This window comes from Streptomyces beigongshangae (assembly GCF_019710745.1).
GTDB lineage: Bacteria > Actinomycetota > Actinomycetes > Streptomycetales > Streptomycetaceae > Streptomyces > Streptomyces beigongshangae.
Window position 1 is genome coordinate 110,507 of record NZ_JAHKJW010000011.1, and the last position, 56,214, is coordinate 166,720.

The 56,214-nt window shown below is 73.1% G+C and carries 50 protein-coding genes and 1 pseudogene (2 of these 51 only partly in view); 26 read left to right on the forward strand and 25 right to left on the reverse strand.

From position 1 onward, the window contains the following. Positions 1-1,575, reverse strand: the 5' portion of a protein-coding gene (locus KM933_RS11180; protein WP_221350836.1) for a SpoIIE family protein phosphatase. The gene continues 1,026 nt to the left of window position 1, outside the view; 1,575 of the gene's 2,601 nt are visible here — the first part of the coding sequence; the start codon lies at positions 1,573-1,575; its stop codon lies beyond the left edge, outside the window. Between the two features lie 472 nt (positions 1,576-2,047). Here KM933_RS11180 and KM933_RS11185 point away from each other — a divergent pair, with 472 nt between their 5' ends. The 5 genes from KM933_RS11185 to KM933_RS11205 all read left to right on the forward strand — a co-directional run bounded on the left by KM933_RS11185 (position 2,048) and on the right by KM933_RS11205 (position 7,392). Beyond that, complete coding sequence (locus tag KM933_RS11185) at positions 2,048-2,365, forward strand: hypothetical protein (protein WP_221350838.1); 318 nt, start codon at positions 2,048-2,050, stop codon at positions 2,363-2,365. Positions 2,366-2,561: 196 nt separating this feature from the next. Next, complete coding sequence (locus KM933_RS11190) at positions 2,562-4,268, forward strand: hypothetical protein (RefSeq protein ID WP_221350840.1); 1,707 nt, start codon at positions 2,562-2,564, stop codon at positions 4,266-4,268. 175 nt (positions 4,269-4,443) lie between these two features. Next, positions 4,444-6,000 carry a hypothetical protein gene (locus KM933_RS11195; RefSeq protein WP_221350842.1) on the forward strand — a complete coding sequence of 519 codons (1,557 nt, stop codon included), beginning with the start codon at positions 4,444-4,446 and terminating at the stop codon, positions 5,998-6,000. 181 nt (positions 6,001-6,181) lie between these two features. Further along, on the forward strand, positions 6,182-6,844 hold the full coding sequence (locus tag KM933_RS11200) for a YceI family protein (protein ID WP_221350844.1): 663 nt from the start codon (positions 6,182-6,184) through the stop codon (positions 6,842-6,844). 113 nt (positions 6,845-6,957) lie between these two features. Continuing rightward, complete coding sequence (locus tag KM933_RS11205) at positions 6,958-7,392, forward strand: ATP-binding protein (protein WP_221350985.1); 435 nt, start codon at positions 6,958-6,960, stop codon at positions 7,390-7,392. A gap of 60 nt (positions 7,393-7,452) precedes the next feature. On the opposite strand, the gene KM933_RS11210 is transcribed toward KM933_RS11205, so the two are convergent. Together KM933_RS11210 and hemC are read right to left on the reverse strand one after the other, a co-directional pair. After that, positions 7,453-8,022, reverse strand: a complete 570-nt coding sequence (locus KM933_RS11210) for a TetR/AcrR family transcriptional regulator (protein ID WP_221350846.1) — start codon at positions 8,020-8,022, stop codon at positions 7,453-7,455. Positions 8,023-8,157: 135 nt separating this feature from the next. Then, positions 8,158-9,182, reverse strand: a pseudogene (hemC, locus tag KM933_RS11215) (hydroxymethylbilane synthase). A 243-nt stretch (positions 9,183-9,425) separates the two neighbouring features. Here hemC and KM933_RS11220 point away from each other — a divergent pair. Then, positions 9,426-10,976, forward strand: a complete 1,551-nt coding sequence (locus KM933_RS11220) for a CYTH and CHAD domain-containing protein (protein WP_221350849.1) — start codon at positions 9,426-9,428, stop codon at positions 10,974-10,976. A 60-nt stretch (positions 10,977-11,036) separates the two neighbouring features. On the opposite strand, the gene KM933_RS11225 is transcribed toward KM933_RS11220, so the two are convergent. Further along, positions 11,037-13,988: a SpoIIE family protein phosphatase gene (locus KM933_RS11225; protein WP_221350850.1), complete on the reverse strand. Its 2,952-nt coding sequence runs from the start codon at positions 13,986-13,988 to the stop codon at positions 11,037-11,039. Positions 13,989-14,199: 211 nt separating this feature from the next. Between KM933_RS11225 and rpmG the strand changes: the two genes are divergently transcribed. The 3 genes from rpmG to KM933_RS11240 all read left to right on the forward strand — a co-directional run bounded on the left by rpmG (position 14,200) and on the right by KM933_RS11240 (position 15,368). Further along, on the forward strand, positions 14,200-14,364 hold the full coding sequence (gene rpmG, locus KM933_RS11230; RefSeq protein ID WP_221350851.1) for a 50S ribosomal protein L33: 165 nt from the start codon (positions 14,200-14,202) through the stop codon (positions 14,362-14,364). Between the two features lie 85 nt (positions 14,365-14,449). Continuing rightward, a complete protein-coding gene (gene ykgO, locus KM933_RS11235) occupies positions 14,450-14,572 on the forward strand; it encodes a type B 50S ribosomal protein L36 (protein WP_221350856.1) in 123 nt (40 codons plus the stop codon). Positions 14,573-14,804: 232 nt separating this feature from the next. Continuing rightward, a complete protein-coding gene (locus KM933_RS11240; RefSeq protein ID WP_221350858.1) occupies positions 14,805-15,368 on the forward strand; it encodes a snapalysin family zinc-dependent metalloprotease in 564 nt (187 codons plus the stop codon). A gap of 201 nt (positions 15,369-15,569) precedes the next feature. On the opposite strand, the gene KM933_RS11245 is transcribed toward KM933_RS11240, so the two are convergent. Both KM933_RS11245 and KM933_RS11250 read right to left on the reverse strand, forming a co-directional pair. Next, positions 15,570-15,812, reverse strand: a complete 243-nt coding sequence (locus KM933_RS11245) for a DUF6411 family protein (RefSeq protein WP_221350860.1) — start codon at positions 15,810-15,812, stop codon at positions 15,570-15,572. 267 nt (positions 15,813-16,079) lie between these two features. Continuing rightward, positions 16,080-16,544: an ATP-binding protein gene (locus tag KM933_RS11250; protein WP_430727300.1), complete on the reverse strand. Its 465-nt coding sequence runs from the start codon at positions 16,542-16,544 to the stop codon at positions 16,080-16,082. A 345-nt stretch (positions 16,545-16,889) separates the two neighbouring features. Between KM933_RS11250 and KM933_RS11255 the strand changes: the two genes are divergently transcribed. Then, positions 16,890-18,620, forward strand: a complete 1,731-nt coding sequence (locus KM933_RS11255) for a serine/threonine-protein kinase (protein WP_308013342.1) — start codon at positions 16,890-16,892, stop codon at positions 18,618-18,620. Between the two features lie 20 nt (positions 18,621-18,640). Here the strand turns inward: KM933_RS11255 and KM933_RS11260 are convergent, their stop codons facing one another. From KM933_RS11260 to KM933_RS11270, 3 genes are all read right to left on the reverse strand, one after another. Next, positions 18,641-18,910 (reverse strand): helix-turn-helix domain-containing protein, encoded by a 270-nt coding sequence (locus KM933_RS11260; RefSeq protein ID WP_221350864.1) that lies wholly within the window; start codon positions 18,908-18,910, stop codon positions 18,641-18,643. After that, complete coding sequence (locus KM933_RS11265) at positions 18,910-19,407, reverse strand: DUF2975 domain-containing protein (protein ID WP_221350866.1); 498 nt, start codon at positions 19,405-19,407, stop codon at positions 18,910-18,912. The genes KM933_RS11260 and KM933_RS11265 overlap by 1 nt, the downstream gene beginning before the upstream one ends. A gap of 93 nt (positions 19,408-19,500) precedes the next feature. Beyond that, on the reverse strand, positions 19,501-20,457 hold the full coding sequence (locus KM933_RS11270) for an alpha/beta hydrolase family protein (RefSeq protein ID WP_221350987.1): 957 nt from the start codon (positions 20,455-20,457) through the stop codon (positions 19,501-19,503). A gap of 209 nt (positions 20,458-20,666) precedes the next feature. On the opposite strand from KM933_RS11270, the gene KM933_RS11275 reads away from it, so the two are divergent. Continuing rightward, positions 20,667-21,113, forward strand: coding sequence for a helix-turn-helix domain-containing protein (locus KM933_RS11275; RefSeq protein ID WP_221350868.1), 447 nt, complete (start codon positions 20,667-20,669; stop codon positions 21,111-21,113). Positions 21,114-21,242: 129 nt separating this feature from the next. Continuing rightward, positions 21,243-21,656, forward strand: coding sequence for a VOC family protein (locus KM933_RS11280; RefSeq protein ID WP_221350870.1), 414 nt, complete (start codon positions 21,243-21,245; stop codon positions 21,654-21,656). Here the strand turns inward: KM933_RS11280 and ppk2 are convergent. Both ppk2 and KM933_RS11290 read right to left on the reverse strand, forming a co-directional pair. After that, the gene (gene ppk2, locus KM933_RS11285) at positions 21,634-22,653 is read right to left on the reverse strand and encodes a polyphosphate kinase 2 (protein WP_430727301.1); all 1,020 of its coding nucleotides are present in this window, start codon (positions 22,651-22,653) and stop codon (positions 21,634-21,636) included. The genes KM933_RS11280 and ppk2 overlap by 23 nt on opposite strands. A gap of 187 nt (positions 22,654-22,840) precedes the next feature. Then, positions 22,841-24,031, reverse strand: a complete 1,191-nt coding sequence (locus tag KM933_RS11290; RefSeq protein ID WP_221350875.1) for a PP2C family protein-serine/threonine phosphatase — start codon at positions 24,029-24,031, stop codon at positions 22,841-22,843. 368 nt (positions 24,032-24,399) lie between these two features. Between KM933_RS11290 and KM933_RS11295 the strand changes: the two genes are divergently transcribed. Further along, positions 24,400-24,912, forward strand: coding sequence for a hypothetical protein (locus KM933_RS11295; RefSeq protein WP_221350877.1), 513 nt, complete (start codon positions 24,400-24,402; stop codon positions 24,910-24,912). 42 nt (positions 24,913-24,954) lie between these two features. On the opposite strand, the gene KM933_RS11300 is transcribed toward KM933_RS11295, so the two are convergent. Continuing rightward, the gene (locus KM933_RS11300) at positions 24,955-25,227 is read right to left on the reverse strand and encodes a hypothetical protein (RefSeq protein WP_221350879.1); all 273 of its coding nucleotides are present in this window, start codon (positions 25,225-25,227) and stop codon (positions 24,955-24,957) included. 349 nt (positions 25,228-25,576) lie between these two features. On the opposite strand from KM933_RS11300, the gene KM933_RS11305 reads away from it, so the two are divergent. Both KM933_RS11305 and KM933_RS11310 read left to right on the forward strand, forming a co-directional pair. Continuing rightward, complete coding sequence (locus KM933_RS11305) at positions 25,577-27,241, forward strand: alkaline phosphatase D family protein (RefSeq protein ID WP_221350882.1); 1,665 nt, start codon at positions 25,577-25,579, stop codon at positions 27,239-27,241. A gap of 289 nt (positions 27,242-27,530) precedes the next feature. Further along, complete coding sequence (locus KM933_RS11310) at positions 27,531-28,904, forward strand: carbohydrate-binding protein (RefSeq protein ID WP_221350884.1); 1,374 nt, start codon at positions 27,531-27,533, stop codon at positions 28,902-28,904. 96 nt (positions 28,905-29,000) lie between these two features. Here the strand turns inward: KM933_RS11310 and KM933_RS11315 are convergent, their stop codons facing one another. From KM933_RS11315 to KM933_RS11335, 5 genes are read right to left on the reverse strand one after another with little or no spacing between them, the layout of a single operon-like run. Then, the gene (locus tag KM933_RS11315) at positions 29,001-30,086 is read right to left on the reverse strand and encodes a serine hydrolase domain-containing protein (RefSeq protein WP_221350886.1); all 1,086 of its coding nucleotides are present in this window, start codon (positions 30,084-30,086) and stop codon (positions 29,001-29,003) included. Next, on the reverse strand, positions 30,083-31,006 hold the full coding sequence (locus tag KM933_RS11320) for a DUF6895 family protein (RefSeq protein WP_221350888.1): 924 nt from the start codon (positions 31,004-31,006) through the stop codon (positions 30,083-30,085). Before KM933_RS11320 ends, KM933_RS11315 begins: the two co-directional genes overlap by 4 nt. Next, entirely contained in the window at positions 31,003-31,968 is a 966-nt protein-coding gene (locus KM933_RS11325) for a DUF6895 family protein (protein ID WP_260333383.1), read from the reverse strand. Before KM933_RS11325 ends, KM933_RS11320 begins: the two co-directional genes overlap by 4 nt. Before the next feature lie 35 nt (positions 31,969-32,003). Further along, a complete protein-coding gene (locus tag KM933_RS11330) occupies positions 32,004-32,714 on the reverse strand; it encodes a hypothetical protein (RefSeq protein ID WP_221350890.1) in 711 nt (236 codons plus the stop codon). A gap of 12 nt (positions 32,715-32,726) precedes the next feature. After that, entirely contained in the window at positions 32,727-32,909 is a 183-nt protein-coding gene (locus KM933_RS11335) for a hypothetical protein (RefSeq protein WP_221350892.1), read from the reverse strand. Positions 32,910-33,194: 285 nt separating this feature from the next. On the opposite strand from KM933_RS11335, the gene KM933_RS11340 reads away from it, so the two are divergent. The 6 genes from KM933_RS11340 (at position 33,195) to KM933_RS11365 (ending at position 38,954) form a co-directional block, all read left to right on the forward strand. After that, complete coding sequence (locus tag KM933_RS11340; protein ID WP_221350894.1) at positions 33,195-33,620, forward strand: DUF6003 family protein; 426 nt, start codon at positions 33,195-33,197, stop codon at positions 33,618-33,620. 128 nt (positions 33,621-33,748) lie between these two features. Beyond that, positions 33,749-34,420: a (2Fe-2S)-binding protein gene (locus tag KM933_RS11345; RefSeq protein ID WP_221350896.1), complete on the forward strand. Its 672-nt coding sequence runs from the start codon at positions 33,749-33,751 to the stop codon at positions 34,418-34,420. After that, a complete protein-coding gene (locus KM933_RS11350; RefSeq protein WP_221350898.1) occupies positions 34,417-35,418 on the forward strand; it encodes an FAD binding domain-containing protein in 1,002 nt (333 codons plus the stop codon). Before KM933_RS11345 ends, KM933_RS11350 begins: the two co-directional genes overlap by 4 nt. A 93-nt stretch (positions 35,419-35,511) precedes the next feature. Next, positions 35,512-37,617, forward strand: coding sequence for a xanthine dehydrogenase family protein molybdopterin-binding subunit (locus tag KM933_RS11355; protein ID WP_221350899.1), 2,106 nt, complete (start codon positions 35,512-35,514; stop codon positions 37,615-37,617). Positions 37,618-37,683: 66 nt separating this feature from the next. Next, positions 37,684-38,151 (forward strand): DUF5990 family protein, encoded by a 468-nt coding sequence (locus tag KM933_RS11360; RefSeq protein WP_221350901.1) that lies wholly within the window; start codon positions 37,684-37,686, stop codon positions 38,149-38,151. A 350-nt stretch (positions 38,152-38,501) separates the two neighbouring features. After that, complete coding sequence (locus KM933_RS11365; RefSeq protein ID WP_221350903.1) at positions 38,502-38,954, forward strand: STAS domain-containing protein; 453 nt, start codon at positions 38,502-38,504, stop codon at positions 38,952-38,954. A 148-nt stretch (positions 38,955-39,102) separates the two neighbouring features. Here KM933_RS11365 and KM933_RS11370 read toward each other — a convergent pair whose 3' ends face one another. Together KM933_RS11370 and KM933_RS11375 are read right to left on the reverse strand one after the other, a co-directional pair. Continuing rightward, on the reverse strand, positions 39,103-40,872 hold the full coding sequence (locus KM933_RS11370; RefSeq protein WP_221350906.1) for a hydroxysqualene dehydroxylase: 1,770 nt from the start codon (positions 40,870-40,872) through the stop codon (positions 39,103-39,105). A 134-nt stretch (positions 40,873-41,006) separates the two neighbouring features. Next, on the reverse strand, positions 41,007-42,035 hold the full coding sequence (locus KM933_RS11375) for a helix-turn-helix transcriptional regulator (RefSeq protein WP_221350908.1): 1,029 nt from the start codon (positions 42,033-42,035) through the stop codon (positions 41,007-41,009). Positions 42,036-42,207: 172 nt separating this feature from the next. On the opposite strand from KM933_RS11375, the gene KM933_RS11380 reads away from it, so the two are divergent. Both KM933_RS11380 and KM933_RS11385 read left to right on the forward strand, forming a co-directional pair. Next, positions 42,208-42,786 carry a DinB family protein gene (locus tag KM933_RS11380; RefSeq protein ID WP_308013348.1) on the forward strand — a complete coding sequence of 193 codons (579 nt, stop codon included), beginning with the start codon at positions 42,208-42,210 and terminating at the stop codon, positions 42,784-42,786. Next, positions 42,783-43,907: a winged helix DNA-binding domain-containing protein gene (locus tag KM933_RS11385; RefSeq protein WP_308013343.1), complete on the forward strand. Its 1,125-nt coding sequence runs from the start codon at positions 42,783-42,785 to the stop codon at positions 43,905-43,907. Before KM933_RS11380 ends, KM933_RS11385 begins: the two co-directional genes overlap by 4 nt. A gap of 116 nt (positions 43,908-44,023) precedes the next feature. Here KM933_RS11385 and argG read toward each other — a convergent pair whose 3' ends face one another. The 3 genes from argG to KM933_RS11400 all read right to left on the reverse strand — a co-directional run bounded on the left by argG (position 44,024) and on the right by KM933_RS11400 (position 47,686). Beyond that, complete coding sequence (gene argG, locus KM933_RS11390) at positions 44,024-45,478, reverse strand: argininosuccinate synthase (protein ID WP_221350912.1); 1,455 nt, start codon at positions 45,476-45,478, stop codon at positions 44,024-44,026. 148 nt (positions 45,479-45,626) lie between these two features. Further along, positions 45,627-46,883: a M23 family metallopeptidase gene (locus tag KM933_RS11395; protein WP_308013344.1), complete on the reverse strand. Its 1,257-nt coding sequence runs from the start codon at positions 46,881-46,883 to the stop codon at positions 45,627-45,629. A 125-nt stretch (positions 46,884-47,008) separates the two neighbouring features. After that, the gene (locus tag KM933_RS11400; RefSeq protein ID WP_221350913.1) at positions 47,009-47,686 is read right to left on the reverse strand and encodes a TetR/AcrR family transcriptional regulator; all 678 of its coding nucleotides are present in this window, start codon (positions 47,684-47,686) and stop codon (positions 47,009-47,011) included. 172 nt (positions 47,687-47,858) lie between these two features. Here KM933_RS11400 and KM933_RS11405 point away from each other — a divergent pair, with 172 nt between their 5' ends. Together KM933_RS11405 and KM933_RS11410 are read left to right on the forward strand one after the other, a co-directional pair. Further along, positions 47,859-48,890 carry a medium chain dehydrogenase/reductase family protein gene (locus KM933_RS11405; RefSeq protein WP_221350916.1) on the forward strand — a complete coding sequence of 344 codons (1,032 nt, stop codon included), beginning with the start codon at positions 47,859-47,861 and terminating at the stop codon, positions 48,888-48,890. Positions 48,891-49,018: 128 nt separating this feature from the next. After that, positions 49,019-49,993 carry an STM4015 family protein gene (locus KM933_RS11410; RefSeq protein ID WP_308013345.1) on the forward strand — a complete coding sequence of 325 codons (975 nt, stop codon included), beginning with the start codon at positions 49,019-49,021 and terminating at the stop codon, positions 49,991-49,993. A gap of 94 nt (positions 49,994-50,087) precedes the next feature. Here KM933_RS11410 and KM933_RS11415 read toward each other — a convergent pair whose 3' ends face one another. Both KM933_RS11415 and KM933_RS11420 read right to left on the reverse strand, forming a co-directional pair. Continuing rightward, the gene (locus KM933_RS11415) at positions 50,088-51,209 is read right to left on the reverse strand and encodes an AI-2E family transporter (RefSeq protein ID WP_221350920.1); all 1,122 of its coding nucleotides are present in this window, start codon (positions 51,207-51,209) and stop codon (positions 50,088-50,090) included. A gap of 190 nt (positions 51,210-51,399) precedes the next feature. After that, positions 51,400-54,615, reverse strand: coding sequence for an alpha-L-rhamnosidase (locus KM933_RS11420; RefSeq protein WP_221350922.1), 3,216 nt, complete (start codon positions 54,613-54,615; stop codon positions 51,400-51,402). A gap of 344 nt (positions 54,616-54,959) precedes the next feature. Between KM933_RS11420 and KM933_RS11425 the strand changes: the two genes are divergently transcribed. Continuing rightward, a complete protein-coding gene (locus KM933_RS11425) occupies positions 54,960-55,124 on the forward strand; it encodes a hypothetical protein (RefSeq protein WP_221350924.1) in 165 nt (54 codons plus the stop codon). An 80-nt stretch (positions 55,125-55,204) separates the two neighbouring features. On the opposite strand, the gene KM933_RS11430 is transcribed toward KM933_RS11425, so the two are convergent. Further along, positions 55,205-56,214 carry the 3' portion of an ABC transporter ATP-binding protein gene (locus KM933_RS11430; RefSeq protein ID WP_221350926.1) on the reverse strand. Its footprint extends 82 nt past the window's final position, so only the last 1,010 of its 1,092 coding nucleotides appear in the window; the start codon falls outside the window, past its right edge — the gene reads right to left on this strand; its stop codon occupies positions 55,205-55,207.

Here is a 56,214-nt window from a genome sequence, read left to right on the forward strand (position 1 = left end):
GAGGCCGACCCCCTCGAACGGCGCCAGGAACCCCTGCGGGAAGCCCGTCTCCCAGGCCAGGTAGAGGTGCCGCTCCTGCAGCAGGTAGATGGCCAGCCGGCGGCCGCCGAAGGCCGGCAGCAGCTCCTGCATCACGACGGCGGACACCTGGCGCGCGGTGACCGCCTCGGTCAGCGCGATCGCCAGGACGATCGGCCGGTACAGGGGGGCCATGGAGGTGACGCCGGCGTCCGGCCCGTCCGGCCCGGGCGCACCGGCCGCCGAAGCCCCGTCGTGCAGGGACCCGTCGCGCGGTGCCCCGTCGTGCGGGGGCGCGGGGTCGGGTGCCGGGTCGGTCACCCGGTTCGCGGGTACGACGGTGCAGGTGAGGATGTCGGGCCCGGGATAGACGGAGACCGCCAGCCAGTCACCGCCTCCGTGCGCCCCGCGGGACTCCCGGGGCCGCTCCCGGCCGTCCCGGGGTGGCCGCACGACGTGGAAGTGCGCCGGTTCCGAGGAGAGCAGGGCCTCGCGGAGGTGGTCCTCGTAGGCGGACCGCTCCAGCCACGGCACCTCCTCGCCCAGGGGCCTGCCCAGGAGCCGGGTCCGCGGCCGCCCCAGCAGGCGGGCGGCCCGCTCGTTCGCGTAGACGATCAGCCCCAGCCGGTCGAGGCAGAACACGCCCTCGGGAAGCAGGTCGGCCGCTCCGTCACCCGCCGAACCGATGTCCGGATCGAGGACGAGACCCCGGACGGTACGGGGCCGCGACGCCGGGGCCGGCTCCTCTTCCGGGGTCCAGAGCTCCAGCAGCCGCAGACCGCCGTCGGCCGCGTGCACCGGCAGCGGAAGCGGCGGGGGGCGTCCCACGGAGGTCGCGCGCAGGGCGGCCAGGATCTCCTGGGCGTCGGCCTCCGCCATGGCGTCCGCGAGCGCCTGCGGGGTGTCCGTGTCCCTGCCCGGCGGTACGCCGAGCAGGGCGTGCAGCCGGCTGTCCGCGGTGACCACGCCGGATGCCGGATCCCAGGTGAAGCGCCCGATGCGCCCGGCGGGAGGGTGGGTGACCGGCGGCCGTACGCAGAGCGGTTCACCGTCCCAGGCGACGCCCGGCCCGCCGTCCGCCTCCAGGTCCCACAGCGCCCGCCCCAGCTCCTCCGCCAGCCGCGCCATGCGGTCACGGTCGGGCAGCACCTCGGTGGTGTCCGACACCGAGGAGCGCAGCAGCGTCAGTACGCCGTAGGTCGTCGACCCCCCGACGACGGGCACGTACAGGGAGCCGAACTGGAACGGCAGCCCCGCCGCGAACTGGGGATAGCGGCGCATCGTCTCCGTGGCGTCCGGGAGCACCACCTGGACGCCCAGCCGGTAGGCGTCGGACACGGGGAACCGGCGGTCCACGTGCAGGCGCCACCAGGGGCGGAACAGCGGTCCGGGCAGCCCCGACAGGACGGCCAGCCGGAGCAGTCCCGGCGTCGTGGAGCGCAGGTACACGCCTCCCGCGAAACCGCCGGCAGCGCCGATCGCCTCCGCCGTGATCCCGGTGAGCAGCGAGTCCAGGCGTCCGGGGCTCCGGATCTCGTGCTCGGCTCTCCCAGTCATCGCCCCACCTCGTCCGTGCGCCGCCCGGGTGGCCGACACAGCAAGAATGCGCCACGACGCCCTCCGCATGCACCCGGGAGGACCGAGTGAGCCTGTGGAACCGATGAGGCCACCGGGGTGTGAGCGAAGTGGGGCCGCCCGGTGACGACCGCGTTTCCCCACCTCGCGCGCGTGCGCTGCCCGGGCCACCGAGGGCTTGTCCGAAGCCGCTGGTCAGGCGCTTCCGCCCGTCCCTTCGGGGGAGGGCCCGCATTTCCGCGCGCAGGGAGGGAAGGTGACACACGGATCACCTGCAGGCCGGGAGAGGCCGTCACCGGCCGGGTCGCAGCCGGGAGGAGCGCACCACGTGGGATCAGGACGACACGGGTCGCCGCCGTGCGCGCCACCGGACCCGCGGGGCGGGCCCGGTGCCCGTGCGCCCCGCGGCGCCCGACGGCCCGGCCCGGCGCGTCCTCGTTCGTAAGGAGTTCTCATGACCACGTACGTCATCACCGTCCCCGGCACGTTCGTCAACGGCGTCGAGGACACCGCGCGCTCCGACGTCGAGCGCAGGCTCCGCCCGCGGGACCCGAAGAACACGGACCTGGGCGAGAGCGAGGAGCTGAGCCTGCTGACGGTCGAGGAGGGCGGCATGTTCTCCGCCCGGATCGAGGTCGAGGCGGCGGACCAGGCCGGTGCCGAGAGCGAGGCGGTCCGGCTGGTCGCCCGGGCGCTGCGTGACAGCGGGTTCGAGGAGGACGAGGCCCCGCTGGGCCCGGCGTTCGTGACCGGCATCGACAGCGAGTTCTAGGGCCGCCGTCCCCGGTCCGGTGACCGCGGGACACCTGGGCGTGCGTCACCCCTAGGCTCGGAGCGACATGCACTCCGGGGCTTCGGCCGTGGAGGGAATCCGGCCCAGGGCGCGGGACGGGCCGTCGCGACGGGATGCCGGCAGGCGTCCCGTCGGGCCGCCTGCCCGCCGGCCGTTACACGCGCAGGAGAAGCGGATGGACTACTACGACCTCGGCTCCCACGGCCGCGCCGTGACGACGTCGTCCCCGCGGGCCCAGCTGTGGTTCGACCGCGGACTGGTCTGGTCGTACGCCTTCCACCACGAGGAGGCCGTCGCCTGCTTCGAGACGGCCGCGGCGGCGGACCCCGACTGCGCCATGGCCCACTGGGGCATCGCCTACGCCCTCGGCCCGAACTACAACAAGCCCTGGGAGTCCTTCGACGGCGAGGAGCTGGCCCGTACCGTCGGCCGTGCGCACGCCGCCGTGGAACTGGCGCGGGAGAAGGCGGCCGGTGCCACCCCCGTCGAGCGGGCCCTGATCGGAGCGCTGCGGGCCCGCCACCCGCAGGCGGAGGCCGCCGAGGACTGCGCGAGGTGGAACGAGCCGTACGCGGACGCCATGCGCGCGGTGCACGAACTCGCCCCGGACGACCCGGACGTCGCCGCGCTCTACGCCGACGCGCTGATGAACCTCACCCCCTGGCGGCTGTGGGACCGGCGTACGGGCGAGCCGGCCGAGGGCTCCCGCACACAGGCGGCCAGGGAGGTGCTGGAGCGGGCGATCGCCACGGCGGCCGGGGAGCGGCATCCGGGGCTGCTGCACCTGTACATCCACCTGATGGAGATGTCCCCGGCCCCCGAGACCGCGCTGCCCGTCGCCGACCGGCTGCGCGGCCTGGTGCCGGACGCGGGGCACCTCCAGCACATGCCCACGCACCTGGACGTGCTCTGTGGCGACTACCGGCGCGTCGTGGCCGACAACGGCACGGCGATCGCCGCCGACGAGAAGTTCCTCGCGCGGTCCGGGGCGATGAACTTCCACACGCTGTACCGGGCGCACAACTACCACTTCAGGATCTACGGCGCGATGTTCCTGGGCCGTTCCGGGACCGCCCTGGAGACCGCGGCCCGCCTCGAAGCCGCCCTCCCGGAGGAACTGCTGCGCGTGCAGAGCCCGCCCATGGCGGACTGGCTGGAGGGTTTCCTCGCGATGCGGGTGCACGTCCTGATCCGCTTCGGCCGCTGGGCCGACATCCTGCGCCTGCCGCCGCCCGCCGACCCGCGGCTGTACTGCGTGACGACCGCGATGCTCCACTACGCCCGCGGCGTCGCCCACTCGGCCGGCGGCCGGACCGGGGCGGCCGAGACCGAGCGCGCCCTGTTCAGGGAGGCGGTGACGCGGGTCCCGCGGACGCGGATGCTCTTCAACAACACCTGCGCCGACATCCTCGCGGTCGCGTCGGCGATGCTCGACGGCGAGCTGGAGTACCGCAGGGGCCGCCACGAGGCCGCCTTCGCCGCGCTGGAGCGGTCGGTCGAACTGGACGACGGCCTCCCCTACGACGAGCCCTGGGGGTGGATGCAGCCCACCCGGCACGCCTACGGGGCCCTGCTCCTGGAACAGGGGCGCGTCGCCGAGGCGGAAGCGGTCTACCGCGCCGACCTGGGGCTCGACGACACGCTTCCGCGCGCCTCGCACCACCCCGGCAACGTCTGGGCCCTGCACGGGTTCCACGAGTGCCTCGTCCGGCTGGGCAGGACGGGGGAGGCACGGATCGTGGCCCAGCAGCTGAAGATCGCCGCGGCGGTGGCGGACGTACCGGTCGAGGCGTCGTGCTTCTGCCGGCTGCGGACCGGGACGGCTCCCGGGGCCGCCGACGCCGCCGCCGACGCCGGGGCGGACGGGCCCGGCTGCTGCTGAGACCCGGCGCGGACCGGATGCTGTGGTCGGTTCGGACGCGCGTTCCACCGTCCCCTTGCACAGTTCACGCCCTGTTGCCCAGGGCGGGGCGGTGACGGCCCTTGTGCCCCCGGAATCGCTGACCGTACGCTGACAAGTCATAGAACTTCGGGCGTGGACGACTGGGGGAGCCGTCATGTCCTGGGACCAGAACGACCCGCGCGGCGCATTCGCCGTACCGCCCATGCCCACCACGCCGCCGCCCGCTCCGGCGGACGGCCGGCGAGCGGCCGCGGTGGCGCTGCTGAACCTCTGCGGACTCGGACTCGGCTACGTGCTGGTGCGCCGCTGGTGGCCGGCGGCGGCCTGCTGGGCCGCGACGGCGGTCCTGCTCCTGGTCGCCCTGCCCGCGGAACCGGACGGCGTCCCCGCCGCGGCCGTCGTGACGTACCTCGTCCTCCTCGGGCTCGCGGCCGTCCACGGCGCGGTCGTGGGGCTGCGCACCCGGCTGACGTGGCCGTCGGCGGCCTGGGTCGCCGTCGTGCTCGGGATCGTGCTCCTGGCCGTGCCCGCCGGAGGCGTCGCCCTGTACGGCGGCGCGCGCGACGAAGCCACCGAGCAGATGCTCCTGGACCGGCTGGAGCGGGCGGACGAGTTGGTCCGGAAGGCCGGCGGGCAGCCCTTCCCGACAGCCCGGTCCGACTACCGCCGGGCCCTGACCGTCTACCGGGATCTGCGCGGGGACCACCCCGGTTCGCGGGCGGCCGACCGGGTCCCCGACCGGCTCAGGACCTACTACACCACGGTGGGTTCGGCCTACGCGGAGCAGAGGTACTGCGACGCCGTGGACCCGCTGAAGTACCTCCGCACGGTCCCGCGCACCATGGGCGCCGAGGAACTCGGGCGGCTCGCGACATGGCCCGACGACCGGCTGGCCACCTCGCTCTACGAGTGCGGGGCGCAGTCGCTGTCCGGCCGGGTCGCGACATGGACCACGCACTTCGGCGACCTCCTGATGACCTTCCCGCGGTCCGGGCAGAGCGCGAAGGTGGCACCCGCGGTCGGGACGGCGGTCGACAGGGCGGTGAAGGAGGTGGGCGGCGACGACCCCTGCGCGGCCGTCGAGCGCCTCGGCACCCTGCACACCCAGGTCGTGGGACTGCCGGGAGAGCGGGCGGGGCTGGGCGGAGCACTGCGCGAGGACGCCGGGCGGGCGGAGCGGAACGCGAACTCGGGCACGTACGCCTGCGGGGTGGACCAGTACCGGGAGAAGAGCTTCGCCGAAGCCGTCACCACGATGAACGAATTCGTCAGGAACAACGAGCGGCACAAGAACCTGGCCCGGGCCAAGAAGATCGCCATCGCCGCCGAGGTCGCCCAGACCGTGCCGGCCGCGGGCGGGCGCCTGCCGACCACGGCGTCCGGCGGCGGCATCTCCGTCACCGTCAAGAACGACAGCCCCGACGACATCAGGGTGCTGTACACGGGACCGGTGACCGGCAGCTTCACGCTCGAAGCCTGCGGGAACTGCACCTCCTACTCCCTCGCGAGCACGGCGGTGCCGGGCTTCGAGCCGTGCGGCGACAGCGGCAAGAACTATCCGCAGCGCACCGTTCGGCTGCCCGCCGGTACGACGTACTTCGTGCACAAATCCAAGGGCGGGTCCGGAAAGTCGCCGGCATCGGACACGGCGAAACTGTCGGCCGGTTACGTCTACACCGAGTGCGCCTACACGACGAGCTTCGGTTACTGACGATCTCCGGCCCCCGCAAGGGGCACCCAGTGCCTTCTGAGGGGCTGGTGACGGGTGTGAGGATTCTGTGACCCATGGGGCCGGTAAGGACAGGGACCGGGCATCGTGTATCGCTGCGGGTAAGGTCCTGGATCTTGGTTCGGCTTGCGGAAACATCTATGGCGCAATAACTAGGTGAGTCATGAATCTTTTCAGTCGTGGTGCTTCTCCCCGCCGCTCGGACACGCTGGTGGAACCGAAGGGGCACACCGGGCGGGGCGCTTCCCCCCAGGGTGGCCGGACGGAACCCGGCCTGACGGCCCTGACCGGGAACTGGGTCGTCGATCCCGCGCACAGCAGGATCGGCTTCTCCGTGCGGCACGCCATGGTCACGACCGTGCGCGGCGCCTTCACGGAGTACCACAGCCGGCTCTTCTTCGACGGCCGCGACCCCTCCCGCTCGGGAGCCGAGATCGTGCTGTCCACGGCGAGCGTCGACACGGGTGTGGACCAGCGCGACAGCCATCTGACCGGCCGTGACTTCCTGGACTCCGCCACCTATCCGCACATGCGCTTCCTCAGTACCGCCGTGCGGCTCGCGGGCCCCGACGTCTACCGGATGACCGGCGACCTCACCATCAAGGACACGACGCGTCCCGTCGTCCTGGAGCTCACCTACATAGGCCATGTCACCGACCCGTTCGGCTACGAGCGCGTCGGCTTCGACGGCACCACCACGATCGACCGCTCCGAGTGGGGCCTGACCTACAACAGCAGACTGGCGGAGGGCGGCGCGATGGTGAGCGAGAAGGTCCGCCTCCAGCTCGACATAGCCGCCATCCGCAGCACCTCGCCCACCGGCTGACCACCTGCCCGGTCCGACCGGCCGGGGGACGGGATGCCTGGGTGCGCGACTGCCGGGTACCCGGTTCATCGACCACGACGTACGGACAGCAGGAACAGGAACGGGAGTGGGCCGTGGGGGTCAAGGCGATGGGCTGGGCGCATTCGTTTCCCGTGTCGGGCGGGGTGCGCGCCGGGCGGGAGTGGACGCGGGAACATCTGGAGTCCCTGCCGTGGACGGCGGCCGAACCGGAGACCGCGGATGCCGTCGTGCTGGCCGTGTCCGAGCTGCTCACCAATGCCCACGTGCATGCGAACAGCGACGCGCAGATGGTGCTCACCTGGGACGGCGACTGCCTCCACGTGAGCGTCCACGACGAGGACCCGACGCTGCCGCGGCAGCGGGACCCGGAGGTCGGTGAACCGTCCGGCCGTGGGGTCGGCATCGTGCGGATGCTGGCCGACGACTGGGAGACGCGGTGCCAGCGGCACGGCAAGGTGGTGACGGCCTGTTTCCGCCCGGCCCTGGCCGATCCGGGGACCGGTGATCCGGAGACCGCCGGCTCCTGACCGGCGGTGCGTGACCGGTCCGGCGGACGGCGGCCCCCGCGCGGTCCCGGAAGGCCGTGGTCACTCGCCGGGCCAGTTCCGCAGGAGGGCGTCGAGGGCGTCCAGGATCCGGGTCCAGGTCTCCTGGGAGTCGGGGGCGCTGTGACTGAACCCTCCGCCCAGCTCCAGGCTGACGTAGCCGTGGAAGACGCTGCCCAGCAGCCGGACCGCGTGGGTCTGGTCCGGCTCCGTCAGGTCGTAGCCGCGCAGGACGGCCCGCGTCATCCGGGCGTGCCTGCTCCCTGCGCTGTTCGCTGCCGCCTCCGGGGACAGCCTGAGCTGGGCGGCGGCGTAGCGGCCGGGATGCTCGGCGGCGTAGTCGCGGTAGACGTTCGCCAGGGCCGTGAGGGCGTCCTTGCCGGCCCGTCCGGCCAGCGCGGTCGCGCCCCGGTCGGCCAGCTCCTCCAGTGCGAGCAGCGCGATGCCGGTCCTGAGGTCCTGGGAGTTCCTCAGGTGCGAGTACAGGCTCGCGACCTTGACGTCGAAACGCCTGGCGAGCGCGGACACGGTCACCTGGTCGAAGCCGACCTCGTCGGCCAGCTCGGCACCCGCCCGGACCAGGCGCTCCGTCGTCAGTCCCACACGACCCACGGGACTCCTCCCTCTCGGCGGGCTCGATTGCTCATGTGCCTAAACCTTCTAGGCAAATGAGCCTACCTTGAGGGAGACGGGCCGGATCCGCTGCGGCGATCCATGGCGCCGTCCCGCGGCGGCGGGCCCGGTCCGTCAGTGGTCGATGGCGTCGATCAGGTCGCGGGCTCCCTGGCGCAGCAGGGCGACGGCCACGGAGGTGCCGAGGGTGGCGGGGTCGAGGCGGCCGGCCCATTCGTGCGCGTTCAGCCGGGTCTTGCCGTCCGGAGTGAACACGCAGGCCCGCAGGGACAGCTCGCCGTCCAGGCCGGCCCTGGCGTAACCGGCGATCGGTGAGTTGCAGTGGCCCTGGAGGACGTGCAGGAACATGCGTTCCGCGGTGGCCTCGCGATGGGTGGCGGGATGGCCGAGCGCGCTGACGGCGTCGATGACCGTCGTGTCGTCCTCGCGGCACTGGAGCGCGAGGATGCCCGCGCCGATCGGCGGCATCATCGTCTCGGGGGAGAGGACCTCGGTGATCACATCGGTGCGCCCGATGCGCTCCAGGCCCGAGACGGCGAGCAGCAGCGCGTCCGCCTCCCCGGCCGCGAGCTTCTCCAGACGCCGGTTCGCGTTGCCGCGGAACGGCACGCACGTGAGGTGCGGCCGGGAGGCGGCGAGCTGTGCGGCACGGCGTACGGAGGAGGTCCCGATCCTGGTGCCGGGCGGCAGCTCGTCCAGGGAGAGCCCGCCCGGGTGGACGAGGGCGTCACGGATGTCGTCCCGTTCGAGGAACGCGGCGAACACGGTGCCCGCGGGNGCTCGTCCAGGGAGAGCCCGCCCGGGTGGACGAGGGCGTCACGGATGTCGTCCCGTTCGAGGAACGCGGCGAACACGGTGCCCGCGGGCAGCGGCCGGTCGGCGGGCACGTCCTTGACGCAGTGCACCGCCAGGTCGGCCTCACCGGCCAGCAGCGCGGCGTCGACCTCCTTGGTGAACGCCCCCTTGCCCTCGACCCGGGCGAGGTCGCCCATCCACTTGTCACCGGTCGTCCTCACCGGGACGACCTCGGTCCGTGTGCCGGGGTGGAGCACGGCCAGCCCGGCCCGTACGCGTGCCACCTGGGCCAGGGCCATGGGCGAGTCGCGGGAGACGATGCGGATCAGCTCGGGAGCGGGCATGCGGCTCACGATAGACCCTGAACCCCGGGCGCACCCCCAATCCCCGTCACCCGGGCGGGAATCGGACCGGCGGGCCCTCTCGGCGGCCCGGGCGGTCCGGGTGGTCCGGGGCGTCCGGGTCGTCCTCGGCCGTCGGCAGGACGTCCGGGTCCTCCGCCCGGAAACCCCTCCTGCGCCCGTTCCTGCGCCCGTTCCTGCGTCATGGTGGTGTTTCGTCCGGTGGATCGTGTCAACCGGTAATACATGGTCCAGTCGATGCGAGAGACAGAACGAAAGTACGAAGCCCCTTCGTCCGCGGACACCTCCTGGCTGCCCGCGCTGAACCGTGTGGACGGCGTCGCGGCGGTCGTCGACCGAAGTCCCGAGGAGCTGGACGCGGTCTACTACGACACCGACGACCTCCGCCTGGCCGGCTCCTCGGCCGTGCTGCGCCGCAGGACCGGGGGCGCCGACGCCGGGTGGCACCTCAAACTGCCGCTGGCGGGCGACAGCCGCGAGGAGATCAGGTCCGCCCTGACCGACACCGTCCCGAAGGACCTGCTCGACCTCACCGTGTCCCGCACCCGCGGAGCCGCGCTGACGCCGGTGGTCCGCATCCGCTCGACGCGCGAGGTGCGGCACCTGGTCGACGACGACGGCGCCCTGCGCGCCGAGCTGTGCGTCGACACGGTCCGCGCGCAGTCGCTGCGCGCGGACGGCGGGAGTGCCGAGTGGCGCGAGATCGAGGTGGAACTGGCGGAGGACGCCGACCCCGCCCTCCTGGACGCCGTGGAGAAGAAGTTCCGCAAGAAGGGGATCGCCCGCGCGCAGTCCCCGTCCAAACTGGCCCGGGCACTCGACGAGACCGGGACCGCCCCGTCGGCCGGTGCCGGTGCGTCCGGCGCGTCCGCCGGTCCCGGCCCCGGTCGGGCCGGGACGCACGTCCTCGCGTACGTGGGGGAGCAGGTCCGTGCACTGACCGCTCTCGATCCGGCGGTGCGACGGAACCGGCCCGACGCGGTGCACCAGATGCGTGTCGCCTGCCGTCGTCTGCGCAGCTGCCTGCGCACCTACCGGTCCGTGTTCGGCCGCGGGGCCACCGACACGGTCCGGGGTGAGCTGAAGTGGCTGGCCGGCGAGCTGGGCGCCGAACGCGACCAGGAAGTGCTGATGGAGCGCCTCAGCGGGGAGATCGGGGCCCTGCCGGAGGAACTGGTGCTCGGCCCCGTCGCCGCACGGCTGCGGGTGTGGGACGTCGTCGACAGCACGGCCTCCCACCAGCGCAGCCTCGACGCGCTCGACTCGCCGCGCTACCTCGCCCTGCTCGACGCCCTCACCGCACTGGTGGAGCGGCCGCCGACGCGCGCCAAGGCCGGCAAGGACGCCGGCAAGGTCATGGCCGAGGCCGTGCTGAAGGAGTACGACCGCCTGGCCGACCGTATGACGGAGGCCCTGGAGCTGGGGCCCGGACCCGAGCGCGACGTGGCGCTGCACGAGGCGCGCAAGGCGGCCAAGAAGGTCCGGTACGCGACGGAGGTGGCCCGTCCGGCCCTCGGCAAACCGGTCAAGGAGCTGGGCAAGCAGGTCAAGGCGGTGCAGCAGGTGCTCGGTGACCACCAGGACAGCGTGGTGGCCCGGGGCACCCTCAGGGACCTGGCCGTGGCGGCCCAGACCGCGGGCGAGGCCGGCTTCACCTGGGGTCTGCTGTACGGCAGCGAGCAGGCCCGCGCGCAGGCCAGGGAGCAGGAGCTGCCGTCCGTCTGGGAGCTCGTCTCGGCCTCCGGGGCCCGTGAGCGGCTCGGCGGCGACCGCTGAGCCCCTGGAGGACCGGGGGCGCGTGACCTCTCCGGGCGGCGTCCCTGCGCGTCGTCGTCCCTACGAGTCGTCGTCCTCGGAGAGGAGCGCGTCCAGGTCCGCCGCGAACATGTCCGCCATGTCCGCGTCGAGGAACGCCAGGTCCTCGGCACCGGACGTCCGGCCGGTTCCGCCGGCCGGTCCCGTCCGGTCGCCGGGGCCGCGCAGGCACTGCTCGGTCCAGATGCACTTGCCCGTCTGCGTGTAGCGCACCCCCCAGCGCGCGGAGAGCGCCGTGACGAGCTGCAGTCCGCGGCCGCCCTCGTCGCTCTCCGTCGCGCGGCGGATGCGGGGCATCGTCAGACTGCCGTCGAAGACCTCGCAGATCAGCTCGGCGCCGTACAGCAGGCGGAGCCGGACCGGACCCCTGGCATGGCGTACGACATTGCCCACCAACTCGCTGACCAGGAGTTCCGTGGTGGGTACGAGGTCGTCCAGGCCCCAGTCGGCCAGCTGCCCCCGGACGTGGCGGCGGGCCTCGCCGGCCGCCTTGGGGGCCTTGGGGAGGGGCCAGACGGCCATCCTGTCCCGGGGCAGGGCGTGCAGCCGGGCGACGAGGAACGCGGCGTCGTCGGCCGACTGCTGCTCGGTGGGGAGCAGCCCCGCCGTCAGGGCGTCGCAGAGGCGCTCCAGATCCGCGCTGGTGCCGTCCTCGTGCGTGGTCCGCAGGAGCCGGGCCAGGTCCGCCATGCCCGTGTCGATGTCCCGCTTCGCCGACTCGACCAGACCGTCGGTGTAGAGCACGATCAGACTTCCCTCGGGCACCGGCATCTCGACCGTCTCGAACGGCGGTTTGGCCGCGCCCAGCGGCGGATCGGCGGCCGGCTCGGGGAAGTGGACGCTGCCGTCGGGGTGTACCAGGGCCGGCGGGGGGTGCCCGGCACGGGCGATGGAGCAGGTCCGGGTGGTGGAGTCGTAGAGCGCGTACAGACAGGTGGCGTACGACTCCTCGTTCAGGCCGCCGACGATGTCGTTGAGGTGGCTCATGATCTCGTCGGGAGGCAGTTCGAGGTCGGCCAGGGTGTGCACCGCGGTGCGCAGGCGGCCCATGGTGGCCGCCTCGGGCAGACCGTGACCCATGACGTCGCCGACGACGAGGGCGACCTGGCCGCCGGACAGCGGGATGATGTCGTACCAGTCGCCGCCGACGTCCATGCCCTGGCCGGCCGGGAGGTAGCGGGCGGCGGCCGTGCACGCGGCGAGTTCGGGCAGGCCCTGGGGGAGCAGGCTGCGCTGGAGCTCGCGGGACCGGGCGTGCTCGGCGTCGTAGAGCCTGGCCCGCTCCAGGGCCTGCGCGACGAGGGCGCTGATCGTGGACAGCAGGGTGCGCTCCTCGTCGGTCAGGACCCGCGGCCGGTCGAACGACACGACACAGACCCCGAAGGTGTGCCCGGACGCGGCCATCGGCAGGAACGCCCACGCCTGCTTGCCGGACGCCGCGAGCATGTCGGCCAGGGCCGGCGAGTGCGCGACGAACTCCTCCGGGGACGACAGGAACAGCGGTGCGCCGGACGCGATCGGTTCCCAGGCCGGGTCGCCGACGCTGCGGGTACGGCTCTCGCGCAGGTGCAGGAACTCCTCCGAGAAGCCGACGGCACCGACCCGGTGCAGCCGGTCGCCCTCCACGACCTGCACCAGCAGCCCGGTGGCGGCGAACGGCGGAAGCACCCGCCGGGCCACGGCGTCCACCACGTCCTGCGTGGTCGTCGCCCCGGCCAGCTCCGTGGTCAGCTCGGCCATCCGGGCCGCCCGTTCGGCCGTGGCCCGCTCGGCCGACTCCTGCTCCTCGTCCAGGCGCCGCTTGTCGGTCACGTCGGTGAAGTAGATCGTGCGGCCGTCGGGTCCGGGGACCAGCCGCAGGTGGTAGAGACGTCCGGTCCGCGGCGAGCGCACGTCGAAGCCGACGGGCTTCTCCTGCGCGGCCGCCTCCCGGCAGCGCTCCTCCAGGCCGGGGACCCGCCGCGCGGAGGGGAAGTCCCAGAGCAGGCGCCCGAGCAGTTCCTCCTCGGGGAACCCGAGGGCACGCTCCGCCTCCAGGTTGGCGAAGGTGATCCGCCACCGTTCGTCCACGGCCAGGAAACCGTCGCTCATGTGGCGCAGCACCCGGCCGAGGGCGGCACGGGCGGAGCGGGACCCGCCGCTCTCCCAGCCCACGCCGATCATCCGCAGGGCCTCGCCCCGGTCGTCGTACGTGGCCCGGCCGCGGGCCTGCGTCCAGCCGTACGAGCCGTCCGGGTGCCGCACGCGGTACTCGGCCTCGTACACGGCGCGCTCCTGGATCGCCCGCTGCGCCGCCGCCAGGGTCGGTGCCAGGTCGTCCGGGTGGATGACCCTCAGCCAGTCCTCGATCCTCCCGGTGAACTCGGCGGGCCCGGTGCCGTAGAGCTCCAGCGCCGCCTCGTCCCAGACCAGGGCACCGGTACGGATGTCCCAGTCCCACGACCCGACCCTGACCTCCTCCAGCGCCTGCCGCAGGTGCTCGCCGGGCCCGGTGCGGTCGGGCCGGGACGGCGGGGGCGCCTGGAGGAGGCGTTCCTCGGCCCAGGTGACGACGGCCCGCAGGAAGTCCCACTGCTGCGGCGTGGGCTCGCCCCGTTCGCCCGTCAGGACGGTGAGCGTGCCGATGCGGCGGCCGCCGCCGGACACCGGCAGCGCGGCGAGACCGGAGCCGGGCCAGACGGTGCCTTCCGGTTCCGGTTCCGGCTCCCGCCCGCGCCACACACCGCCGCCCCGGCGAAGCGCGAGGGCCGGAGCCGACGGCCCCTCCTGGTCGACGATCTCCCACGAGCGGGTGAGTGCGGAAGGGAGGCCGGCGGAGGACACCAGACGCAGGGCGGACATGGGGCCGCGCAGATGGACGCCGCCGCCGAGGGCACCCAGCTCCGTCACCGCGTGCTGCAGCGCCAGCCGGAAGACCTCGCTCTCCGCGGCACCGGGGGCCACCGTGCCGAGAAGATCCAGCCGTGCGTTCATATCGGGAACCCTATCGCTCCCACCTCGGAGGACCTCGTTTTTCGCAGGACCCTCACCGCTCTTTCGGACTGCTCCGCACGGGCTCCGGAGATCCGGCTCCTGCCGGGGCGGCGGGGGAATACCACCGGGGCGGACCCGGTTGTACCGCATGTGAATGACATGGCCCCATCAATCCAGGTGGGTGTCCGGGGGGGTGAGGAAGGAGAAGTCCATGGCTGCCAGAGGTGCGCGTCCGGTGGTGACGCTGAAGTCCACGGCCGGAACGGGTGCGACCTACGTGACGCGGAAGAACCGGCTGAACGACCCCGACCGGCTGGTCCTGCGCAAGTACGACCGGGTGGCCGGGGAGCACGTCCTCTTCCGCGAGGAGCGGTGAACGGGGCCGTCGCCGCCCGGCGTACGGCTGTCGGACGACGGCAGGCCGGTGACGGGGCCCGGTCCGGCGGAAGGGGAGCACGGTCATGAAGGTGCGCAAGTCGTTGCGCCTGCTGAAGGCCAGGCCCGGCGCGCAGGTGGTGCGCCGGCGGGGCAGGGTCTTCGTGATCAACAAGAGGGACCCGCGCTTCAAGGCCCGTCAGGGCTGACGTACCGCGGACCCGTGGGCGGGCCCGGTTCCCCGGAAGGGGGCCGGGCCCGCGTCCGTGCCGGGGCCGCCGCCACCCCGGGCACTGTCCCGCGCTGCCGTTCCGGGTCCGCGCGGACGCACGGCCGGGACGTGCGGCCGAATTGACGGATTGGCGTCCGCCTCCGGTGGGCAGGGAGCCAGGCGTGTCATGTCATGAGCACGACTGCCTTTCCCCCACAAGGAGGTCGACCATGCACGTCCGCAAGCTGACAAGTGGATTCGCCGCCGTCCTGGCGGTGTCCTTCTCCCTGATCGGCGGTCAGGCCGTGGCCGCCCCGGCCCCGGCCGCGGAGACCGCCGCCGCACGGGTCGTCACGTACGACGCGAGCGGTTCCGCGGAGTTCAGGACCGCGGTCGACCGGGGCGCCGCGATCTGGAACGAGAGCGTCGACGCGGTCGAACTGCGGCCCGTCGCGTCCGGACAGCGCGCCAACGTACGGGTCCTCGCGGACAACGGCTGGCCCCGCGCGGTGACCACCTCGCTGGGCAACGGAACCGTCTACATCGGACGGCAGGCGGTCGACCAGGGGTACAACACGGTCCGCATCTCGTCCCACGAACTGGGGCACATACTCGGTCTGCCGGACCGTAAGCCCGGCCCGTGTTCGAGCCTGATGTCCGGCTCCAGCGCGGGGACCGCATGCACCAACCCGTACCCGAACGCCGCGGAGAAGGCCGAGGTCGAGGGCAACTTCGGAGGCGAGCTCACGGGGACGGGCGGGGCGGTACCGGTCGGCGTCACGATCGTGGACTGACGCGCCGACGCACACCGGTACACCGGGCTCCGGCACGACCCGCACGGCCCGCACGAGCCGGGCGGGCCGGCTCGGACGCGGGAGACCGGACGGGAACAGCCGTACGCCCCGGAGCGGATGCCGCGTTCCGGGGCGTACGGGCGGTGGGCCGGGCGAGTGGTGGGCCGGACCGGGCACCAGGCCCGGTCCGCGCGGCGGAGGTCAGAAGGGCATACGGCTCCGGGTGCGACGGCCGGCCGAGCCGCTGCGGCCCACCGCACGGGAGCCGCTGCTGAAGGGCTTCTGGAGCAGCTTGCCCAGGAAGCCGGGCGCCTTGCCGCCGGCCCGCGCACCGGCGCCGAGCGGACGCTGCGTGCCGCGCTGGGCGTGGTGGGAGAGACGGGGGACCAGGAAGGCCAGGACGGCCAACAGCACACATACGCCAATGACGGCGGCAATAACCACGAGTCGACTCCCTACGATCGGTGCGATGTATGACGGGTGCCCCGGTGTGCGGCGCGTACGCCCGCCGGGCGGAGAAAGCCGGGAGGGGACGCGGGCCGGGAGGGAACGCGAGCCGGCCCGGTGGCGCACGGGCCCGGCGGGCGGCGTACGCCGAAGCCGAAGGCGGCGCGGACCGGGCCGCCGACGGCCCCGGACTGCCCACAGTGCCCGGCGCACCTGGGTACCGGCACGCACCGGGCGTATCGCCCGGTGGCGGAGGCCGGGGTGTCAGTGGGTGTCGAGACCGGGATCCGTGAGCAGGGCGATCCGGACGGTGATCTGTTTGCCGACCGGCTGCCGCTGGACCTCGAAGCCCTCGCAGACGGCCATGACGATCTCCAGACCGTGCTGGCCCACCCGTCCGGGATCCGACGCCCTGGCCATCGGCAGGACCGGGTCGCTGTCCCAGACGGCCACCTCGAGCATCCCGCCCACGATCCGCAGATCGAGCAGGACCGGCCCCGGCGCGTACTTCAGGGCGTTGGTGACCAGCTCGCTCACCACCAGCTGGGTCAGGTCCATCGCACGGGCCGTCACCGGCAGGCCGTGCTCCGCCTGGGCCCGCGAAAGGAAGTCGACCGCGAGGTGGCGCGCCTCGGCGATGCAGTACGTATCGCCTTCCAGGGCAACCGTGGTCTCTATACGGTCACGCTGCGGTGCCATACGGCCCCCGCCCTTGATCATTCGGTCCATGCAGTCCGCCCTCACCCTCTGCTCGCCCGCATGTACCCGCTCTTCCGTCGCATACGCACCTGCGGCCCGCCGGAGTTCATCCGATCGAAAAGAACGGTGGAGTAAAGCCGGAGAGCGGGGGTACTGGCGCCATGTCACAGGAAAGCGGGACGTGGAGCCTGGGGAGGTCGCGCGTCCCGCTTTCCCGTTTCCCCCTCCTCCCCCTCCCCCCGTTCCTCCCGTTCCCGCCTTCCTGTCTTCCCGCCCGCGGCATCCGGCGACAGTGGTTGCGGATCCGTTGAACGCGGGGCATGGCTCACCGCGTACTCCTGGTCACTGAAAGCAAAGCTTCGGTGAGGGATGAGCATGGGCAACACGGATGCCGCCGCGAATGAGCCGATCGCCGGCAGATACCGGCTGCAAGAGGTCGTCCACCGTGAAGTGAACAGCGTGTGCTGGTACGGCGAGGACACCGCGTACGCGCGTCCGCGCCTGCTGACGCGGACGCGCCTGCCGCCCGGTGGCCCGGCCGGGGCCCACCGGGCGGGGACGGCCGTCGCGCGGATCACGCACGCGTCGGAGGTCATGGGGGAGCGGTGTCCGGGCGCGGTCGCGCGTGTCATCGATGTCGTCGTCGACGACGCCGAGGAGCCCGGCGGTCTCTGGACGGTCGTCGAGTGGATCGACGGGATGCCGCTGGGGGAGTTCCTCGACCGGCACGGCGTACTCGATCCCGTACAGGCCGCCCGCCTCGGGCTGGACATCCTCGACGTGCTGGAGTCCGCGCACGACGCGGGCCTCGTCCACGGTGAGCTGAGCCTCGGCCAGGTGTTCGTGCGCGACCACGGGGGCGTGGTCGTGTCCGGTTACGGTCTGGCGGGCGCCGGACCGGTGGCACGGATCGGCGCACCGGCGTACGCGTCACCGGAGCAGGCCCGCGGCGAACCGTACGGTGCGCCCGCGGACCTGTGGGCACTGGGCGCACTGCTCCACACCATGACCGAGGGACGCCCGCCCTTCCGTGACCGCGGCCGGCCGGAGGCGACCTGCAAGGCGATCGTGCGGCTGCCCCCGCGGAGTCCGCGGCGCGCCGGCCCGCTCACCGAGCTCGTGCACGGACTGCTCAGCAAGGATCCGTACGGGCGGTGGACCGGCCCGGAGGCACGGGAAGTACTCGGCCGTGTCCTCGGTGAGCCCGGTGATCCCGACGGCCTCGGAGGCGCCGGTGCGTTCGGCGCGGATCCCACGACTGCACCGGTGGAGGTTCCGCGGCCGGAGACCTCCCCCGCCTTCGTGAGCGTGGCCGCGAACGCAGAGGGCGGCGGAAGACGGCGGAGCCCCGTCCGCGCGGCGCCCGTCGGGGCCGCGGTCGTCGCCGCCGTGGCCGTGGCCGTCACCGTTCTCGCCGTGACCGGTGATGATTCCGGCAGCGGTTCGCCGGCGCCGGACGCGGCGGCCACTCGTACCGCCCCCGTGCTCCCGACCGGCGACGGGATCGCGCCCGGTGCGTCGTCCGTGCCGTCCGTGCCCGGTGCGACGGCCCCCACCGGATCCCCTTCCCGGACGGCCTCCCCGTCCCAGCCCGTCCCCTCGCCCTCCCCGTCGGCACCCGGTGCCGGTGCCGGTGCCCTGCCGGCCGGTTTCCGTGTGTTCACGGCGCCGGAAGGGTTCGCGGTCGCCCTCCCCGCGGGCTGGGAGCGCATCGACACCGGCCGCGCGCGGGACGGCTCCTACCGGGTCGTCCTCGGCGCGGACGGCGACCCGCGCAACCTCGCCGTCACCTACAGCACGCGCGTCGGCTCCGACCCGGTCGCGGTGTGGCGGGACACGGTGGAGCCCACGCTCCGGCAGGGGGCGGGATACGACAGGCTGGGCGCGATCCGTGCGACGACCTATCAGGGCCGTGCGGCCGCGGACATGGAGTGGGTGGACGAGGCCGAGGGCACGCGCGTGCGCACCTTCGGCCGGGGATTCCTCCTCGGGGGCGGTGAGGGGTTCTCCCTCCGCTGGACCACCCCGGACGCCGAGTGGGACGAGGCGGGCAACCAGCGGGCGCTGAAGACCTTCCTGGCCACCTTCCGCGGCTCGGCGGACTGACCCGGGGGAGGGGGGCCGGCTCACCCCGCCCCGGCGGGGCCCGTGGCGTCCCCGACGCGCACGCGCTCCGCGCCCCCGGCCTCGTCCCCGGCCTCCCACCGCAGCAGGTCCCCCGGCTGGCACTCCAGCGCTTCGCAGAGCGCGGAGAGGGTGGCGAAGCGTACGGCCTTGGCACGGCCGTTCTTGAGGACCGCGAGGTTGGCCGGCGTGATCCCGACCCGCTCCGCGAGCTCGCCCACGGACATCTTCCGCCTGGCCAGCAGCACGTCGATGTCGACGACGATCGGCATCAGATGACCTCGGCCAGTTCGGCCCGCAGTTGCGTCGCCTCGACGTCCCGGGCGACGGCCTGGGCGAGCAGCATCCGCAGCACGAGCACGATGAGCGCGACCCCCAGGACCGCCACGACGACCCCGCAGATCAGCAGGACCACGCCGGGGGCGACGGCTTCGCCCGGCGCCAGGACGACGGCGAGCGCGAACACCACCAGGGCGGCTGCCACGAGGGCGCCGATCACGATGTGCACGTACCGGAAGGCGGCGGGGGAGAACACGGTTCCGCGCCGCACCATCGTCACCAGCCGCCACACACAGACGAGGACGACCTGGACGGTCACGACACCCAGGACGACGATCGCGAGGACAGGAACACGCAGGTACGCGTACTCGCTGTCGAGCCCTTCCAGGTCGGCGGCCAGCAACGGCACCATCACGGCCTGGACGAACACGGACCCGACGGCCAACGCCACCAGTACGGCCCGCAGCGCCAGCACTGTCAGTTTCCCCATCACCCCTCCAATAATCGACTTACGATGGAAATCTATCGAAAGTCGATAGGTCAGGCAAGGGGCCCCGCTTGCCGGCCTCGGCCCGTGGTCCGGTTACCTGGACTCGATCTTTCCGAGCGGGGCGGCGGCCGACGCCAGGGCGTCACGTGCCGTCTGCCAGGCCGGGTCCCCGGTGCTCAGTTCGCTGCGGAGGTAGGCGGTCGTGAAGTGCTGGACCGCGGCCACCCGTTCGGGGTTCTCGTCGGTGGTCTCGGCGACGTCGTAGCCGGAGATGCCGCCGAGTCCGTGCTCCGCGTCGAACAGGGTGAGCAGGGACTTGGGGCCGGGGGAGAGGGTGTACGGGTCGGTGTGCCAGTCCGGGCCCATGACCGTCAGGTGGGCGGAGGCGTCCTTGTCGCCCGCCACGACGAGCGTGGGTGTCGCCATTCCCGAGAAGTCCGTGGTCGAGAAGAACGGCAGGTTCTCGGCGACGGACTCGGTGAGGGCGTCGCCTCCCCTGCCCGGCGCCGCGAGCAGCACACCCGCCTTGATCCGGGGGTCGCTCAGGTCCACCACCGTTCCGTCGTCCGGATCGGTCAGTCGCGCGCCCAGCAGCAGGCTCGCGGTGTGCCCGCCCATCGAGTGCCCGGCCACGGCGACCTTGCTCCGGTCCAGTCGCCCCCGCAGCTGCGGCACCTCGTCCTCGATCGCGTCGAGCCGGTCGAGGACGAGGTGCATGTCCTCCGCCCGCGAGCGCCAGTGCAGGGGTGCCCCGGGGGTGTCCGGAGGCAGGGTCAGGGTCCTGGAGCTCAGATGCGTCGGCTGGATCACGACGAAGCCGTGCGCGGCCCAGTGGTTGACGAGGGGCGCGTAGCCGTTCAGCGAGGAGAGGTGGTTCGAGTAGCCCTGCCCGTGCGAGAGGAGGACGACCGGCAGGTCGCTTCCGGAGACCGGTGCGGAGATCCGCAGCTCCAGGTCCACGGCCCGGCCGGGCGCCGGCAGCACCACCGGGGCGACCGACAGGACGGGGGTGGGGGTGGGGGTGGTGAAGGCGTTGGCGGGCTCGGTCATCGGATCGCTCATGTTCCGCATGTCCATTCAGAAGGGTTCCGGCGCCGACCCGAAGCGGATCGTCGTTCCGTTTAATATATGGAACCCTGTTCCGCTTTGTCAACGGCAGGCCGACCGGCCGCTCGTACCAGGCGAGGGCCGCCGTGGGACCGGTGACCGGGCGTCCGCCCGCACGCCGTGTGCGCGCGGAACCGTGGTCTGATGACGGGGTGAGCCGCGCCGCAGAAGAGACCAACCGCCGCATGCTGCGGGCGCGGGACGCCATGGACCGCGCCTACGCGCAGTCGCTGGACGTCCCGGCCCTGGCCCGTGTCGCCCATGTGTCCCCGGCGCACTTCGCCCGTACCTTCCGTGCCACGTTCGGTGAGACCCCGCACCGTTATCTGCAACGCCGCCGGGTCGAGCGTGCGATGTTCCTGCTGCGGGAGACCGACCACAGCGTGACGGACATCTGCTTCGAGGTCGGCTTCGGCAGTCCCGGCACCTTCAGCCGGACGTTCCACGACATCGTCGGCCGGTCGCCGCGGACCTACCGGAAGGAAGCAAAGGGGTCAGCGGGGGCGGGGGGAGCGGGGCGCGCGGCGGACGCGGTGGCGGCGGGAGCCGTGGGCGTACCCACGTGCTTCGTCATGGCGTGGACACGGCCGCGCGCCTGAGCGGAGTCCCCTTGAGTGGAGTCCCCTGAGCGGAGTCCTCTGGGCGGAGTCCGGAGTTTTGGGCGCAGGTTCCGGGACGGAGCAGTTCTGGATAAGTTTTCGCCCCGCCCCCTCGGTAGCGTGACGGCCATGTTCACCGCCATCACGCACTCGCAGATATACGTACTCGACCAGGACGAGGCCCTCGACTTCTACGTAGGCAAGCTCGGCCTCGAAGTCAACGCGGATGTCGACCTCGGCTTCATGCGCTGGCTGACCGTGAGCGTCCCCGGTCACCCGGAGCGCCAGATCCTGCTGGAGAGGCCGGGGCCCCCGGCGATGTCGGAGGAGACGGCGGGGCAGGTCCGCGAACTGGTGACCAAGGGAGTCATGGGCGGGCATCTCGTCTTCGCCACGGAGGACTGCCGCAAGACCTACGAGGCGTTGCTGGGCCTGGGGGTCGAGTTCACCGAGGAGCCCACCGAGCGCCCGTACGGGATCGACTGCGGCCTCCGCGACCCCTTCGGCAACAGCATCCGCTTCACCCAGCCGCCGAAGGCCTGACGGGCGAGTCGTCGGGGTGTTCGCCGGGGCCGTCGGTGCGGGACGTCAGCGGCGTGGGGGAGAGGTCCGTCGGTTCCTCGCCGCTCTCCAGCAGGGTGTTGGCCGCGCCGATGATCCGCGGGTCGGCCGTGCCGACGGCCTCCTCGTCCTTCAACTCGTAGTCGCAGAGCAGGAGCAGATGGCGCATGGCCTCCAGGCGGCCCCGGCGCTTGTCGTTGCTCTTCACCACGGTCCACGGCGCGTGCGGCGTGTCCGTCGCCCGGAACATGTCGACCTTCGCCTCGGTGTAGGCGTCCCACAGGTCGAGGGAGGCCAGGTCGGTGGGTGACAGTTTCCACTGCCGGACCGGGTCGACCTGGCGGATGGCGAACCGGGTGCGCTGCTCGGCGCGCGACACCGAGAACCAGAACTTGACCAGCACGATGCCGTCGTCGGCGAGCATCTTCTCGAAGGCGGGCGCCTGGGTGAGGAAGAGCCGGTACTCGTCCGGGGTGCAGAAGTCCATGACGCGTTCGACGCCGGCCCGGTTGTACCAGGACCGGTCGAAGAAGACGATCTCGCCGGCCGTCGGCAGGTGGGGGACGTAGCGCTGGAAGTACCATTGCCCGGCTTCCTTCTCGGTGGGCTTGTCCAGTGCCACCACATGCGCGCCGCGCGGGTTCAGGCGTTCGGTGAAGCGCTTTATGGTGCCGCCCTTGCCGGCCGCGTCGCGTCCCTCGCACACCACGACGATCCGCTGGCCGGTGTCCCGCACCCACTTCTGCAGCTTGAGCAGTTCTATCTGGAGGATCCGCTTCTGCCGCTCGTAGTCCCGCCGGCGGAGCTTCGTCTCGTACGGGTAGTTCTCGCGCCAGGTGTCGAGGGGCTTGCCGTCGCCGTCCAGCAGGATGGGCTGCTCGGGCCGCTCCTCGTCCACCAGCAGTCCGGCGAGCAGTTGCGCCTCGACGGAGGGGTCCTCTTCGCTGTTGGAGGCTGTCGCCTTCCGAGGATCAACCACAGGTGGTCCCTTCATAGCCCGGGCGGCCGCTCCCGCCGGCGGATCGGCGTTCGGGCCTCGTCCCCGTTGGTGTCGCGTGCCCAAGTACCCCGATGTCGTGAACAATCACGGCGGTGGTCGCCGCCGTGATCGCGGCGGCGACCACCGCCGTGCCGTCACCTCGTCACCTCGCCGTCCCAGCACCTCGTCATCCCGCCGTGTCGGTGTCCTCGGCGGGGTGCGGGTCGCCGTGCCAGTCCAGGATCATGACCGTGGCGTCGTCGGCGAGCCTGCCCCGGCACGCTTCCCACACCTTGGCCGTCAGGGTCCGGACGGCCTCCCTGGGGTGCAGTTCCCGGGTCTCGTGGATGAGTCCGGCCAGGTCGACGGCCGCGGCGTCCCGGTCCTGCATCCCGTCGGTGAGCAGTACCAGCCTGTCACCGGGGCGCAGGCGCAGTTCCTGTTCGCGGTAGGGGGTGGGTGCAGGAACGCCGAACGGCAGGTTGACGCCGAGCCTGACCTCCTCGACGGTGCCGTCGCGCAGACGCATCGGCCACGGGTGCCCGGCGTTGACCAGATGGCAGACGCCCGTGTCCAGGCGCACGCACAGCAACTGCCCGGTGGCCAGACCGCGGTTGTGCTTCAGCAGCGCCTGATGGGCGCGCTCCGCCTGTCTGAGCGGATCGCAGCCACTGCGGCGGGCCCCGCGCAGCGCGCCGATGAGCAGGGTGGCCAGCAGGGCGGAGTCGGTGTCATGGCCCATGGCGTCCGTGATCGACAGGTGCAGGGTGTCGCGGTCCAGGGTGTAGTCGTAGGTGTCCCCGCCGATGTCGTCGGCCGGGATCAGCCCCGCGGCCAGGGTGAACTGGGCCGCCTCGCAGCTGGACGCGGTCGGGAGCAGCTGGTGCTGGATCTCCGCGGCCAGGCTGGCGCTGGTGGTGCGCCGGGTCAGGTGGTACAGGTCGGTGAAGCGGCGGTCCGTGACGATGATGTAGGCCAGCGCGTGGGCCGCTTCCCTGACCTGCCTGAGCACGGTGTCGTCGGCGCGTTGCAGGGTCACTTCGAGCACGCCGATGCAGTCCCCGCGGTTGCTGACGGGCGTGATGACGCGCTGTCCGCCCAGGCCGTCCGGCTCGACGTGCTGGCGCTGGCTCTGCAGTACCGCGTCGTAGACGCTCCCGTGCAGGTCGACGGGTTCCGTCTCCTGTGCGGCCTCACCCTCCGTGACCGCGGTGAGCCGCACCAGCTGCTGCCCGATGAGGTCCAGGAACAGGAAGGAGACGCGCTCCGCACCGAACCGCTTCTGCAGGTTGTGTGCGACCACGTCGACGGACTCACCGGGGGGCGCGGCCTCCGCGGAGGCCAGCAGGGCACCCAGTTCCAGATCTCCACCGTCCACGACAACCTCCTATCGGATGGCGATTCTTCTGCCCCGACTTTCCCGGACCTCACGTGGTGTGCGACTACTCACGGGGGTGTTGCCGTACACCTGTGCGAGAACCGGGGGGTGCTTTCCGTGAGGTTCCGCTCCAGGCGGTCATCACTGTGTGTTGCGCGTCGCGGGGCGGCCGTCGTCCGCCGGGGACCGGCCCGCCGGGCAACCTCCGGACATCTCGCGAGTCCTCCTTGCGGGGGTGTCACGGGAGCGGAAGAACGGATCGCCCGTTTCCTGCGGGAGCCGGCCGGCCCGGCGACGCCGCGGCGCTGGTGCGGCTGCTCGGCGATCCGGGTGAAACGGTGTGGGGACACGCCCGGAACCCGGTGCGCATGTCCCTCCGCAACCCGGCCGTCCGGGCCGAGCTGATCCTTACGGCCTGCGAAGGCGGGAGCGCCGCCCGTGCGAGGGCCCTGGACATGCCGTCGCCCGAACACACCGGGCCGCTGCTCGATCCACTGCTCGCCGGACTGGCCGATCCGTCCCCCGTGGTGCGGGACGCCGGGGCGGGGCGGCTGCTGAGCTGGGAACCGCCCTCGGTGAGGGACGTCCTGGTCGCGGCCCTGCGGGCGGAGCGGGACCCGGAGGTGGCGGGGACGCTGCTGAGCGGGTTCGGGTGGCGCGGGGAGCACCGGGTGGCGGACCTCGCGGTGCGGTGGCCGCGCGACCCCGTGGCCGGGCGGCGGACGGCGCGCTGCCCCCGGTCGGCGACGCGGTCCGCGACCGGCTCACCGCGTTCACCACCGACGTCCCTCCCGCCCTGCGCCGCGCCGCCACCGAACTTCTCGACGCGTTGGCCGCGAGCCGTGCGGAACGACGCCGGACCCGATCGCAGCCCCGGCTGAGCAGCCGCAGTCGCTAGCTGAAGCCGAAGCCGGGCCGTCCGGTCAGACCCGCGCCCGTCGGCGGATGGTGACCACGCGCAGCCCCAGGGCGACGGCCAGCAGGACCCAGGCCACGGCGGAATAGACCCAGTCGGTCGTCCCGTTCGTGGCGCCGACGACGCTCCACACCGCCCACAGGGCCAGCACGGTGCACAGCGCGGTCCACGCGATGTCCATGAGGCGGACCCGCAGTTGCCCGCGCTGCCTGGTGCCGCGCTCCAGGGTGCCCAGCTCGGACACCTCGGTCGTCTCCGGTACTCCGCCTCGCGCTGTCATGACGCGCCTCCCTTTCCGCTCGTGTCCCGCTCGCCCGTACGTCCGCGTGTGTTCGCGTGTGTTCGCGCGGTGCCGCCGTGCTCCTACGGTGTTTGCGCCTACCCCCGGCCACGGCCCACAACCTGCCAAGACTTCTCCGGCAAACGGAAGTTCGCAGTCCGGGCGCGCGGCGCCACCGGGTGGCGCCGCGGAACGACCCCGCACGTCCGCCGCGCGGAGGCTCACCGGGCCCCGCGCCTGCCGGATTTGTGAGCTTTATCTGTTTAGCATGCAGTGATCCACACGCCGCGGTCCCCGCCGCACGCAGTCCGTGGGTCCGCTGTGCCGTCAACCGCGAAAGGAGGCCTCTATGGCCCCGGCAGGCCGTCGCAGAGCGCTGACGCAGGACACCTCGTCACGACACGACCCCGAATTGCGTGCCGCCGCCCGGCATTTCGGACGACGCCGCTTCTTCTCGGTCACCGCCGCGGCCGCCGCCCTCGCCTTCGCCGCCGACCTGCCCGCCCGGGGCGTGGCCGCGGGCACCGAGCTCGACGCGGCCAGGATCCCCGACGACCCGTTCACGCTCGGCATCGCCTCCGGAGACCCCCTGCCCGGCTCCGTGGTGCTGTGGAGCCGGCTCGCGCCCGACCCGTACGAGCCGGACGGCGGCCTGCCCGGGCAGTACGTGCCCGTCCAGTGGGAGCTGGCCGCCGACGAGCGCTTCGCCACGATCGTCCGCAGGGGCCTGGCCATTGCCTATCCGGAGTACAACCACAGCCTGCACGTCGAGGTCGAAGGTCTGGAGCCCGGCCGCGTCTACTACTACCGGTTCAGGGCCGGCAGCTGGATCAGCGGCACCGGCCGCACCCGCACGGCACCCGCCACCACGGCCGCCGCCGCGGAACTCACGTACGCGGCCGTGGCCTGCCAGGCCTACCACGACGGGTACTTCACGGTGCACCGTCATCTGGCCCAGGACGACGTCGACGTGGTCTTCCACCTCGGCGACTACCTGTACGAGTACGCCGTGAACTCCGCGGGCGGCGCACGCGAGTACACCGACCGGAAACTGCCCGACCTCTTCAACCGCGAGGCCAGGACCCTCGACGACTACCGGCTGCGCTACGCCCTCTACAAGAGCGATCCGGACCTCCGGGCGGCGCACGCGGCGCACCCGTTCGTCGTCACCTGGGACGACCACGAGACCGAGAACAACTACGCGGGCGCGATCAGCGAGAACAACGACCCGCCGCAGGAGTTCCTGCTGCGGCGCGCGGCCGCCTACCGTGCCTACTGGGAGAACCAGCCCCTGCGCGGCGCGCAGCAGCCCAGCGGCCCGGACATGCAGCTCTACCGCCGGCTCCGGTGGGGCACGCTCGCGCAGTTCGACGTCCTGGACACCCGGCAGTACCGCTCCGACCAGGCGTACGGGGACACCCTGCACCCGCCCGGCCCCGAGTCGGACGACCCGGCGCGCACGATCACGGGGGCGACGCAGGAGAGGTGGCTGATCGACGGCTGGCGCGACTCGGGCGCCCTGTGGAACGTCATGACGCAGCAGGTCTGCTTCTCGCAGCGCAGGTTCGACGTCGGCGACGGGGCGAGGACGTCCATGGACGCCTGGGACGGCTACCGGGCCTCGCGGCGGCGGGTCCTCGACGGCGCGAAGTCGGCCGGGGTCGACAACCTGGTGGTCATGACGGGGGACGTGCACGTCGGGTACGCCTTCGACATCAAGGAGGACTTCGACGACCCGGCGTCCACGACGCTGGGCTCGGAGATCGTCGCCACCTCGGTGGCGAGCGGCAAGGACGGCGCGGAGAAGCCGGGCAACTGGGACACGTACATGAAGGCCAACCCGCATCTGAAGTTCTACAACGGCCGGCGCGGCTACGTACGGGTCACCGTGGACCGGCAGCAGGCGCGGGCCGACTACCGGACGGTCCCGGCCGTGACGACGCCGGGCGCGCCGGTCACGACCGCCGCGTCCTTCGTGACCGAGGCGGGCAGACCGGGCCTCGAACCCGTCTGACGGGGGGCGCCCCACTCGCCGGGGTTCTCCCGGAAGGGCCCGCCGGACGTCAGTACCCGGTGGGCCGGTCCCCCGGCATCCGGTACTCCGGCCTCCGGTACTCCGCCGGGCGGGTTCTTCGTGTGGTCCCGAAGCGTCGAACCGGGGACGAACGGACATGTTCCGGAACCGTGTCGGCAAGGTCTAGGTTCCCGTCGCCCTTCCGCCGCCGAGTCCCGGGCCCCCTGGCCCCCGAGCCCCGAGCCCTTGAGCCCCGAGCCCCCGAGCCCCGAGAACGAGGAGTCACCCGATGGCCCACCGACACGTCCGCGCGACCGCCCGGACCGCCGCCCTGACCACGTTCGGCGCACTCGTGCTCACGGGACTGCCGGCGGTCGCGGCCGACGAGCCGCCCGCGCCGGCGATCTCCTCCGCCGCGCAGACGCTCGGCGCCGACAAGCCGTCGCCGGCCCTCCTGCGCGCGCTCCGGCGCGACCTGGGGCTGACGGACGCCCAGGCGAAGGCGCGGCTGGTGAACGAGGCGGAGGCGGGGACGCGCGCCGGCCGGATCCAGAACGCGCTGGGCAAGCGCTTCGCGGGCGCCTGGGTGCACGGCACGACCTCCGCCGGCCTGACCGTCGCGACCACCGACGCCGCGGGTGTCGCCGCCATCGAGGCCGACGGGGCGCAGGCGAAGGTCGTCGAGAACGCCCTTGAGGACCTGTCGACCGCCAGGGCGAAACTGGACTCAGCCGCCGCCGCGGTGGCGGGCAGGGGCCTCGACACACCGGTCCGGTACGTCGACGTACGGACCAACCGGGTGACGGTGCAGGCGACGAGCGCCGCGGCCGCCGACCGGCTCGTCGCCGCCGCCAGGATCGACCGGCGGCTCGTGGACATCAAGGTGTCGGCGGACCGGCCGCGCGCCCTGTACGACGTCCGGGGCGGCGACGCGTACCACATCGACGAGAAGGCCCGCTGCTCGGTCGGGTTCTCCGTGACCAAGGAGGAGCGACAGGGGTTCGCCAGCGCAGGCCACTGCGGGAAGCCGGGTGCCAGGACCACCGGCTTCAACAAGGTCGCGCAGGGCACCTTCGAGGCATCGGTCTTCCCCGGCAAGGACATGTCCTGGGTGAGCGTCAACAGCGAGTGGACCGCCACCCCCACCGTCAAGGGCGAGGGGGATACGGACGTCCAGGTCACCGGCTCGGTGGAGGGGCTCGTGGGCGCGGCGATCTGCCGGTCCGGCTCCACCAGCGGCTGGCACTGCGGACAGATCGAGCAGCACAACACCAGCGTGAGCTACGCGGAGGGCGACATCAACGGGGTGACGCGCACGTCGGTGTGCGCGGAGCCCGGCGACTCCGGAGGGCCTTACCTCTCCGGCACCCAGGCCCAGGGCGTCACGTCCGGCGGATCCGGTGACTGCAAGAACGGCGGCACCACCTTCCACCAGCCCGTCAACCCGCTGCTGACGGAGTTCGGGCTCACGCTGAAGACCGCCGGCGGCGAGGGTACGCCCGGAGCCCAGGACGGCCCCCCGGACAGCTGGAGCGCGGGCAGGGTCTACGGGACCGGCGTACGGGTGACCTACGACGGCGTGACCTACGCGTGCCTGCAGCCGCACCAGGCGCAGGGCGGCTGGCGGCCCGCTCTGACGCCGGCCCTGTGGCAGCGGGTCTGACCCGCACCGCATTGCCGCGGGGAGGGGCCCGGGTCGGTGGACCCGGGCCCCTCCCCGCTCCGCGGCCGTGGTCGCGGTCGTGGTCCGGCCCGCGGCTCACTCCGCCAGCAGCGCGTACGCCGTCGCCACGAACGTCTCCCCGGAACGGAAGCGGCGGTTGCACACGGCGGCCAGCGCCGTTCCGGTGTCGGGCCGGAACCCCAGGAACGCCTGCTGGCCGAGGGTGGCCCCGCAGTGGAAGTACAGGGGACCGTGCTCGGTGACGTGCTGGAACCAGCCCACCGTGTGCAGGTGCCGGTGTCCCCGGCCGCGCCGCAGGACCGGGCGGCGCACCGCCCGCAGCGCCCCGGCCAGGGGCCGGCCCGACGGCTCCAGATGGGCTTCGAGGAACGTCAGCAGGTCGTGGGGGGTGGTTCGGACGGCGCCCGCCGACCGGAAGCCGCCGACGGCCAGCGGGGGCGTGGGCGTCACGCCGTCCTCGCGGTGCCCGGTCGCGTCGGTGTCCGCACCGCCGGCCCGCAGGGCGGTGCCGCCCAGCCCCAGCGGCCGCAGCACCCGGCCGGTGAGCAGGTCGTCCCAGGGGGTCGCGGTGGCGGCGGCCAGCGCGTGGCCGAGCACGGCGACACCGAAGTTGGAGTAGTGCCAGCGGGTGCCGGGCCGGCGGCGCTGCCGGCGGCGCAGGAAGGCGTCGACCACCCGCTGGTCCGGATAGCCGGCGTAGGGGTTGGCGCGGTGCCCGGGCAGGACCCGCGGGAAGAAGTCGACGGGCAGGGCGGGCAGTCCGGACGTGTGGGTGACCAGGTGGGCGAGGGTGACGGGGTTCCTGCCGACGCGGCGGCCCCGGTCGAGACAGGCGGCGGCGGGCTCACCCGCGGACAGGACGCCCGACTCGGTCAGCTGGGCCAGGAGCAGTCCGGTGAACGTCTTGGAGGCCGAGCCGATCTCGTAGCGCAGCCGGTCGCGGGGCACGGGCGGGGGCGGCCCGGTGCCGCCGCAGCGCACGGTCCGCCGGCCGTCCTGGGAGAGGGCGAGGACGACGTCGGGCGCGCCCACGGTGCTGATGGCGTCGTCGAGCCGCCGCCGCACGGCCCCGTCGTCAGGCCGTGTCCGTGGCGACGGGCGCCGGGGCGGGAGTACGCCGGTGACGTGGAACGGATCGCCGGGCCAGGGCCGGGACGTCATGCCGGCGCGTGGGTCAGCCGCGTCAGGGCGCGGGAGGTGGCCAGCGTGGAGGCGAAGGCGGCGACCAGCGTCGGATGATAGACGAGGTCGAACAGCTCGTCGGGGTCCTCGTCGTCGGGCATGGTGCGCACGGCCGGCACCGCGCCGTCGGGTTGCTGGGCGGCGGCGAGCCCCTCCCAGGCGCGCTCGTCCAGGGTGGGGCGCGGCAGGCACGCGTCGACGGCGAGCAGTTCGCCTAGCAGGTCCCAGCGCCGCAGGTCGAGCCAGTCGTCCAGCCAGGCCGGCAGCCAGGTGGCCAGATAGTCGGCGAGGGGTGTCGGCAGGCCGCCGGGCTCCTCCCCCCAGTCGGTGAGGTGGAAGACCGTGTGCGTGATGTCGTAGGCGAGGTGGCCTTCCACGGTCCAGGGTTCGGGTGTGCGCCCCAGCCAGGTCCTGCCGACGACCTCGGACTCCGGCGGCTGGGGAGGCAGTCCGAAACGGCGCTGGAAGGCGGACAGCCCGAGGCGGCGCACCGGCGACAACTCGTGGGCGGCGTAGCTCTCCAGACGATGGTTGAACCGGAAGGTCTGCTCGATCCCCGGGTGGCTGTAGCCCAGCTCCTTGAAGGGAAGGTAGACCTCGAAGGGGACGGGGGAGAAGGGTTCGAGGCGCTGGCCGTGGACCAGCATCCGGCCGCCGTCCAGCGTGTGGGCCCAGGCGTGGTCGAGCAACTGCCGTGCCAGCTGTGTCTGACGGGACCCGGCTACCCCTTCGCGGAACAGCACTTTGCAGATGACGGCCAGTTCCCCGACCGGCTTGAACCGCTCCAGGAAGCCGACCTCCGGGTCGACGTCCTCCTCCAGGCGGAACCCGGCGCGGTGGGCGTGCAGCCACTCCAGGGCGCCGGTCCCGACGGTGTGGATGAGACGGGTGTCGGTCATCTCGTCCTTCCTCGCCCCGCCCGCCCCGGACGCGCCGCGTGTCCGGAGGCGTGCGGTTCCCGTGCCGCACCGGGGTTCCCGGTGCTCCCGGTGCTCTCGTCCAGATGGCGGGCGGTGAGCACGGCGGCGTAGGCCGTCATCAGGGTCGAGTGGTAGCAGCCGCTGAAATCCCGCGCGACCGGACGGCCCTCCCGTCCGGCGCCCTCCTCCGGGACGGCCCCGGCCGTGTCCTGCGCCCGCGCGAGTTTCGTCCAGGACTCCCGCAGCATCGCCCGGTCCGGGGGACCGGGCAGGATGCCGGCCACGGCCAGCAGCTCGCAGCTCAGATCCCACCGCTCATGCTCCAGACAGGTGTCCAGCCAGGGCGGGAGCCACTGCCGGAGGTAGTCGGCGATGCGCGGGGGAACGCCCTGCGGAGCGAGGCCCCAGTCGCTGAGATGGAAGATCACGTGGGTGAGCGTGTAGCCGGCGTCCCGTTCGAACGTCCATGGCTCCGGCAGCCCGCTCAGCCAGGTGTGCCGCAGTGCCTGTGACACCTCGCCGTGCTGGGGGATGCCGCTGCGGCGCTCGGAGTTGAGGACGCCGAGGCGGCGGTTGGGCTGCTGCTCCGTCACCTGCCAGCTGCGGGTGCTGGCCACCGTCGCGGTGGCCCTCTCGTAACCGGGGTGACGCAGCCCGGCGGACGCGAACGCCGCGTAGATCTCCAGGGGATACGTCGCGAAGGGTTCCAGACGTTGCAGCTCGGCGAAGAGGTCGCCGTTCCTGACCTGCTGCCATGCGAAGGCCAGCAGGTCACAGGCGGTCTCGTGGAGCGGGCCGCCCGGTTCTGTGTGCCTGCGGATACTGACACACACCTGCGTCAGTTCGCCCAGGGGCTTCCAGGTGGAGTTCACGCTGCCGTGCTCGGCGAGCGCGTCCTCGCCGAGCACGAACGCGTCGCGGTGGGCGGACAGCCAGGACATCGCGGCCTCGCCCAGACCCCGGACGTCGCGCGCCCTCACACCAGCACCCCGGCCCGCATCAGCCGCGCCGCCTCCACCTGCAGGGCCACGCGTGGATCGTCCCCGCCCATCTGCGCCACGAACTCGAGTCCGGTCAGCAGGCCGAGCGTTTCCGGGACGCCGTCGAGGAGGACCAGCCAGCGTCCCGCTCCCGCTGCCTGCAGCCAGTCCCGGCGACGGACCGCGCGGACGAACCCCCGGGCGACGTCGACCGGGCGGCCGCGGGCGACGCGGGCCACCGCGCAGTCCGCACCGGGAGTCGCGAGGGGGGCCAGCACGGCGAGTTGATGCGTCAGCGACTGCCACGGGGCGTCGTCGAGCCAGGTCGCCCGGGGTTCCGCCTCGTGACGGGAGGTGCCGTCGAAGGACGCACCCAGTCGAAGGAGTGTCCGCTGCATGGCCCAGTGGCTCCACACCGAAGCGGGAGAGGCGTTCTCGGCGGGCGGGTACGCGTGCACGGCCCGGCTGAACACGGCGAGGTCGTCGGGATCGGGAGACGTACGGCGCAGGACGCTCGGCAGGACGGCGTCGGCCCCCACCACCCGTACGGCGGCGAGGCCCGGGCCGTCGGTCGTGTCGGGGCCGTCGGCCCCCGTGACACTGCCGGCCAAGCGGAAGGGGCCCCCGCTCCGAAGAGCGGAGACCAATTCCAGGGTGAGGCCCTGCACCGCGTCCGCCAAAGGGGTCGAAGTGCCTGATCGCTCCATATGACTGTCCCGTCAGCCCTTCTTCGGACGAGGGGTCGGAGGTGACAGCAGCAGCTGCGTCTTGGCGTCCAGCAGGGCGAGTGCGGCGCACTGGCGGCTGTCACGGTAGGAGCCGTCGGCCTCGATCGGGTCGAGAGCTGCCTCGACCTCCTGGATGTCGATGGACTGGTCGGTCAGGAACTCGGTGGAGTACATACCACCATCTCCTTTACGAGGGACGTGTTCTTCTCCGGTATGAGTGACCCCTTTCTGGTGACTTATTCATAATAATTCGATTTGTCCTTTTAGTATGGTGTTCAATCTTCTGCTGCCGGACTGCTGCCGGACTGCTGCCGGACTGCTGCCGGACTGCTGTCGGGCCGCTGCCGGACCGTCGCCGACCGGCCCGGCGGCCCGGTGACTCGACCGGGTGAGAGCGCGGTAATCCGGGTGCGGCGGGGTAAAGGGGGGTCGATCAGCCCCATTGAGAAGGAGCCGAGGATGACTGACGACGCCTATCTGTTCCTGCTTGACGACGCGTCCGTGCGGCTCGGCGTGTCGCCGGCCGCCGTCGGTGACCTCGCCTGCATGGAGACGACCGCGGTACGCGCGTGGCTGGAGGCCCAGGGCAGCACGCCCACCGCACCGGAACTGCGCCTGCTGCCGCCGGAGGAGACGGGAGCCCTTCCCGAGGGCGCGGAGCGGCTGCCCGTGCCGCTGAGCGACGAGGAGCTGAGCCGCGTACGCCAGCAGTCCGGTCCGGAGGTGCTGGCCCGGGTCGAGCAGGAGCTGCTGTCCTACCGCGACTGCGCGGACGGCCGGGACGGCCTGATCGGGCGGGCGCTGGCCGCGGGCGTGCCGCCGCACCGCATCGTGGAACTGACCGGGGAGGACCCGGCGACGGTGACGGCGGCGGCCGCAGGCTGACGACGGGACGAAGGGGCGAAGGTCCGGAGACGCCCCGGGGGGCGTGCGCGTGCGGGAACGAGCGGCGGGCCGCAGCCTGGATACGTAGGTCGCGTGGTCCCGAGTGCCGTCGGAAGGTCATGGACAGTATGGGCAGCCGAAATGACAGCGCGGGTGCGGACGACGGGGCGGGCCGCCCCGGGAACGGGCGCGGCGCCGCGCCCGGGGAGCCACCGGACCCGGCCGGCGGTACCGGCCCGGCCGGGCGCTCCGCGGCGCGGCACGGCACCTCCCGGCCCCCCGGCCGCCACCACTCCGAGGTGACGCTGCGGGTGAACGGCACACCGCGCACCCTCACCGTCGACCACCGCTCCGTCCTGCTGGACGTGCTGCGCGAACGGCTGGACCTCGTCGGGGCCAAGAAGGGCTGCGACCACGGCCAGTGCGGTTCCTGCACGGTCCTGGTGGACGGCCGCCGGGTGAACAGCTGTCTGCTGCCCGCCGTGGCCCTGGACGGCTGCGACATCACGACGGTGGAAGGACTCGCCGACGGCGGGGCACCGCACCCGCTCCAGCAGGCATTCCTGGACCGCGACGCCTTCCAGTGCGGCTACTGCACACCGGGCCAGCTCTGCAGCGCCGTCGGCGCGGTGGCCGAGGCCGAGGCCGGCCACCCCTCCCTCGTGACCGACCCCGGCGCGCCGTCCGGCCGGCCCGTCCCGCTCGGCCCGGACGAGATCCGCGAGCGGCTCAGCGGCAACCTCTGCCGCTGCGGCGCCTACCCGAACATCGTGCGGGCCGTCGAGGACGTGATCCGGTGAAACCCTTCGCCTACGCGCGTGCCGCGACCGTCGAGGAGGCCGCCGGGCTGTACGCGGCGCACCCCGGCGCCCGCTACCTCGGCGGCGGCACCAACCTCGTCGACCTGATGAAGCTCGGCGTGGAGGAACCGGCCGCCCTCGTCGACGTCAGCCGGCTGCCCCTCGACACGGTGGACGAGCTGCCCGACGGATCGGTACGGGTCGGCGCCACGGTCCGCAACAGCGACCTCGCCGCCCACCCCACCGTGCGCGACCGCTATCCGGCACTCTCGCAGGCGCTGCTGGCCGGGGCCTCCGGACAGCTCCGCAACGCGGCCACCACCGGCGGCAACCTCCTCCAGCGCACCCGCTGCCCGTACTTCCAGGACACGGACAAGCCCTGCAACAAGCGCGTTCCCGGTTCCGGCTGTGCCGCCCGGGACGGCGCGCACCGCGACCACGCGGTGCTCGGGCACTCCCCGCAGTGCATCGCCACGCACCCGTCGGACCTGGCTGTGGCGCTGGCCGCGCTGGACGCGCGGGTCGAGCTGTACGGGGCCGGCGGGGCGCGGACCGTGCCCGCCGCCGAGTTCCACCGGCTGCCCGGGGACCGTCCCGAACAGGACACGGAGATCCGCCCCGGCGAGCTGATCACCGGGGTGGTCCTGCCGGCGGCCCCGGCCGGGCTGCCCTCGCTCTACCGCAAGGCGCGCGACCGGGCCTCGTACGCCTTCGCCCTCGCCTCCGTCGCCGCGGTGCTCGGCGTCGAGGGCGGCGTCGTCCGGCACGTCGGGATCGCCTTCGGGGCCCTCGCGCACCGCCCCTGGCGGGCCCGGCGGGCGGAACGGGCGCTGCTGGGCGCCGCTCCCACGACGGCGGCGTTCGAGCGGGCCGCGGATCTCGAACTCGCCGCCGCCGAACCGTTGCGGGACAACGCCTACAAGGTGCGACTGGCCCGCAACCTCGCGGTCGACGCCCTGGAACGGCTCGCGCACGGCTCACCGCGCACCGGGAACTGAACGCGCGCCCCACCGGACGCGGTACGCGGTACACAGAACACGGACGCAGGACGCAGGACGCAGGACGTGAAGGCACACCACAGGAGGACCAGCATGGCCGACACCGGTACCGCGCTGGGCGCGCCCGCCGAGCGCCGGGAGGGCCGGGACAAGGTCACCGGCAGCGCCCGTTACGCCGCCGAGCAGAACATCCCCGGCCGCGTCCACGCCTGGCCGGTGGCCGCCGGGATCACCCGCGGGACGATCCGCGCGATCGACACCGGGACCGCCCTGGCCCTGCCCGGTGTCCTCGCGGTCCTCACCCACGACGACGCGCCCCGGCTGGCTCCCGCGGACGACCCCACGCTCGCCGTCCTGCAGGACCGCCGCGTGCCGCACCACGGCTGGTTCGTCGCCCTCGTGGTCGCCGAGACGCTGGAGGAGGCCCGGGCCGGCGCCGCCGCGGTCCGCGTCGAGTACGACGTCGAGGAACACGACGTGACCCTGACCGAGGACCACCCGGGCGCCTACACACCCGAGCAGGCCAACGGCGGGAACCCCGCGCACCGCGAACAGGGCCATCCCGAGGAGGCGTTCGCGACCGCGGACGTGCGCGTCGACGCCCGCTACCGGATCCCCCCGCTGCACAACCACCCCATGGAACCGCACGCGGCCACCGCCCACCGGAGCGGCGGCAGGCTCCTCGTGCACGACTCCAGTCAGGGCGCCACGACCGTCCGCGCCACCCTCGCGTCGCTGTTCCGGCTCCCCGAGGACGACATCACCGTCGTCAGCGAGCACGTCGGCGGCGGGTTCGGGTCCAAGGGAACCCCGCGCCCCCACGTGGTGCTCGCCGTGATGGCGGCACTGCGGACCGGCCGTCCCGTCACGGTCGCACTGCCCCGGCGCCTCCTGCCCGACGCCGTCGGCCACCGGGCGCCCACCCTGCACCGGTTCCGCCTGGGCGCCGCCGCGGACGGGACCCTCGTCTCGTCCCTGCACGAGGTCACCACCCACACCTCGCGCATCAAGGAGTTCGTCGAGCAGGCCGCCGTACCGAGCCGGATCATGTACGCGGCGCCCCACCGGCTCACCACCCACCGCGTGGTGCCCCTGGACGTGCCCAGCCCGTCCTGGATGCGCGCGCCGGGCGAGGCACCGGGCATGTACGCCCTGGAGTCGGCCATGGACGAACTCGCCGTCGCGACGGGCCTGGACCCGGTGGAACTGCGCATCGTCAACGAACCGGACACCGACCCCGACAGCGGAAAGCCGTTCAGCAGCCGCCACCTGATCGAATGCCTGCGCGAGGGCGCCCGGCGCTTCGGCTGGGCACAGCGGGACCCCCGCCCCCGGTCCCGCACCGAGGGCCCCCTCCTCGTCGGCACGGGCGTGGCCTCCGCCACCTATCCGGTGATGGTCAGCCCGGCCCGGGCTTCGGCCCACGCCCTGCCCGACGGCCGTTTCGCCGTCCGGATCAACGCCACGGACATCGGCACCGGCGCCCGCACCGTCCTCGCCCAGATCGCCGCCGACGCCCTCGGCGTACCCCTGGACCGGGTACGCGCCGAAGTGGGCAGCAGCGACCTGCCCCCGGCCCCGCTGGCCGGCGGGTCGTCCGGTACGGCGTCCTGGGGCTGGGCCGTCCACGAGGCGTGCACGCGACTGGCCGCGCTGCTGGCCGCGCACACCGGGCCGCTCCCGGACGGCGGGCTGCGGGCCCACGCCGACACGGCGGGCAGCGCGGACGCCGGGAGCGACTGGGCCCGGCACGCCTTCGGCGCCCACTTCGCCGAGGTCACGGTCGACACGGTGAGCGGGGAGGTCCGGGTACGCCGCCTGCTGGGCGTGTACGCCGCCGGACGCATCCTCAACGCCCGTACCGCCCGCTCCCAGTTCATCGGCGCCATGACCATGGGCCTGGGCATGGCGCTGACCGAGGGGAGCACCATGGACGCCGCGTCCGGCGACTTCGTGGAGTCCGACCTGGCCTCCTACCACGTCCCGGTCCACGCCGACGTGCCCGACATCGAGGCGCACTGGATCGACGAGGACGATCCCCACCTCAACCCGATGGGCAGCAAGGGCATCGGCGAGATCGGCATCGTCGGCACGGCGGCCGCCATCGGCAACGCCGTCCACCACGCCGCGGGCGTCCGGTACCGCGAACTGCCCCTGACCCCGGACCGGGTACTGGAGGGCCTGGCAGGCCCGCTCTGACGGTACCGGCCCGCTCCGACCGTACCGGCCCGCGGGGTCGCCGCCCGCGGCGGCATGATGGCACCCATGCGCATCCGTATCGACGCCGTCGACCTGCCCGGCCGCACCCGCCCGGCCCCCGACGGCGGCAACGCCCCGGACCACGGCGACCTGTACGTCGCCGTGCAACGCCGTGACCGTCCGGGCGAACTGCTCGAACCCCACCCGGGCGACGCCGGGTCGGCCACCTGGACCCTGGAGTGCACCGCGACGCCGACACCGGCCGGCACCGAGGTCGAAGGCCCCTACGTGCAGGACCGGCTGGGCCGGCGGTTCGTCTACCTGTCCTGGGGCACGGTCGACGGGGCGGGTGTCTTCACGATGTTCCGGCGCGCCAAGCTCATGCTCGACATGGTCCCCGCCGAGGTGCTCGCCGCGGCCGCGCGGGAGGGCGTCCTGGTGGCACGCCTCGGGCTGACCGACGCCCGGGGCGGCCCGCTGTGCGGCCGGATCGTCCCGCCGCACGTCACATGGACCGCCGGGCACGGCGCCTGAGCGCACGGGACCCGCCCCTGCCGGCCCTCGGCCCCGGGTGTCCCGAAGCCCGGCGTCGCCCCGGAGGACGTCCGGCCACGGGTCGTGGTGCCGCCGGTGATCCACCGGTGCGTGGGGCGCTCGCCGTAGTGGCCGGACAACCTGTCCGATCCCCGGTTCCCGCCCCCCGGTTCCCGACCCCGGTTCAGGACCAGTTCGTTCCCGCCGCCGCCTCGCGGGCGTCTTCCTGCCGTCCGCCTCCGGTGGGCGAAGAGAGTTCCCCGCCGCCCTGTTGCCCGCCCGAATGCGGGGAACACGCACGCATACGGGTGCCGCGTCCTACGGCATCCGTGGCACCGGAGGGAGGTGTGATGTCCACGCACACCCACCGCCTGACCATCACCGAGACGACCGACTGCGACGACTGCGCGGTGCTGCGGATCAGCGGTGAGCTCGACCAGAGCTGCGAGGAGTACTTCCTCGGCACCCTCGCCGCCATCGTCGACGCGGGACGACGGCACCTCGTCCTCGACGTGACAGCGCTCGTCTTCTGCGACTCACGGGGTCTGAACTGTCTGCTCGCGATCCGGTGGCTGCTGAAGCGCCTGGACGGCAAGCTCATTCTGGCCGGAGCGGGGCGGCGGCTCTCGGAGCTGCTCGTACAGACGGGCAGCACCGAACTGCTGCCCGTACGGCGCACGGTCGGGCTCGCCCTGCTGGACCTGCCCGCGGCCGAACGCCCTGCCTGGCCGCCCGCTCCGGACCGCGAAGGGGACGAGGACGCCGGACCCGCCACTACGGGGGGAAGTGACGGGCCCGGCTGAGGTACAACCTGCCACACCCACGCGCAAAAAACGTGCTTCTTCGCCCGTTCGGCGAGAAAAGAATGGTGACGTCCGCCCGTGCGGCGAGCGGAGAGGGCCGTTCCGCACGAACTGCCGGGATCTGTCCCCCGGGAGACGCGCGGCTGCGTCAGCCGAGGTCGAAGAGGTTCGGCAGGCCGAGGCGGTGGCGGGTGCGGTCGTGGCGTTTCAGCAGCTCGAACTCGGGGGCCCGGTACAGCGGGGTGACGGTGCACCGCCCGGCCGTCGAACCGACCTGTTCCAGCAGGGCGTTGACGGCCTGCCGGGCGGAGGTGTTGGCGCCCTCCATGGTGGCCAGGTCGATGGGCACGGCCACGTAGTCGCCGGCGAGGAAGAGGTTGGGGATCCTCGTGGCCGACCGCGGACGGTGGTGGAAGGTCCCGGTGGGGTGGACGAGCAGCTGTTCGTCGTTCGTCGGGGCCGGGGTGCCCAGACCGTCGACGGCCGGGTCGAGGAACCAGGAGTGCAGCGCGGAGTCCTTGAGGACCGTACGGCCGGTGTCGTTGAGCGACGCCTTCAGCTGGGCCCACACCTCGCGGGCGACCTCGGCCCGGGTGCACTGCTTGGCCGTCCGGCCGTACAGGATGCCCGGCCGGTCCCACTCGGAGACGTCCACCGACAGGCAGTCCACGACGGTGCCGTCGCCGAAGTCGGCGGGGAAGTCGTGGCCGGGCCAGTGCCGGGCCTGGGCGATGGCGGTCAGCGACCAGGGGGAGTCGATGAGGTTGAGGTGGCCGTGCACGATCGGTGTGGACTCGGTCAGATAGAACTGGATGCCGGTCATCCAGTCCGTCTGCAGCAGGTCGCACTCCGCCAACTGCGGATCGGCGGCGCGCACGGCGGGGTTCCAGGTGCGGCGGGCGTGTTCGACCGGCATGGCGCAGATGTAGTGGTCGGCGGTGACGGTCCGGCGCGTTCCGGCCCGGTCCTCCATGACGGCGCCGGCGATCCGGCCCGCCTCCAGCGGCAGGTCCAGCACGGTCCAGCCGACCTCGAACCCGACCCCGAGCGACTTCAGGTACGTCACCCAGGGGTCGATCCACGCCTCGTTGGTCGGCGCGTTCAGGATCCGGTCCACCGGTCCGTCCGCGCCCCGCCCGAGGGCGTTGAAGAGGAATGCCTCCAGCAGGGTGCCCACCGTACGGGTGCTGGCCTCCTCCGCCTTGGTGGCCACGATGTTGCGGGTGATGCCGACGGCGAGGATGCGCTGGTAGTCGTACGACATCCGTCCCGCGCGTACGAACTCCCACCAGGGAGTCCGCTCCCAGATCTCGTCACGGCGTTCGTCGCAGCTGGTCAGAAGGACGAGGACGCGGTTGGCGAAGTAGAGGGCCTCGTGCGGCGGAAGGCGGAAGGCGGTGTCCAGGAACGCGGTGAGGGCACGGCGGATCTCGTCCGGGGTGAGTTCGGCGGGGGTCTCGCCGGGCCATGGGACGGGGACCCGGATGTCCTCGCGGCCGCCCGAGCGGGCGAACAGCATCTCCTTGGGGGCGACGAGGTTGTCGTGCACGCCGTGGGGGTTGCCGGGGAAGGGGATGCGCCGCATGGTGTCGGGCAGGTTGTGGTAGATGCCCGGAATGAAGCGGAAGCCGTGCTCCCCGGGCAGCGGGGCGCGGCCGCCCGTGCCGCTGTCCGGCACGTCCATGCTGCGGGCCTTGCCGCCCAGTGCCTTGCGCTCGTGGACGGTGACCCGGAAGCCGCGTTCGGCGAGTTCGTGCGCGGCCGTGAGTCCGGCGACGCCCCCGCCCAGTACGGCCACGCTCTGCGGGACGGCGCCGTCCCGCGCCGCGGCCCGCCGAGGGGCCCCGAGGACGGCCCCGCCACCGCCGGCCGCGACCGCGGCCGACCCCAGGAAACCTCTGCGCGTGGTGCTGCTCATCGTTGCCCCCTGCCGCCGGTGATCGGTGGCGCATGAGGATATGAGCGATGCATGGGTCCTGGAAGGCGGCCGACGGAACTCGTACCCCTTTGGCCTAATGGGCATCGGCTGCGCGGTTCCTGTACGACGTTCCGTCAGTCTTGTGACTTGTCGGCCCTGTCGGCCCTGTCGGCCGTGTCGGCGTAGCGGCGTGCCAACCGCCGGAACGCGTCGATGAGTCCGGCCGGGCCGACGACCTCGATGTCCGCGTCGAACCTGCCGATGTCCGCGGCCAGTCCTGCCCACGACCAGGAGCCCAGGGTGAGCCGGCAGCGGTCCCGGCCGAGCTCCTCGACCACCCCGCCGTGCGCGAAACGCGCCACGGCGGAGGCGGGCAGGTCCAGGATCACCTCACCGACGCAGGGCCAGCCGGCGCTGCCGCCGGAACCGTCGTGGCCCCGGAACCGGGCGGTCACGAAAGCGGCCACGTCGCCCCCGGGCAGTTCGCGCGGGGTGAAGCGGGGGCCCGTGGGGACGCGCGTGGTGATCCGGTCGGCCCGGAAGATCCGCCAGTCCCCGCGGTCCAGGTCCCAGGCGACGAGGTACCAGCGCCCGCCCCGGGCGACGAGATGATGCGGCTGGACCCTGCGCGGCGGTGTCGCGAACGGGTCCTCGTCGCCGCTCCCGGACGCGTACGCCGGGGCGTAGTCGAAGCGCAGCTCCGTACGGGCGTGGACGGCCGCACTGAGTGTCAGGAGCACCTCGCTGCCGAGCCGGTCCTCCGGCCGGGACGAGGGCCGCTCGAGGGCGGTGACCCGCAGGGTGTCGATGCGGTGACGCAGCCGCGCGGGCATGACCTGCCGCACGGTGGTCAGCGCGCGCGCCGCGGCCTCCTCGATGCCGGCACCGGTGGTGGTGGCGAGCCGCAGCGCGACGGCGAGGGCGACCGCCTGTTCGTCGTCGAACAGCAGCGGCGGCAGCTCCGTACCGGCGTCGAGGCGGTACCCGCCGTCGGGCCCCTTGAAGGCCACGACGGGATAACCGAGTTCACGCAGACGGTCCACGTCACGGCGCACGGTGCGCGCGCTGACGTCCAGCCGCTCGGCCAGCAGCGCACCGGGCCAGTCCCGGCGGGCCTGGAGCAGCGAGAGCAGCGACAGCAGTCGTGCGGATGTCTTCGGCATGACCTCATGGTCCCGCGAGTGGCGGACACTTTCTGACCGCTACTCCTGCGACCGTCGTCCCGTGCCCGAAAGCAGCGACAACCACGAGGACCACGGCGACCACAAGAACCACGGCCGCCACGACCACCACGAAGACCACGACCACCACGAAGACCGGAAGAAGCTGATCACCGTGACCGGGACGACCCCGCCCCGCCCAGCCCTCGACGACGAGCGGACCGACCTGCTCGCCGCGCTCGCGGCGGCCCGCGCCTCCCTGACCGCCACGACGCGAGGGCTCACCGACGAGCAGGCCGGCACGGCCCCGACGGTCAGCACACTGAGCCCGGGCGGGCTGGTCAAGCACGTCGCGTCCATCGAGGAGGGCTGGCTGCGCTTCGTGGCGGAGGGCCCGTCGGCGATGAACTACGACCTGCCCGACGGTGTCACCTGGGCGGACTTCGCGGCCGGCACCGCCCGCGAGCTCCCGCGGTGGGCGATCGACCACCGGGACAACTTCCGCATGCTGCCCGGCGAGACACTGGCCGGGATCCTGAAGCGCTACGAGGAGGTCGCCGCCCGGAGCGAGGAGATCATCGCCACGCTGCCGGACCTGTCGGTGACGCACCCGCTCCCGCGGGCGCCCTGGCACGAGCCGGGGGAGCGGCGCAGCGCCCGCCGGGTGCTGACGCACGTCATCGCCGAGACCGCCCAGCACGCCGGGCACGCGGACATCCTGCGCGAGTCGCTCGACGGCCGGAAGTCGACGTGAAGGGGGTGAACACCCCGGCCGTTCTCGGCGCACGGGCGCTCAACCGCGCCACGCTGGCCCGGCAGCTGCTGCTCGACCGCGCCGGTCCGCCGGTGCTCGACGCCGTCTCCCACCTCGGCGGACTGCAGGCACAGGAACCGCAGGAGCCGTTCGTCGGGCTCTGGTCCCGGCTGCGCGGGTTCGACCCGTCCGGGCTGTCGGACCTGCTGACCGGGCGACGGGTGGTGCGGACCCACCTCATGCGCCGCACCGTCCACCTCGTCACCGCCGACGACGCGCTGGCGTGGCGGGGCCGGCACACCGCCATGCTGCGGCAGCGGGTCCTCGGGACCTACCGCCGCGAACTCGCCGGGGTCGACCTGGACGAGCTCGCGGCGGCGGCCCGGGAGGTGATGGCCGACGGCGAGCCCCGCTCGATGGCCGAACTCGCGCGGGCGCTCGCCGGGCACTGGCCGGAGCCGGGGCCACGGGCACTCGGTGAGATGGTGGTCGCCGCGCTCGTCCCGATGGCGCAGCTCCCCCCGCGCGGACTCTGGCGCACGAAAGCGGGAGTACGCAACGTCATGCTCTCCGCCTGGCTGGGGCGCGACATCGACCCGCCGGACCCGGACGGATCCGACCCGGTGGGCCGGGCGCTGGTGCGGCGCTACCTGGCCGCGTTCGGTCCCGCCGCCTCGGCCGACCTGCGGGCCTGGTGCGGCCTCGCGGGGCTGCCCGCCGCGGTCGCCGCGCTGCGGGAGGAACTCGTCGTCTTCCGGGACGAACGGGGCCGCAAGCTGCTGGACCTGCCCGACGCGCCGCGCCCCGACCCCGGCACGCCCGCCCCGGTCCGGTTCCTGCCGGCGTTCGACAACGCGATCCTCGGCTACCACGACCGCGGCCGGATCGTCGACGACGCCCACCGCGGCCTGTCGGTGGCCGGTGAGCGCGTCGTCCTGGTGGACGGCCGGGTCGCCGCGACCTGGACCCGGACCGAGGAGGACGCCACCGTGACGGTCACCCCGCTGCGAGGTCTCTCCCGGACCGAACGCGCCGCCGTGACCGGGGAGGGGCAGGCGCTGGCCTCGTTCCTCTCCGGCGGCGGGAGCGACCGCATCCGGATCACCGGGGCCGCGGGCTGAGCGGCCGGCCCCATGGAACGGCCCCATGGAACGGCCGGCCCCATGGAACGGGCGGGTGGGTCCGGCGTCGACATCGCCGGACCCACCCGCCCGCCCGCGCACACTTCCGCGACCGGTCAGTCCGTGCCGAACTCCATCGCGGCACGGTCCAGCAGCTCGTCGTCCTCGGACACCTCGCCACGGGAGGCGATGGCCTCGGCGCCGCCCTGCGGCATCTCCGGCATGGTGCCGATCAGCCCGGTCGAGGCCGCCTGGGCGGCACCGACCGAAGGGCTGCCGGTGCCGATCAGGCCCAGTCCGGCGTACTGCTCCAGCTTGGCGCGCGAGTCGGCGATGTCGAGGTTGCGCATGGTGAGCTGGCCGATCCGGTCCACCGGGCCGAACGCCGAGTCCTCGGTGCGCTCCATGGACAGCTTGTCCGGGTGGTAGCTGAACGCGGGGCCGCGGGTGTCGAGGATCGAGTAGTCCTCGCCCCGGCGCAGCCGCAGCGTCACCTCGCCGGTGACGGCCGCGCCGACCCAGCGCTGCAGCGACTCGCGCACCATCAGGGCCTGCGGGTCCAGCCACCGGCCCTCGTACATCAGCCGGCCCAGGCGCCGTCCCTCGTTGTAGTACTGGGCGAGGGTGTCCTCGTTGTGGATCGCGTTGACCAGACGCTCGTACGCGGCGTGCAGCAGCGCCATGCCGGGCGCCTCGTAGATGCCGCGGCTCTTGGCCTCGATGATGCGGTTCTCGATCTGGTCGGACATGCCCATGCCGTGGCGGCCGCCGATGGCGTTGGCCTCCGTCACCAGGTCGACGGGGGAGGCGAACTCCTTGCCGTCGATCGTGACCGGACGGCCCTGGTCGAAGCCGATCGTCACGTCCTCGGTGACGATCTCGACCTCGGGGTCCCAGAACCGGACGCCCATGATCGGCTCCACGGTCTCCACGCCCGTGTCCAGGTGCTCCAGGGTCTTGGCCTCGTGAGTGGCGCCCCAGATGTTGGCGTCGGTGGAATACGCCTTCTCGGTGCTGTCGCGGTAGGGCAGGTCGTGGGCGACCAGCCACTCCGACATCTCCTTGCGGCCGCCGAGCTCGGTCACGAAGTCGGCGTCGAGCCACGGCTTGTAGATCCGCAGGTGGGGATTTGCCAGCAGGCCGTAGCGGTAGAACCGCTCGATGTCGTTGCCCTTGAAGGTCGAGCCGTCGCCCCAGATCTGGACGTCGTCCTCCAGCATCGCCCGGACCAGCAGGGTGCCGGTGACGGCGCGGCCGAGGGGCGTCGTGTTGAAGTAGGCGCGCCCGCCCGAGCGGATGTGGAACGCCCCGCAGGTGAGCGCGGCCAGGCCCTCCTCGACCAGCGCCGCACGGCAGTCCACCAGGCGCGCCAGCTCGGCACCGTAGGCCTTCGCGCGGCCGGGCACCGAGGCGATGTCGGGCTCGTCGTACTGGCCGATGTCGGCGGTGTAGGTGCACGGGACGGCACCCTTGTCGCGCATCCACGCGACCGCGACCGAGGTGTCGAGTCCGCCGGAGAAGGCGATACCGACGCGCTCGCCGGCGGGAAGGGAGGTGAGGACCTTAGACATAGGAAGATTATGCACGACATCGCATGATCATGCAAAGACCGTCGCACGGGAAAGCTCCGGTCGTCGCCCCGCCACCGCGCGGGACGGACGCGGGCACGGGCGCGTACAGGGGTGCGGATACGGGTGCGGACACAGGCGCGGGCGCGATTCAGGTGCCGGGGTCGAGCCACGGCAGCGGATCGGTGTAGTGACCGTCGAGCACCACCTCGAAGTGCAGGTGAGGGCCGGTGGACAGACCGGTGGAGCCGACCAGCCCGACAGGCGTCCCGACGTCGACCGACTGGCCGGCGGAGACCTGCAGGGACAGCAGATGGCTGTACGTCGTCTCCAGCCGCCTGCCGTCGATGGTGCCGTGGTCGACGACCACGCGGTTGCCGTAGGCCGCGGTCGTCGCCGCGAAGACGACCCGGCCCTTCGACGCGGCGGAGACCTGGGACCCCTGGGGCGAGGCGAAGTCGATCCCGGTGTGCAGTTTGGTCACCCCGGTCAGCGGGTGCCGGCGCGACCCGAAGGGCGAGGTGACGGTGAGAGTGCCCGCGGGCGCGGCCAGCACGGCGCCCGGCACCTGGTTCACCGCGCCGCCGGAACTCTCCCGGTCGACCGGACGGTAGCGCTCGGACAGCGACCTGATCTCGCTGACGTACGCCTCCGCCGCGCCGGGGACGCGGCCGGCCCCGACCACGGCGTCCACGCCCGACGCGTACGCGGCGAGGGTGAGGTCCACGAGGTCCCCGGTGACGATCCCCTCGGTCCTGAGATCGGTCACCTTCTCGGCGAGGGAGCAGTTCTGACGGCCCAGTGCCATCATGGCGTCCGCCGGATCGCGCGGGGAGGAACGCCCGTTGCCGTCGTCGTCCTTGCCCCAGGTCCGCCATCGGGCGTCCGTGAAGGCGGCGATGCCCTTCTCGCCCGACAGCGTTCCGGCGTCGTTGCTCCAGCCGGAGAGCCGCTCGATCTGGGCCGCGAGCACGGACGGCTCGACGACTGGGCAGTCCGACACGGCCTTGCGCAGCCACGGTACGTAGGAGGCGTCGACGCGGGTCGTCGCGGCCGGGGCGGGCTCGGACCCCTGGGGCCAGGCGGAGGACAGGCCGCCCGTCGCGGCCAGGAACCCGGCCACCCCCATCAGGGCCAGCAGCCCCGGCAGGACGAGCAGGGTGAAGGGGCCGGGGCGGCGGCGCACGCGCCGCGCCTCCGGCCCGGGCGCCGACGACGGTTCCGGTCCTCCGGTGTCCGGGCCGCCGTCGGCGGCTGCCCGCGGTCCGGCAGCGGGGACGCCGGTCGCCGGTGCGGTGCTGTCGCCCGGCGGATGTGCCGTCGCGCCGTTCCCTCCGGACCGCGTGTCCGTCTCGTCCGGCCCGGACCGCGTGTCCGTGTCCGTCTCGTCCGGCCGGTCGTCGATCACCGGCGGACTTCCCGGAGGCCGGCACGGCTCATGGTGCTCACGCCCCCGACGCTAGCGTGACGCCTCGGGCGTATCACCAGGCGCAGAGGCACACCGGCGTGCCCGAACGGGCAGATCGTGTGCGGTCAGTGCGCGACCGGACCGGCCAGGGCGTCCAGCTCCGACGCGAAGAGCAGCGCCGGGTCGAACCCCATCCCGGTGAAGTGGCCCGCGAGTTCCAGGGACAGGACGCCGTGCAGCCGGGTCCAGAGGACCACCGCCCGGTGCAGGGCCGCGGGTGCCGCGGGGTGGTCCCCCGCCCACTGCCGGTGCTCGGCGAGATGGCTGTCGAACGGTGTCCCGGAGCCGGCCGGGGAGGGCGCCGGGACGTTCGGGGGCAGTGCGGCACAGGCGTCGAGCAGGGTCGCCATGATCTCGCGTGCGAGCGAGGTGATGTCGTCGGGCGCGTGGTAGCCGGGGACGGGCGTGCCGTAGACGAGGAAGTAGCGGTGGGGGTCCCGCAGGGCCCAGTCGCGCAGGGCGTGGGCCAGGGCGGGCAGCCCGGGCTCGGCGGCGGCGGTCTCGCGGAGCGTGTCGGCGAGGCTTCGGTACGCGTCCCGGACGAGCTCGGTGATCAGTTCGTCCCGGCCGGCGAAGTAGCGGTAGAGGGCGGGTCCGCTCATGCCCATGCGCTTGGCGATCGCGTTGAGGGAGAGCGCGGAGGCGCCCGCCGCGGCGAGCTGCTCCCAGGCGTGTCGCTTCACCTCCGCGCGTACCTGGGCGCGGTAGCGCTCACGCGGGGTCCCGGTGTCCGTGTCCGCCATGGCCTGCCGCCCTTCCGTCCCTGTGCGCCTGTGGTGCCACGATTCGGTTAGAGGCTATCACGCACGCTATTGACTCCCTCTTCCGTGATGAGTTACAACTTATAACGAACGCGAGAGCACGTAAGCAGCACGCCGCGTTCCAGCGCGGCGGCGCGACGCGATGGAGGTCGTCATGAACACCGAAGCGCTCGTCGAGGTCGTACTGCCGGGCAAGGTGGAGCCGGAAGACCTCCAGCTCCGGCACGGTGTGGTCCCCGCGGCGGGCCCGGGCCAGGTCCTGGTCCGGATGGAGGCGACCGGGGTCTCCTTCGCCGAGCAGCAGATGCGCCGGGGCCGCTACTACGACCAGCCGGCGTTCCCCTTCGTGCCGGGTTACGACCTGGTCGGGACGGTGCTGGCGGTCGGCGAGGGCGTCGGGCCGGACCTGGTGGGCACCCGGGTGGCGGCCCTGCTCAAGGTCGGCGGCTGGGCCAGTCATGTCCTCGTCGAGGCGGCGGACGCGGTGCCGGTGCCCGACGGGATCGGCGCGGCGGAGGCGGAGACCCTGGTCGTCAACGGCGTCACCGCCTGGCAGATGCTGCACCGCAGGGCCCGTGTCCGCGCCGGGCAGACCGTCCTGGTGCACGGCGCCAACGGCGGTGTCGGTTCGGTGCTGGTCCAGCTCGCCCGGGCCGCGGGCGCGAACGTGATCGGCACGGCGTCCGCGCGCCACCACGGGGCATTGCGCGACAAGGGCGTCGTCCCCGTCGACCGCCGCGACGAGGACATCGCCGCGCGGGTGCGCGAACTCGCTCCCGGCGGGGTCGACGCCGTCTTCGACCATGTCGGCGGCCGGAGCGTCGTCGACTCCTGGCACCTCCTCGCGCCCGGCGGCACGCTCGTCTCCTACGGCACCGCCGCCACCCGGGACGGCGAGGGATCCAAGCAGTGGCCCGTGCTCAAACTGCTCGGCCGGGTCTGGCTGTGGAACGCGCTGCCCAACCGCCGCAGGGCCTTCTTCTACAACGTCTGGGCCGGCCGCGCCCTGGCCAGGAACCGCTTCCGGGCACGGCTGCGCGGCGACCTCACCCAGGTCTTCGGGGCGCTGCGGCGGGGGGACGTCACGGCCCAGATCGCCGCGCAACTCCCGCTCGCGCGCGCCGCCGAAGCCCTGCGCCTGGCCGAATCGGGCACGGTCGCGGGGAAGGTCGTCCTGAATCCGTGACGACGGACGACGGACGACAGGCGACGGGTGACGGACGGCGGACGGCGGGCAGGGGGCGGGACCGACGGGGCCGGCGTGCCTCAAGTCCCCCTGCGCCGCCGCCAGTTCACATGTGGAAGGCTGACCCCGTGACCATCGATCATCTGACGTCCCTGCACGGTCTGCCCATCCACGACTTCCCGGCCGAGGACGAGGGGAGCGGGCCGCTCCCTCCGGCGGGCGACGTCGCCTGGAGGCTGTCCCGCAACCAGCTGCTCACGGGCGAGGAGTCCTTCGAGACCTGCTGGAACCGCTTCCTCGACACCGTGGACCCCGCGAAGGTGCGCGCCCTGGTCCTGGGCGCGGGCGCCTACGGCTCCGAGGCGGACGGCGACGATCCCACCGAGACGGTCGGCCGTCTCGTCGCCGCCGCCGGCCGTCTCACCGGACTCGAAGCGCTCTACCTCGCCGACCTCAACTTCGAGGAGTGCGAGCTGTCCTGGATCGTGCAGGGCGACGTGACACCGGTCCTGACCGCATACCCCCGCCTGCTGGAGCTGGGCGTACGCGGCTCGGGTGACGGCTTCGGCGAGGGACCGGGACTCCGGCTCACACCCCTGCGCCACGAACACCTGCGCACCCTCCGCCTGGAGAACGGCGGCCTGCCCGGCGAGGTGGCGCGCGCCGTCGCCGCCTGCGACCTCCCCGCCCTGCGCCGGCTGGACCTGTGGCTGGGCGAGGAGTACTACGGCTGCACCACCACCCTCGCCGACCTGGCCCCCCTGCTCGACGGCGACCGCCTGCCCGCCTTGCGCCGCCTCGGGCTGCGGAACAGCGAGATGCAGGACGAGATCGCCGCCGCCGTGGCCGGTGCGCCCGTGGTCGCCCGGCTCACCTCCCTGGACCTGAGCCTCGGCACCCTGGGCGACACCGGTGCCGAAGCCCTCCTCGGCGGTCAGCCGCTCACCCACCTCCGGGAACTGGACCTCCATCACCACTTCCTGTCGGAGCCGATGATGCAGCGCCTGCGTGACGCCCTGGAGCCGTCCGGGGTGAAGGTCGACCTCGGCGGACGGGAACAGGCAGAGGAGGACGAGGGCCGGTACGTGGCGGCGGGCGAGTGACCCGGCGCCACGACAGGACTCAGGACGACAGGACTCAGGACGACAGGACTCAGGACGGCAGGAACCCGGGCGACGGGGCCAGGGCCGGCAGGACCTAGGAGGGAACGGCCGCGTCCGCCTGCGGCTCGCCTGCGCCGGTGCCCGGCTCCCGCGGCGGCTCGGTGAGCTGCTCGCGCAGGTAGTTCCAGAACACCGACACCAGTGCGGCGACGGGCACGGCGAGCAGGCTGCCCACGATGCCCGCCAGACTGCCGCCGAGCGTCACCGCCAGCAGGACCACGGCCGCGTGCAGCCCGAGCCCGCGGCTCTGGATCATGGGCTGGAAGACGTTGCCCTCCAGTTGCTGCACGACGATGATGATCGCCAGCACGATCAGCGCGTCCGTCGGGCCGTTCGACACCAGCGCGATGAGCACCGCGACGAAACCGGCGAACAGCGCGCCCACGATCGGCACGAAGGCGGAGACGAAGGTCAGCACGGCCAGCGGGAGCACCAGGGGGACGTCCACGATCCACAGCCCGATGCCGATGAGGACGGCGTCGAGCAGACCGACGGCCGCCTGCGAGCGCACGAACGAACCCAGGGTGTCCCAGCTGCGCGCGGCGATGACCGGGACATCGGTGGCAAGGCGCCCCGGCAGCTGGCGTTCGAGCCACGGCAGGAAGCGCGGGCCGTCCTTGAGGAAGAAGAACATCAGGAAGAGCGCCAGGACGGCCGTGACCACACCGTTGACCACGGTGCTCACACCCGTGACGACCGTGGTGGTGATGCTGCCGGCGCTCTTCTGGATGCGCTCGACCGCACTGTCCAGGCCATCCGAGATCTCGGCGTCGTCGATGTTCAGCGGGGGTCCGGCAGCCCAGTCACGGACCTCGTGCATGCCGTTCACCACCCCGTCGGTCAGCTCCCCGGACTGGGAGGCCACCGGTACGGCGATCAGCGCCACGACGGCCGAGGCGACCAGCAGGAACAGCACGGTCACGACGGAGGCCGCCAGGGCGGGGCGCCACCCGTGCCGGCGCAGGAAGCGGGCCACCGGCCAGGTCAGCGTGGTCAGGAGCAGACCCATTATGAGCGGCCAGACCACGGACCACATCCGGCCGAGGAGCCAGAGAGCCACCGCGGCCGTCACCAGGACCAGCAGCAACTCGACGGAAATGCGCGCCGATGCGCGCAGCGCGGCGCGGGATCTGGCGGAACTCAACGAGCTAGACATGCGATCACCTTAGGGGCACCCGGCACCGGCACCCGACATCGGCACCCGGCACCGGAGTCCGGCACGGCACCCGGCCGCGGTCCCGTCGTACCCCTGCCAACCCGGCGGCGCCCGCACCCCGTTGGACGCCGCCGGGCGACGGCCGGAAACCCTCGCCGTGCCCCGTGCCCCGTACCGCGTGCGTCGTGTCCTACGTGGTGAAGCGGTGCGTGCCCGAGCCGACCCGGTACACCGCGCAGCCGTCCTCGGCGCGCAGGAACACCGCGCCGGTGTGGGTGACCGCGTCCGGGGAGTCCGCGGGGATCCACACCTCGGCGGCCGTGTTGGGAGGTACGGAGCAGGTGAGGGCGAACCCGTCGGGCCGCTGCCGCCACCGGGTGGAGACGGGGCCGTGGACCGAGGAGAACGTGGCGCGCGCGGAGGTGACGCCCCCGCCCGGGCGCGGCCGGACGACGATCTCGCGGTAGCCGGGCCGGCCCGGCGCGATCCCGGCGATGTTCGCGTACATCCACTCGCCCACCGAGCCGTAGGCGTAGTGGTTGAAGGAGTTCATGTCCGGGGTCTGGAAACCGCCGTCGGGCCGGACGGAGTCCCAGCGCTCCCACATCGTGGTGGCGCCCCTGTCGATCTGGTACCCCCAGCTGGGGAAGGACCGCTGTGCGAGCAGACGGTGGGCGACGTCGGTGTGTCCCGTGTCGGTGAGGACGGGCAGCAGCCGGGGCGTACCGAGGAACCCCGTCGACAGGTGCCAGTCCCTGGCCTCGATCAGGGCGACGAGACGGTCGGCGGCCGGCTCGCGCAGCCCGTCCGGCAGCAGGTCCATCGACAGGGCGAGGACGTACGCGGTCTGCGTGTCGCCCTTCACCCTGCCGTCGGCGCCGACGTAGGCGTTCCGGAACGCCGCGCGTACCCGTGCGAAGAGGTCGGCGAAGGGGGCCGGGTCCTCGCCGATCTCCCCGGCGATGCGGGCGGCGAGGTCGGCGCTGTGCGCGAAGTACGCGGTGGCGATGACGTCCTTCGGTGTCTCGTCGGAGACGTTCAGCCAGTCCCCGTAACCGCTCGCCGGCCGCAGCAGACCGCTGCTGTTCCGCTCCAGGTACTCAAGCCAGGCCAGGACGGACGGCCACGCGTCCCGGAGCACCTGCCGGTCGCCGTACGCCCGGTACAGGGACCAGGGGACGGTGACGCCCGCGTCGCCCCAGCCCGCCACGCCGCTGCCGACGGTGCCGACCATGGGCGCCACGTCGGTGAAGGCGCCCTCCGCGGTCTGCGCGTCGCGCAGGTCCACCAGCCACTTGGTGAGGAAGCGGGCGGACTCCATCGTGTACGCGGCGGTGGGCGCGAAGACGTTGATGTCCCCCGTCCAGCCGAGGCGTTCGTCGCGTGCCGGGGTGTCCGTGGGGACGGAGAGGAAGTTGCCGCGCTGGCCCCAGGTGATGTTGCGGTGCAGGGTGTCGAGCATCGGGACGTCGGTCTCGAAATCGAGTGTGAGGGGGGCGGAGGTGTGCATCACACGGCCGGTCAGGGACCGGGCCGACGGGGTGCCGGGGAAGCCGGTGACCTCGACGTAGCGGAAACCGTGGAAGGTGAAGCGCGGCTCGTACGTCTCCTCGCCACCGCCCTTGAGGACGTACGTGTCGGTGGCCGCGGCGGTCCGCAGGTTCGCCGTGTACAGGGTGCCGTCCGGTTCGAGGACCTCGGCGTGCCGCAGGCGCACGACCGTGCCGGCCGCTCCCGAGACGCGCAGCCGTACCGAACCCACCATGTTCTGCCCCAGGTCGAGGACGAAGACACCCGGCCGGGGCTGGGTCACCTCCTTGACCGGTAGCTCCTCGACGACCCGGACCGGGCCGTCGACCTGCGCCTCGACGCGCGGGGGCGCGGCGCCGTCCGCGGCGCGCACCACGTCGGGCCAGGCCCGGTCGTCGAAGCCGGGGGCGGTCCAGCCGGGGGTCTCCCTGCGCGCGTCGTACGTCTCGCCGTTCAGCAGGTCGGCGGAGACGATCGGTCCCGGGGCGGCCCGCCAGTGCGGCCCCGAGACGACGCGCTCGCTCGTCCCGTCGGTGTAGTCGACCTCCAACTGGGCCAGCAGCGCCGGGTGTTCGCCGTACTGATGGGGGCCGAACATGCCGACGTTGCCCGCGTACCAGCCCGGCGCCAGGTACGCGCCGATCGCGTTGGCGCCCGGCCGCACGAGCGTGGTGACGTCGTGGGTCCGGTACTGGACGCGCTCGCGGTAGTCGGTCCAGCCGGGGGCGAGCTGGTCGCGGCCCACGCGGCGGCCGTTGAGGTGTGCCTCGTACAGGCCCAGTGCCGTGGCGTACAGGCGGGCGCGTGCCACCTTCTTGCGCGGGAGCTCGAACTCGTGCCGTAACTGGTGGGCGGCGTACGACACGGGGACCACCCTGCCCCAGGGCCCGGCTCCCCACGCGGCGGCCTCCTTCGCCCCGGGCCAGCCGCTGTCGTCGAAGCCGGGTTCGCGCCAGCCGGCGGCGGGTTCCTCGTCCGTCGCCCTCCAGGAGCCGTCGGTGACGGTCCGCCGTTCGCCGGCGGCCGTACGGAGGGTGAGGGAGGCGACCAGGCCGGCGGGTCCCTCGGACGCGTTGGCGGCCTCGACCGCGAGGACGTTCCTGCCCGTGCGCAGCTGGGCGAGGACCTCGACGACGGCGGGACGGCGCCAGCCCTCGCGGTCCGTCTCCAGGTCGGTGCGCGCCACCTCGGTGCCGTTCACGGAGACGGCGTACACGTTGTCGGCGCTGATGGCGAGGACCGCCGCCGTGACCGTGTCCGGGAGGTCGAGGGTGCGGCGGAACCAGCGGGTGCCCGCCGGGGCGCCGGTGGCCGGCTCGCCCTCGGGGAACCAGATCCAGGCGCTGCCTTCGAGCGAGGGTACGTCGGTGAGGGCCGGGGGAGCGCAGACCCACTGCGCGGACCACCGGTCGGTGTCCATCAGCCCGGTCTCCCACCACGACGGCTCGCTCCAGTCGCTGAGGCCGCCGTCCGCGTCCCACACGCGGACGGACCAGAAGTAGCGGGTGCGCGGCTTGAGCGGCGGCCCCGCGTACGGGACGAGGACGGACTCCTCGGAGGTGACCTTCCCGCTGTCCCAGACGTCCGGCCGCGCGAGGAGCGCGGCGCCGGTGGCGACGCGGAGCTGATAGGCGCTCTGGCGCGAGCCGGGCTCGTCCGAGGCCATCGGCCAGCTCAGCCGGGGGTGCCGGGCGTCGATGCCCAGGGGGTTCCGGACGTACTCGACGGTCGGCGCGGTGACGCGCAGGGCGCTGTGGCGCGAGCCCGCCCGGGCCGGCCCGGGCGCCGGTGCGGCCCCTGCGGACCCGGCGCCGGCGGTGGTGGCCGTGACGGCCGCCGCCGCCGTACCCGCCAGAATGTTCCTCCTGCTGATCACTGCGGCTCCTCAGGTAGGAAGTGTGAATCGATTCACTCCAGTGACGGTAGGGGCGTGGGAGGTGGGGGTCAATGAGTGTGCGGGACAGGGTGCGGCGCAGGGCCGCGGCGGGCCGTGCCGCCGACTGCGGACGGCCGTCGGCAGCGGTGGACCGCGGGTCCGGAGCACTCCGTCCACCGCGCCCTTTCGTTCTCCCGGCGCCGATAGGATCTAATGGGCAGTCGCGCGCGAGGCACGCAGGTACCGAGCATGATCGGTCGACCGCTCCGCCTTTGATCCGCGCGACTCCCGACTCCGGATGGTTTTGGATGCCTGCCTCTTCGCATCGCGACCCTGCACGTCCCGTGCAGGACACGGCGCCCTCATCGGCCGCGCCGCAGCACCACGGTCTGTTCCTCCAGCCGCACTACACGGTGGAGCTGCCGCCCCTGGACGAGGAGGAGGACACCTTCTCGCCGCCCCCGCCCCCTCCGGCGCAGCGGCGACGGGGGGCACCCCGCACCCGCTGACCGGGACCGCCGACCGGGACCGCTGACCGCTCCCGCCGGGACCACGGCCCTCCCGCCGGGAGGGCCGTCGGCCGGGCCCCTCAGACCGGGTACGCGTGCGTCTGCGTCGCCTTCACCGCGGCCCAGACCGTGGCACCCGGGTGCAGGTCGAGTTCCGCGGCGGCGACTGCGGTCAGGTCCGCCACCAGGGGCAGTTCCCCGCCCAGGTCGGCGCGGATCTGGTCGCCGTGGGTCTCCAGGCCCGCGACCTCGCAGCGCCACAGGTTGCGGGCGCTGGCCCCGGTGGGGCGGTCGCGGTGGAGTGTGACCGCACTCGGCGGGAACGCCACGAACACCGGACCGGACAGGTCCTCCGCGGTGGTGATGCCCGCACCGGCGCCCAGGCGGACGGTGTGGCCCCGCGCCTCCCCCCGGTAGAGGTTCAGGCCGACGAGCTGGGCGATGTAGTCCGTACGGGGATGCCGGGCGATGTCGGAGGGGGTGCCCTCCTGGACGACCCGGCCGTCCTCGACGACGACCAGCCGGTCGGCCAGCACCATGGCGTCCAGCGGATCGTGCGTGACCAGCACGGCGACCGCCTCGAACTCCGCCAGATGACGCCGCAGCTGGGCACGTACCTCCAGACGGGTCCGCGCGTCCAGCGCGGCGAGCGGCTCGTCGAGCAGGAGCAGCCGGGGGCGGGTGGCGAGCGCGCGGGCCAGCGCGACACGCTGGGCCTGTCCGCCCGAGAGGCGGCGGGGCTTGGCGCCCGCGTGCTCCGCGAGCCCCAGGCGCCCGAGCCACTCGGCGGCCCGCGCCCGTCCCTCCGCCCTTGTCGCGCCCTGGCAGCGCGGTCCGAAGGCCACGTTGTCCAGGGCGGTCAGGTGGGGGAAGAGCAGGTAGTCCTGGAAGACGACACCGACCGGGCGGGACTCCGGCGGCGTACGTTCCAGCGCCGTGCCGTCCAGCCGCAGACGGCCGCCGGTGAGCGGTGTCAGGCCGGCCAGGGCGCGCAGCGCCGTGGTCTTCCCGGCGCCGTTCGGGCCGAGCAGGGCGACCACCTCGCCGGGCGCCACGCTCAGCGCCACATCGAGGCGGAAGGAGCCGCGCT

What these genes read in the sequence shown, in the direction of transcription:
- KM933_RS11185 (WP_221350838.1), top strand. Translation starts at nt 2,048, where the DNA reads ATGACCACGTACGTCATCACCGTCCCCGGCACGTTCGTCAACGGCGTC.
- KM933_RS11190 (WP_221350840.1), top strand. Translation starts at nt 2,562, where the DNA reads ATGGACTACTACGACCTCGGCTCCCACGGCCGCGCCGTGACGACGTCG.
- KM933_RS11195 (WP_221350842.1), top strand. Translation starts at nt 4,444, where the DNA reads ATGTCCTGGGACCAGAACGACCCGCGCGGCGCATTCGCCGTACCGCCC.
- KM933_RS11200 (WP_221350844.1), top strand. Translation starts at nt 6,182, where the DNA reads ATGAATCTTTTCAGTCGTGGTGCTTCTCCCCGCCGCTCGGACACGCTG.
- KM933_RS11220 (WP_221350849.1), top strand. Translation starts at nt 9,426, where the DNA reads ATGGTCCAGTCGATGCGAGAGACAGAACGAAAGTACGAAGCCCCTTCG.
- KM933_RS11225 (WP_221350850.1), bottom strand. Translation starts at nt 13,988, where the DNA reads ATGAACGCACGGCTGGATCTTCTCGGCACGGTGGCCCCCGGTGCCGCG.
- rpmG (WP_221350851.1), top strand. Translation starts at nt 14,200, where the DNA reads ATGGCTGCCAGAGGTGCGCGTCCGGTGGTGACGCTGAAGTCCACGGCC.
- ykgO (WP_221350856.1), top strand. Translation starts at nt 14,450, where the DNA reads ATGAAGGTGCGCAAGTCGTTGCGCCTGCTGAAGGCCAGGCCCGGCGCG.
- KM933_RS11240 (WP_221350858.1), top strand. Translation starts at nt 14,805, where the DNA reads ATGCACGTCCGCAAGCTGACAAGTGGATTCGCCGCCGTCCTGGCGGTG.
- KM933_RS11250 (WP_430727300.1), bottom strand. Translation starts at nt 16,544, where the DNA reads ATGGACCGAATGATCAAGGGCGGGGGCCGTATGGCACCGCAGCGTGAC.
- KM933_RS11255 (WP_308013342.1), top strand. Translation starts at nt 16,890, where the DNA reads ATGGGCAACACGGATGCCGCCGCGAATGAGCCGATCGCCGGCAGATAC.
- KM933_RS11260 (WP_221350864.1), bottom strand. Translation starts at nt 18,910, where the DNA reads ATGCCGATCGTCGTCGACATCGACGTGCTGCTGGCCAGGCGGAAGATG.
- KM933_RS11265 (WP_221350866.1), bottom strand. Translation starts at nt 19,407, where the DNA reads ATGGGGAAACTGACAGTGCTGGCGCTGCGGGCCGTACTGGTGGCGTTG.
- KM933_RS11270 (WP_221350987.1), bottom strand. Translation starts at nt 20,457, where the DNA reads ATGACCGAGCCCGCCAACGCCTTCACCACCCCCACCCCCACCCCCGTC.
- KM933_RS11280 (WP_221350870.1), top strand. Translation starts at nt 21,243, where the DNA reads ATGTTCACCGCCATCACGCACTCGCAGATATACGTACTCGACCAGGAC.
- KM933_RS11295 (WP_221350877.1), top strand. Translation starts at nt 24,400, where the DNA reads ATGTCCCTCCGCAACCCGGCCGTCCGGGCCGAGCTGATCCTTACGGCC.
- KM933_RS11300 (WP_221350879.1), bottom strand. Translation starts at nt 25,227, where the DNA reads ATGACAGCGCGAGGCGGAGTACCGGAGACGACCGAGGTGTCCGAGCTG.
- KM933_RS11305 (WP_221350882.1), top strand. Translation starts at nt 25,577, where the DNA reads ATGGCCCCGGCAGGCCGTCGCAGAGCGCTGACGCAGGACACCTCGTCA.
- KM933_RS11310 (WP_221350884.1), top strand. Translation starts at nt 27,531, where the DNA reads ATGGCCCACCGACACGTCCGCGCGACCGCCCGGACCGCCGCCCTGACC.
- KM933_RS11315 (WP_221350886.1), bottom strand. Translation starts at nt 30,086, where the DNA reads ATGACGTCCCGGCCCTGGCCCGGCGATCCGTTCCACGTCACCGGCGTA.
- KM933_RS11320 (WP_221350888.1), bottom strand. Translation starts at nt 31,006, where the DNA reads ATGACCGACACCCGTCTCATCCACACCGTCGGGACCGGCGCCCTGGAG.
- KM933_RS11325 (WP_260333383.1), bottom strand. Translation starts at nt 31,968, where the DNA reads ATGTCCTGGCTGTCCGCCCACCGCGACGCGTTCGTGCTCGGCGAGGAC.
- KM933_RS11330 (WP_221350890.1), bottom strand. Translation starts at nt 32,714, where the DNA reads ATGGAGCGATCAGGCACTTCGACCCCTTTGGCGGACGCGGTGCAGGGC.
- KM933_RS11335 (WP_221350892.1), bottom strand. Translation starts at nt 32,909, where the DNA reads ATGTACTCCACCGAGTTCCTGACCGACCAGTCCATCGACATCCAGGAG.
- KM933_RS11340 (WP_221350894.1), top strand. Translation starts at nt 33,195, where the DNA reads ATGACTGACGACGCCTATCTGTTCCTGCTTGACGACGCGTCCGTGCGG.
- KM933_RS11345 (WP_221350896.1), top strand. Translation starts at nt 33,749, where the DNA reads ATGGGCAGCCGAAATGACAGCGCGGGTGCGGACGACGGGGCGGGCCGC.
- KM933_RS11355 (WP_221350899.1), top strand. Translation starts at nt 35,512, where the DNA reads ATGGCCGACACCGGTACCGCGCTGGGCGCGCCCGCCGAGCGCCGGGAG.
- KM933_RS11360 (WP_221350901.1), top strand. Translation starts at nt 37,684, where the DNA reads ATGCGCATCCGTATCGACGCCGTCGACCTGCCCGGCCGCACCCGCCCG.
- KM933_RS11365 (WP_221350903.1), top strand. Translation starts at nt 38,502, where the DNA reads ATGTCCACGCACACCCACCGCCTGACCATCACCGAGACGACCGACTGC.
- KM933_RS11370 (WP_221350906.1), bottom strand. Translation starts at nt 40,872, where the DNA reads ATGAGCAGCACCACGCGCAGAGGTTTCCTGGGGTCGGCCGCGGTCGCG.
- KM933_RS11375 (WP_221350908.1), bottom strand. Translation starts at nt 42,035, where the DNA reads ATGCCGAAGACATCCGCACGACTGCTGTCGCTGCTCTCGCTGCTCCAG.
- argG (WP_221350912.1), bottom strand. Translation starts at nt 45,478, where the DNA reads ATGTCTAAGGTCCTCACCTCCCTTCCCGCCGGCGAGCGCGTCGGTATC.
- KM933_RS11400 (WP_221350913.1), bottom strand. Translation starts at nt 47,686, where the DNA reads ATGGCGGACACGGACACCGGGACCCCGCGTGAGCGCTACCGCGCCCAG.
- KM933_RS11405 (WP_221350916.1), top strand. Translation starts at nt 47,859, where the DNA reads ATGAACACCGAAGCGCTCGTCGAGGTCGTACTGCCGGGCAAGGTGGAG.
- KM933_RS11415 (WP_221350920.1), bottom strand. Translation starts at nt 51,209, where the DNA reads ATGTCTAGCTCGTTGAGTTCCGCCAGATCCCGCGCCGCGCTGCGCGCA.